Origin of the sequence: Polyangium sp. 6x1, from assembly GCF_029946515.1 — a bacterium.
Classification (GTDB): Bacteria; Myxococcota_A; Polyangia; order Polyangiales; family Polyangiaceae; genus Polyangium.
The window spans coordinates 1-55364 of the sequence record NZ_JARZHH010000028.1; the positions used below are offsets into that span (position 1 = coordinate 1).

At 69.7% G+C, this 55364-nt stretch carries 55 protein-coding genes (1 of these 55 running past the window's edge); 25 read left to right on the forward strand and 30 right to left on the reverse strand.

What is annotated here, in order from left to right; translation table 11 throughout:
- A partial coding sequence (locus QHF85_RS24845) for an FHA domain-containing protein (RefSeq protein WP_281329785.1) occupies positions 1-390 on the reverse strand: 390 nt, incomplete at its 3' end.
- Between the two features lie 175 nt (positions 391-565).
- Between QHF85_RS24845 and glpK the strand changes: the two genes are divergently transcribed.
- Positions 566-2077 (forward strand): glycerol kinase GlpK, encoded by a 1512-nt coding sequence (gene glpK, locus QHF85_RS24850; protein WP_281329786.1) that lies wholly within the window; start codon positions 566-568, stop codon positions 2075-2077.
- A 368-nt stretch (positions 2078-2445) separates the two neighbouring features.
- On the forward strand, positions 2446-3255 hold the full coding sequence (locus tag QHF85_RS24855) for a UPF0158 family protein (protein ID WP_281329787.1): 810 nt from the start codon (positions 2446-2448) through the stop codon (positions 3253-3255).
- Between the two features lie 6 nt (positions 3256-3261).
- Here the strand turns inward: QHF85_RS24855 and QHF85_RS24860 are convergent, their stop codons facing one another.
- Positions 3262-3945, reverse strand: a complete 684-nt coding sequence (locus QHF85_RS24860; RefSeq protein WP_281329788.1) for a hypothetical protein — start codon at positions 3943-3945, stop codon at positions 3262-3264.
- Between the two features lie 66 nt (positions 3946-4011).
- On the opposite strand from QHF85_RS24860, the gene QHF85_RS24865 reads away from it, so the two are divergent.
- Positions 4012-5061 (forward strand): BMP family ABC transporter substrate-binding protein, encoded by a 1050-nt coding sequence (locus tag QHF85_RS24865; RefSeq protein ID WP_281329789.1) that lies wholly within the window; start codon positions 4012-4014, stop codon positions 5059-5061.
- A gap of 89 nt (positions 5062-5150) precedes the next feature.
- On the opposite strand, the gene QHF85_RS24870 is transcribed toward QHF85_RS24865, so the two are convergent.
- Genes QHF85_RS24870 through folP form a run of 3 tightly spaced genes read right to left on the reverse strand, consistent with a single transcriptional unit; the run spans position 5151 to position 8260 of the window.
- Positions 5151-6095 (reverse strand): CdaR family protein, encoded by a 945-nt coding sequence (locus tag QHF85_RS24870; protein ID WP_281329790.1) that lies wholly within the window; start codon positions 6093-6095, stop codon positions 5151-5153.
- On the reverse strand, positions 6092-7384 hold the full coding sequence (gene cdaA / locus QHF85_RS24875; RefSeq protein ID WP_281329791.1) for a diadenylate cyclase CdaA: 1293 nt from the start codon (positions 7382-7384) through the stop codon (positions 6092-6094). The genes QHF85_RS24870 and cdaA overlap by 4 nt, the downstream gene beginning before the upstream one ends.
- 3 nt (positions 7385-7387) lie before the next feature.
- The gene (folP, locus tag QHF85_RS24880) at positions 7388-8260 is read right to left on the reverse strand and encodes a dihydropteroate synthase (RefSeq protein WP_348652760.1); all 873 of its coding nucleotides are present in this window, start codon (positions 8258-8260) and stop codon (positions 7388-7390) included.
- Between the two features lie 310 nt (positions 8261-8570).
- Between folP and QHF85_RS24885 the strand changes: the two genes are divergently transcribed.
- Genes QHF85_RS24885 through QHF85_RS24895 form a run of 3 tightly spaced genes read left to right on the forward strand, consistent with a single transcriptional unit; the run spans position 8571 to position 13090 of the window.
- Positions 8571-10307, forward strand: coding sequence for an HDIG domain-containing metalloprotein (locus QHF85_RS24885; RefSeq protein WP_281329792.1), 1737 nt, complete (start codon positions 8571-8573; stop codon positions 10305-10307).
- A 40-nt stretch (positions 10308-10347) separates the two neighbouring features.
- Positions 10348-12075: an acyl-CoA dehydrogenase family protein gene (locus tag QHF85_RS24890; protein WP_281329793.1), complete on the forward strand. Its 1728-nt coding sequence runs from the start codon at positions 10348-10350 to the stop codon at positions 12073-12075.
- A 46-nt stretch (positions 12076-12121) separates the two neighbouring features.
- Positions 12122-13090, forward strand: coding sequence for a GNAT family N-acetyltransferase (locus QHF85_RS24895; protein WP_281329794.1), 969 nt, complete (start codon positions 12122-12124; stop codon positions 13088-13090).
- Between the two features lie 43 nt (positions 13091-13133).
- On the opposite strand, the gene QHF85_RS24900 is transcribed toward QHF85_RS24895, so the two are convergent.
- Together QHF85_RS24900 and QHF85_RS24905 are read right to left on the reverse strand one after the other, a co-directional pair.
- A complete protein-coding gene (locus tag QHF85_RS24900; protein ID WP_281329795.1) occupies positions 13134-13772 on the reverse strand; it encodes a hypothetical protein in 639 nt (212 codons plus the stop codon).
- 84 nt (positions 13773-13856) lie between these two features.
- Positions 13857-15008, reverse strand: a complete 1152-nt coding sequence (locus QHF85_RS24905) for a DUF1343 domain-containing protein (protein WP_281329796.1) — start codon at positions 15006-15008, stop codon at positions 13857-13859.
- Between the two features lie 218 nt (positions 15009-15226).
- Here QHF85_RS24905 and QHF85_RS24910 point away from each other — a divergent pair, with 218 nt between their 5' ends.
- Positions 15227-16702 (forward strand): serine/threonine-protein kinase, encoded by a 1476-nt coding sequence (locus QHF85_RS24910; protein WP_281329797.1) that lies wholly within the window; start codon positions 15227-15229, stop codon positions 16700-16702.
- 138 nt (positions 16703-16840) lie between these two features.
- The gene (locus QHF85_RS24915; RefSeq protein ID WP_281329798.1) at positions 16841-18415 is read left to right on the forward strand and encodes a serine/threonine-protein kinase; all 1575 of its coding nucleotides are present in this window, start codon (positions 16841-16843) and stop codon (positions 18413-18415) included.
- 19 nt (positions 18416-18434) lie between these two features.
- On the opposite strand, the gene QHF85_RS24920 is transcribed toward QHF85_RS24915, so the two are convergent.
- The 7 genes from QHF85_RS24920 to purN form a co-directional block, all read right to left on the reverse strand.
- Entirely contained in the window at positions 18435-19817 is a 1383-nt protein-coding gene (locus tag QHF85_RS24920; RefSeq protein ID WP_281329799.1) for a trypsin-like peptidase domain-containing protein, read from the reverse strand.
- Positions 19818-20001: 184 nt separating this feature from the next.
- Positions 20002-20823 carry a tRNA pseudouridine(38-40) synthase TruA gene (truA, locus tag QHF85_RS24925; RefSeq protein WP_281329800.1) on the reverse strand — a complete coding sequence of 274 codons (822 nt, stop codon included), beginning with the start codon at positions 20821-20823 and terminating at the stop codon, positions 20002-20004.
- Positions 20824-20840: 17 nt separating this feature from the next.
- Entirely contained in the window at positions 20841-21185 is a 345-nt protein-coding gene (locus tag QHF85_RS24930; RefSeq protein ID WP_281329801.1) for a hypothetical protein, read from the reverse strand.
- 67 nt (positions 21186-21252) lie between these two features.
- Positions 21253-21834, reverse strand: coding sequence for a 16S rRNA (guanine(966)-N(2))-methyltransferase RsmD (gene rsmD / locus QHF85_RS24935; RefSeq protein ID WP_281329802.1), 582 nt, complete (start codon positions 21832-21834; stop codon positions 21253-21255).
- 34 nt (positions 21835-21868) lie between these two features.
- A complete protein-coding gene (locus QHF85_RS24940; RefSeq protein ID WP_281329803.1) occupies positions 21869-23011 on the reverse strand; it encodes a PEGA domain-containing protein in 1143 nt (380 codons plus the stop codon).
- Between the two features lie 100 nt (positions 23012-23111).
- Entirely contained in the window at positions 23112-24707 is a 1596-nt protein-coding gene (locus QHF85_RS24945; RefSeq protein ID WP_281329804.1) for a phytoene dehydrogenase, read from the reverse strand.
- A gap of 13 nt (positions 24708-24720) precedes the next feature.
- The gene (gene purN, locus QHF85_RS24950; protein WP_281329805.1) at positions 24721-25386 is read right to left on the reverse strand and encodes a phosphoribosylglycinamide formyltransferase; all 666 of its coding nucleotides are present in this window, start codon (positions 25384-25386) and stop codon (positions 24721-24723) included.
- A 71-nt stretch (positions 25387-25457) separates the two neighbouring features.
- On the opposite strand from purN, the gene QHF85_RS24955 reads away from it, so the two are divergent.
- Entirely contained in the window at positions 25458-26378 is a 921-nt protein-coding gene (locus QHF85_RS24955; RefSeq protein WP_281329806.1) for an esterase-like activity of phytase family protein, read from the forward strand.
- Between the two features lie 18 nt (positions 26379-26396).
- Here QHF85_RS24955 and QHF85_RS24960 read toward each other — a convergent pair whose 3' ends face one another.
- Positions 26397-27269 carry a serine/threonine-protein kinase gene (locus QHF85_RS24960; protein ID WP_281329807.1) on the reverse strand — a complete coding sequence of 291 codons (873 nt, stop codon included), beginning with the start codon at positions 27267-27269 and terminating at the stop codon, positions 26397-26399.
- 152 nt (positions 27270-27421) lie between these two features.
- Between QHF85_RS24960 and QHF85_RS24965 the strand changes: the two genes are divergently transcribed.
- The 3 genes from QHF85_RS24965 (at position 27422) to QHF85_RS24975 (ending at position 28854) form a co-directional block, all read left to right on the forward strand.
- Positions 27422-27847 carry a hypothetical protein gene (locus tag QHF85_RS24965; RefSeq protein WP_281329808.1) on the forward strand — a complete coding sequence of 142 codons (426 nt, stop codon included), beginning with the start codon at positions 27422-27424 and terminating at the stop codon, positions 27845-27847.
- Positions 27844-28380, forward strand: a complete 537-nt coding sequence (locus tag QHF85_RS24970; protein WP_281329809.1) for a hypothetical protein — start codon at positions 27844-27846, stop codon at positions 28378-28380. The genes QHF85_RS24965 and QHF85_RS24970 overlap by 4 nt, the downstream gene beginning before the upstream one ends.
- 222 nt (positions 28381-28602) lie before the next feature.
- A complete protein-coding gene (locus tag QHF85_RS24975; RefSeq protein WP_281329810.1) occupies positions 28603-28854 on the forward strand; it encodes a hypothetical protein in 252 nt (83 codons plus the stop codon).
- Positions 28855-28873: 19 nt separating this feature from the next.
- Here QHF85_RS24975 and QHF85_RS24980 read toward each other — a convergent pair whose 3' ends face one another.
- Together QHF85_RS24980 and QHF85_RS24985 are read right to left on the reverse strand one after the other, a co-directional pair.
- Positions 28874-29710, reverse strand: a complete 837-nt coding sequence (locus tag QHF85_RS24980; RefSeq protein ID WP_281329811.1) for a PAS domain-containing protein — start codon at positions 29708-29710, stop codon at positions 28874-28876.
- Positions 29711-29857: 147 nt separating this feature from the next.
- Positions 29858-30319, reverse strand: coding sequence for an STAS/SEC14 domain-containing protein (locus QHF85_RS24985; protein WP_281329812.1), 462 nt, complete (start codon positions 30317-30319; stop codon positions 29858-29860).
- Positions 30320-30525: 206 nt separating this feature from the next.
- On the opposite strand from QHF85_RS24985, the gene QHF85_RS24990 reads away from it, so the two are divergent.
- Both QHF85_RS24990 and QHF85_RS24995 read left to right on the forward strand, forming a co-directional pair.
- Positions 30526-31209, forward strand: a complete 684-nt coding sequence (locus tag QHF85_RS24990) for a hypothetical protein (RefSeq protein ID WP_281329813.1) — start codon at positions 30526-30528, stop codon at positions 31207-31209.
- A 95-nt stretch (positions 31210-31304) separates the two neighbouring features.
- Positions 31305-32750: a cytochrome P450 gene (locus QHF85_RS24995; RefSeq protein WP_281329814.1), complete on the forward strand. Its 1446-nt coding sequence runs from the start codon at positions 31305-31307 to the stop codon at positions 32748-32750.
- Here QHF85_RS24995 and QHF85_RS25000 read toward each other — a convergent pair whose 3' ends face one another.
- Positions 32751-33608 (reverse strand): phosphatase PAP2 family protein, encoded by an 858-nt coding sequence (locus tag QHF85_RS25000; protein ID WP_281329815.1) that lies wholly within the window; start codon positions 33606-33608, stop codon positions 32751-32753.
- Positions 33609-33665: 57 nt separating this feature from the next.
- Between QHF85_RS25000 and miaA the strand changes: the two genes are divergently transcribed.
- Positions 33666-34634 carry a tRNA (adenosine(37)-N6)-dimethylallyltransferase MiaA gene (gene miaA, locus QHF85_RS25005; RefSeq protein ID WP_281329816.1) on the forward strand — a complete coding sequence of 323 codons (969 nt, stop codon included), beginning with the start codon at positions 33666-33668 and terminating at the stop codon, positions 34632-34634.
- A gap of 4 nt (positions 34635-34638) precedes the next feature.
- Here miaA and QHF85_RS25010 read toward each other — a convergent pair whose 3' ends face one another.
- A complete protein-coding gene (locus QHF85_RS25010) occupies positions 34639-35619 on the reverse strand; it encodes a hypothetical protein (protein WP_281329817.1) in 981 nt (326 codons plus the stop codon).
- Positions 35620-35654: 35 nt separating this feature from the next.
- Between QHF85_RS25010 and QHF85_RS25015 the strand changes: the two genes are divergently transcribed.
- Together QHF85_RS25015 and QHF85_RS25020 are read left to right on the forward strand one after the other, a co-directional pair.
- Positions 35655-36860, forward strand: coding sequence for a M14-type cytosolic carboxypeptidase (locus QHF85_RS25015; RefSeq protein WP_281329818.1), 1206 nt, complete (start codon positions 35655-35657; stop codon positions 36858-36860).
- A 14-nt stretch (positions 36861-36874) separates the two neighbouring features.
- Positions 36875-38401 (forward strand): glycosyltransferase family 39 protein, encoded by a 1527-nt coding sequence (locus QHF85_RS25020; RefSeq protein WP_281329819.1) that lies wholly within the window; start codon positions 36875-36877, stop codon positions 38399-38401.
- A gap of 16 nt (positions 38402-38417) precedes the next feature.
- Here the strand turns inward: QHF85_RS25020 and QHF85_RS25025 are convergent, their stop codons facing one another.
- Genes QHF85_RS25025 through QHF85_RS25040 form a run of 4 tightly spaced genes read right to left on the reverse strand, consistent with a single transcriptional unit; the run spans position 38418 to position 41807 of the window.
- Positions 38418-39002 (reverse strand): Uma2 family endonuclease, encoded by a 585-nt coding sequence (locus QHF85_RS25025; RefSeq protein ID WP_281329820.1) that lies wholly within the window; start codon positions 39000-39002, stop codon positions 38418-38420.
- Between the two features lie 18 nt (positions 39003-39020).
- Positions 39021-39647: a hypothetical protein gene (locus QHF85_RS25030; RefSeq protein WP_281329821.1), complete on the reverse strand. Its 627-nt coding sequence runs from the start codon at positions 39645-39647 to the stop codon at positions 39021-39023.
- Positions 39644-40852 carry a methanobactin export MATE transporter MbnM gene (locus tag QHF85_RS25035; protein WP_281329822.1) on the reverse strand — a complete coding sequence of 403 codons (1209 nt, stop codon included), beginning with the start codon at positions 40850-40852 and terminating at the stop codon, positions 39644-39646. Before QHF85_RS25035 ends, QHF85_RS25030 begins: the two co-directional genes overlap by 4 nt.
- Positions 40853-40856: 4 nt before the next feature.
- Positions 40857-41807 carry an MbnP family copper-binding protein gene (locus QHF85_RS25040; RefSeq protein WP_281329823.1) on the reverse strand — a complete coding sequence of 317 codons (951 nt, stop codon included), beginning with the start codon at positions 41805-41807 and terminating at the stop codon, positions 40857-40859.
- A 202-nt stretch (positions 41808-42009) separates the two neighbouring features.
- On the opposite strand from QHF85_RS25040, the gene QHF85_RS25045 reads away from it, so the two are divergent.
- Together QHF85_RS25045 and QHF85_RS25050 are read left to right on the forward strand one after the other, a co-directional pair.
- Complete coding sequence (locus QHF85_RS25045) at positions 42010-44172, forward strand: thioredoxin domain-containing protein (RefSeq protein WP_281329824.1); 2163 nt, start codon at positions 42010-42012, stop codon at positions 44170-44172.
- Between the two features lie 81 nt (positions 44173-44253).
- Positions 44254-45090 (forward strand): hypothetical protein, encoded by an 837-nt coding sequence (locus tag QHF85_RS25050; RefSeq protein ID WP_281329825.1) that lies wholly within the window; start codon positions 44254-44256, stop codon positions 45088-45090.
- Between the two features lie 6 nt (positions 45091-45096).
- On the opposite strand, the gene QHF85_RS25055 is transcribed toward QHF85_RS25050, so the two are convergent.
- Positions 45097-46587 (reverse strand): glutamate-cysteine ligase family protein, encoded by a 1491-nt coding sequence (locus QHF85_RS25055; RefSeq protein WP_281329826.1) that lies wholly within the window; start codon positions 46585-46587, stop codon positions 45097-45099.
- 64 nt (positions 46588-46651) lie between these two features.
- Positions 46652-47185 carry a DUF4920 domain-containing protein gene (locus tag QHF85_RS25060; RefSeq protein WP_281329827.1) on the reverse strand — a complete coding sequence of 178 codons (534 nt, stop codon included), beginning with the start codon at positions 47183-47185 and terminating at the stop codon, positions 46652-46654.
- A gap of 110 nt (positions 47186-47295) precedes the next feature.
- Here QHF85_RS25060 and QHF85_RS25065 point away from each other — a divergent pair, with 110 nt between their 5' ends.
- From QHF85_RS25065 to QHF85_RS25075, 3 genes are all read left to right on the forward strand, one after another.
- Positions 47296-48114, forward strand: a complete 819-nt coding sequence (locus QHF85_RS25065) for a hypothetical protein (protein ID WP_281329828.1) — start codon at positions 47296-47298, stop codon at positions 48112-48114.
- 17 nt (positions 48115-48131) lie between these two features.
- On the forward strand, positions 48132-48782 hold the full coding sequence (locus tag QHF85_RS25070; protein ID WP_281329829.1) for a deoxynucleoside kinase: 651 nt from the start codon (positions 48132-48134) through the stop codon (positions 48780-48782).
- 173 nt (positions 48783-48955) lie between these two features.
- Entirely contained in the window at positions 48956-49381 is a 426-nt protein-coding gene (locus QHF85_RS25075; protein ID WP_281329830.1) for a response regulator, read from the forward strand.
- A 28-nt stretch (positions 49382-49409) separates the two neighbouring features.
- On the opposite strand, the gene nadA is transcribed toward QHF85_RS25075, so the two are convergent.
- Both nadA and QHF85_RS25085 read right to left on the reverse strand, forming a co-directional pair.
- Positions 49410-50363 (reverse strand): quinolinate synthase NadA, encoded by a 954-nt coding sequence (gene nadA / locus QHF85_RS25080; RefSeq protein WP_281329831.1) that lies wholly within the window; start codon positions 50361-50363, stop codon positions 49410-49412.
- Positions 50360-51349 (reverse strand): 1-acyl-sn-glycerol-3-phosphate acyltransferase, encoded by a 990-nt coding sequence (locus QHF85_RS25085; RefSeq protein WP_281329832.1) that lies wholly within the window; start codon positions 51347-51349, stop codon positions 50360-50362. The genes nadA and QHF85_RS25085 overlap by 4 nt, the downstream gene beginning before the upstream one ends.
- Before the next feature lie 57 nt (positions 51350-51406).
- On the opposite strand from QHF85_RS25085, the gene QHF85_RS25090 reads away from it, so the two are divergent.
- Positions 51407-51796: a hypothetical protein gene (locus QHF85_RS25090; RefSeq protein WP_281329833.1), complete on the forward strand. Its 390-nt coding sequence runs from the start codon at positions 51407-51409 to the stop codon at positions 51794-51796.
- Positions 51797-52171: 375 nt separating this feature from the next.
- Positions 52172-52945 carry a hypothetical protein gene (locus QHF85_RS25095; protein WP_281329834.1) on the forward strand — a complete coding sequence of 258 codons (774 nt, stop codon included), beginning with the start codon at positions 52172-52174 and terminating at the stop codon, positions 52943-52945.
- A gap of 29 nt (positions 52946-52974) precedes the next feature.
- Here the strand turns inward: QHF85_RS25095 and QHF85_RS25100 are convergent, their stop codons facing one another.
- Together QHF85_RS25100 and QHF85_RS25105 are read right to left on the reverse strand one after the other, a co-directional pair.
- Entirely contained in the window at positions 52975-53415 is a 441-nt protein-coding gene (locus QHF85_RS25100; RefSeq protein WP_281329835.1) for an N-acetyltransferase, read from the reverse strand.
- Between the two features lie 316 nt (positions 53416-53731).
- Positions 53732-53974, reverse strand: a complete 243-nt coding sequence (locus tag QHF85_RS25105; RefSeq protein ID WP_281329836.1) for a hypothetical protein — start codon at positions 53972-53974, stop codon at positions 53732-53734.
- 132 nt (positions 53975-54106) lie between these two features.
- Between QHF85_RS25105 and QHF85_RS25110 the strand changes: the two genes are divergently transcribed.
- Positions 54107-54865 (forward strand): hypothetical protein, encoded by a 759-nt coding sequence (locus QHF85_RS25110; protein ID WP_281329837.1) that lies wholly within the window; start codon positions 54107-54109, stop codon positions 54863-54865.
- A gap of 107 nt (positions 54866-54972) precedes the next feature.
- Here the strand turns inward: QHF85_RS25110 and QHF85_RS25115 are convergent, their stop codons facing one another.
- Positions 54973-55364, reverse strand: the 3' portion of a protein-coding gene (locus tag QHF85_RS25115; protein WP_281329838.1) for an isochorismatase family cysteine hydrolase. 106 nt of this gene lie beyond the right edge of the window; the window shows 392 of its 498 coding nt (coding positions 107-498); its start codon lies off the right edge, out of view; it ends in the stop codon at positions 54973-54975.

Below are 55364 nucleotides of genomic sequence, written 5' to 3' on the forward strand. Positions count from 1 at the left end.
AAGCGGCGACTGCGCGACGGGCGCGGGCCCAGGCGTCGCGCCCCACGCGGGCGGCTGCGGCGCCGCGACGGGCGGCGGCCCCCCGGCCGTGCCCGCCACCGGCGACGGCGTGTCGTCGAAGCGACCGCGCGTCGACCCGAGGGCGATCTCGTCGCCGTGCTTCAGGGGAGCCTCGCCGCGGACCCGCTCGTTGTTGATGAACGTCCCGTTCAGGCTGCCCAGATCACGCAGGTAAAACTGCGTCCCGCGGAGCTCGATGATGCAGTGCTCCTTGGAGACGATCTTGTCGAGCAGCTGGATCGAGTTGTTGGGGTGTCGCCCCAACGAGTTCACGGGCCGCAGCTCGATGGCCTGCTGCCCTTCGGCGGTCTGCAGGATCAGTCGAGCCATCAGGTGAGCCGTTGCGCTTGCATGCCGAGAACCATGGGAGGCCCGGACCGCACGAATGCAGACGGCCGCCGAACCGGTACGGGCAGAAGTGTATTCCTTCTCGTGGCATTAAGCGAGGGGTTCGACGCGCCGATCGTCCTTCCCCCGGCGCGGCCGCCAGGCTAGGGCCGAAACCATGGCCGCCGACCTTCTGCTCGCGATCGATCAAGGGACGACCGGGACGACCTCGCTCGTGCTCGACACGGCCGGGACGACCCGCGGTCGCGCGACGCGCGAGTTCCCCCAGCACTTCCCGCGCCCCGGCCTCGTCGAGCACGAGCCCGAGGACATCTGGCAAAGCGTGCTCGAATCGGTGGAAGCCGCGCTCGCCTCGGCCGGCGTCAAAGGCGATCGCATCGCCGCCGTCGGCATCACGAACCAGCGCGAGACCACGCTCGTCTGGCAACGCGCGACCGACAAGCCCATCCACCGCGCGATCGTCTGGCAAGACCGGCGCACCGCGGACGCCTGCGCGCGTCTCCGCGAAGGCGGCCACGAGCCCGCCGTGAAACGCACGACCGGCCTCGTGCTCGATCCGTACTTCAGCGGCACGAAGCTCACGTGGCTGCTCGACAACGTCGACGGCGCCCGCGACCGCGCCGAGCGCGGCGAGCTCGCGTTCGGCACCATCGACAGCTACCTCGTCTGGCGCCTGTCCGGCGGCGCGATGGGCGGCTCGGCCGTGCACGCGACCGACGTGACGAACGCCTCGCGCACGCTGCTCATGAGCCTCGCGACGCTCGACTGGGACCCGGCGATGCTCGATCTCTTCCGCGCGCCGCGCGCCGTGCTGCCGAAGATCGTCGACTCGGCCGGGCTCATCGCGAAGACGCTGGGCTTCCCGCACCTGCCCGACGGCGTGCCGATCACGGGCATCGCGGGCGATCAACAAGCCGCGCTCTTCGGCCAGGCCTGCTTCGACACGGGCGACGCGAAATGCACGTACGGCACGGGCGCCTTCGTCCTCGTCAACATCGGCGCGCAGCCGATCGCGAGCCGCTTCGGCCTGCTCACGACCGTGGGCTGGAAGGTCGGCGGCGAGGTCGTCTTCGCCCTCGAAGGCAGCGCGTTCATCGCGGGCGCGGCCGTGCAATGGCTCCGCGACGGGCTCGGCATCATCCGCAGCGCGGCCGAGATCGAGCCGCTCGCCGCGAGCGTCGCGTCGAGCGAAGGCGTGACGTTCGTGCCCGCGCTCTCCGGCCTCGGCGCGCCGTACTGGGATCCGGACGCGCGCGGCCTCATCCACGGCATCACGCGCGGCACCACGAAGGCGCACCTCGCGCGCGCCACGCTCGAAGGCATCGCGCTCGAAGTGACGGACCTGCTCCGCGCCATGTGCGACGATCTAGGCCGGCCCCTCGGCCGCATGCGCGTGGACGGCGGCGCCGCGAACAACGACCTGCTCATGCAATACCAGGCCGACACGGCCGCCATCACGATCGAGCGTCCGATCGAGCTCGAATCGACCGCCCGGGGCGCCGCCATGCTCGCCGGCGTCGGCGCCGGGCTCTTCCGCGACATGCGTGACGCCGCCCGCATGTCCCGGGTGGAGCGGACGTTCGACGTCGCAATGCCCCCGGAGGAACGAAACGTCCACCTCGCCCGCTGGGCCGACGCCGTCGCCCGCGCCCGGTCGTCGCGCCCTTGACCCCCGAGCCCCCCGCGATCCGCCGCCCGGGACAGACATGCCCCGGCCAGATGCGTTCGCTCGTTCGCAGGACGAGCTTTTCCGGCGCGAACCTGCTACCTCGCTGTATTTGGGAGCGAGACGTGGGACGCTTGGCAAGCCGGCTCACCCGCCGCCCGGGACGAACCTGTCGCGGCGGCGCCCATCACACGGAGATGGCCGAGCTTCCGGCCTGGGGAACAGGCACTATGTTGCGAGAGTTCACCCCAAAGCGACCTCACAGAGCGTAAAATTCTATGTCAACGGAGAGCTCCCGTTCTCACTTGGTTCCCCTGCAGAGGCCCGGCCGGCCCGCCACTCGTCGGGTCGTGTCGCTCGATGAGGAGGAAATGCAGAAGCCTGAAAATCCTTCCACCTCGGGGGTGGTCTACCGGGACATCCCGATCGATTGGGAGGCGCTGGAGGACGCGTTCGAGAACAACGCGCCCGAGGTCCACTCTTACCTTCACCTCGTGACGGGTGACGTCCTCCGCGTCGTCGACGGAGTCGCGGATCCGCAGATGCACGCGCGCATCGCGGCCGATCCGAACTACCTCCGCATCGATCCGGTGAGCTCCCGCGAGCAGTACCGCTGGATGGAGCGCTTCATCCCGATGGTGGAGGACCCGGAGCTGCAGGGAAAGCTGACGCAGGCGATCGACGGCAAGGGCGCCTTCCGCCGCTTCAAGGACGTGCTGATGAGCTACGGCCCGGAGCGCGAGCGCTGGTTCTCGTTCCGCAGCGAGCGGCTCCGCATCTTCATGGAAGCGTGGCTGAACGCGCACGCGCTGAACCCGATCGCGCGCCCCGTGTGGGTGCCCGAGCAGCCCCCTTCCCGCGCGGAAGGACAACCCGCGGACGCCACCGTCGCCGCCGCCGCGCCCGCTCCGAGCACGCGCGAGCCGCGCGAAGAACCGCCGCGCGAGCTGCGCCGCGGCAAGAGCGTGGAGACGCTGCGCAAGAACCTGCGCGACATCGCCGACGCCCTCGGCCCGCGCGACCTCGACACGCTCACGGCCTTCGCGGAGTTCCTGAAGGCACGTCGCGCCGCGCGCTCGTTCGCCCATCATTACGAGGGCAGCCACGCGCACGCCGAGGAAGAGCCCGCCCCGGCCTCGCAAGAGATCGTCGGCGGCGAGGTGCGCTCCGCTTCGTCCTGAAGCGCGCTAGCGCGAGCGAACGATCGTGACCGTCACGCGAGAGCGCGCGGTCTGGAAGTAATTCGCGATCGCCTCGCCGAGCCTCTGCGCCACGACCCACCGACCGAGCGCGACCGAGACCTGTTCGTACGGACGACCCGTGAACGGCGTCGTGCCCGTGCGCAGGAGCGCGCGGAGCTCCGGGTCGCTCGGCGCGAGCATCGGCGCGACCATGCGGTCGAGGTAGAGGCTCGCGCGAGCCTGGCGGCGCAAGAGCGCGTCGATCTCGTCCGAGCCGATGCCCTCGGCCTTGGCCGCGGCGATGAGCTTGTCCCGCCCCTTCACGCGTTGCTCGAGCACCGCACGCGCGGACTCGGCGCGGCTCGCGATCTCGGTCGCGTCGGGCGCCGGCAGGACGGGCAAGCTCGCGAGGAGCGTCTCGGCGATGTGGCGATCGAGCGCCGCGCGTACGTGGCGATCCGTGAACGGCGCAGGATCCGCATCCGGATCGGCCATGGCCTCGATGCGCGCCTCGAACGCGAGCTCGCGCTCGTAGACGAACTGCGGACGCGTGACGCCGCCCGTCTCGGGCGCATGCCAGCGGACGACCACGCGATCGAGCAGCGCGGGCTTCGCCTCGGTCTGCGTCTGCGCGAAAGCGGGCGCGGCGAACGCGAGCGCAGCGAGGACGAGGAGGACAGCCGGGCGCATCGAGGATGCGAACTATACCGCGGGCGCGCCGCTCCATCGAGCGAGCGACTGCGCTAGCCTCGTTCCATGGCCGAAAGGGGCACCCACGCCGCGTCGCGGCTGACCGTGGTCACGCTCGTCGTCTCGCTCGCGGCGGCCGCGTCGACGCTCCTTCCCGCGCGCGGCGAAGAACCGCGTCCGGAAGGCCCGCACGCGAAGGTGCGCGTGGGCCTCGTGTTCGACGTCGGCGGACGCGGTGACAAGAGCTTCAACGACGCGGCGTACGAGGGGCTGTCGCGCGCGGCGAGCGAGCTCGGCGTGACGACGGAGGTGCTCGAGCCGAGCGGCGCGGAGGATCGCGAGGCGGCAATGCGCCTCTTCGCGGCGCGCGGCTTCGACCTCGTGATCGGCGTGGGGTTCATCTTCTCGACCGACGTGAACGTGGTGGCGCGCGATTTCCCGAGCACGCGCTTCGCCTGCATCGACTACGCGCCGCCGATGGGCGGCGCGACGCCCGCGAACGTCGCGGGCCTTCGTTTCCGCGAGGAGGAGGCATCGTTCCTCGTCGGCGCCGTCGCGGGCCTCATGTCGAAGACGGGCCACGTGGGCTTCGTCGGCGGCATGGACATCCCGCTCATCCGCAAGTTCGAGGCTGGCTACCGCGCCGGCGTGCGCGAGGTTTGTCCGCACTGCGAGGTGCACGCGGCGTTCGCGGGCACGACGCCCGAAGCGTTCCGCGATCCGGTGAAGGGCAAGGCGCTCGCGAACAGCGAGATCGCCGCGGGCGCGGACATCGTCTACCACGCGGCGGGGACCACGGGTCACGGCGTCTTCGAAGCGGCGCGCGACATGGGCGTGAAGGCGATCGGCGTCGACGCCGATCAGCACGACGAGATGCCCGGCACCGTGCTGACGAGCATGATCAAGCGCGGCGACGTCGCCGTCTTCGACACGATCCGCGACGTGGCCGAGGGCCGCTTCGAGGCCGGGCTGCACACGTTCGGCCTCGCCGAGGGCGCCGTCGGGTACGTCGACGAGGGGCCGCACGCCGCGGGCATCCCCGAGGCCACGAAGCAGAAGGTCGAAGCGCTCGCGCAGCGCGTGATCCGCGGGGAGATCAAGATCCCCGAGCGCTAGAGCAGCGAGCCCTTCGCTGCTCTGCGGGGTCGCGCAGCGAGCCCGCCTCACGAGAGGGGGACGCGAGGCGTCCCCCTCGGGACGAACCTTCACCACTTCACGAGCACCTTCGGCGGATCGACCACGACCTTCACGTGCGGCACCTCGAGCAGCACGTCGAGGTAGGCGCTGCCCGGCTTGCTCAGGTCCGCGCCCGAGCTCTTCGGCTCCACGCGCGGCACGAGCGACTCGGGCGAGACCGCGTTCACGTCCTCGTTCGATCCGACGAGGCGCACCTTCACCGTCGGCGGCGTCGTCACGGCGCGCGGCAGGCCCACGACCTCCACGCGCAGGTTCGCGAACTCCTTCTTCGCGAGCTCACGCGCGATCTCGACCGTCGCGATCACGCTCTCGACGTCGTAGTTCACGAGCTTCGGCGGCTTGTCGAGCGGGAGCGGCCGACGGTAGACGCCCTCGGTCAAGCCCGTCACGTCGAACGGCGCCGCGCGCGCGTACTGCATGACGTCCACGATCGAGCGAGCGCCCCGCGCCCGCACGACCTTCGGCTCGGAGCCGATCACGCCCTTCACGGCGAACGTCGGCGCGGGCTCGCCCGTGCGCGCGATCTGCACCGGGATCTCTCGCTCGACGACGTCGTCCCAGCGCAGCTCGATCGCCGGCGGCTGGACCTCCTCGATCTGCACGCCCGTGGGCACGCGGAACATGCTCGGCTTGAGGTCGATGTTCGTCTCGCGCCCGCTGCGCAGGTTGAGCTGCAGCGTGCCGAGATCGTCGCTGCGCAGATCGTCGAGCTGCGTGCGCGAGCCGCGCAGCGTGACCTTCACCTCGTTCGGGATCTGCGTCATGAGCTGCCGGTTCGCGCTCTCCGGCGGCATGATCGACACGACGCTGACCGAGAACGTGCGCTGCGCGTTCTCGGCGCCGTGGATGAACGCATAAATCCCGAGCGCGCAGAGGAGCGACAGGATCTTCAGCCCGATGTTGTCGAGCAGCGCCGCGCGGATGTTCTCGCGAAGCCCGTCCTTGGCCGTCATGAGTCGTCACCGTGGCTGGGGCTGCCGGCGCCTTCACCCGTGCGCGCGGCGGGCTGCGTGCCCGGCGCGCTCGAAGGCGGGCCGGGGGGCGTACTGGGAGGCGTGCTCGGGGGCGTCGTGGCCTGCGGCGCCGCGGGGACCACGCCGGGCGGCGGCATCGTGGCCGCGGCCGTCGGCGCGGCGTCCGAGGACGGCGGCGGAGGCGGCACGGTCGACGAGGGCACGAACGTGTTCGGCCGCAAGGTCGGCGCCGCGAGCGAGGCCGGCGGCATCTCCGTGGTCGTGGCCGGCCGCATCGGCATCGCCGTGCTCGGCGGCATGCGCGACGCGGGCGTGCCCTGCACGCCGGGCATCGGCGTCGCGCCGACCGACGGGGGCGTCGGGATCGACGGACGCACGGGCGGAGCTTGCACGGGCATCGGAGGCGTACGCACGGGCTGCGGCGCGGCCGGCGGCGGCGCGGACGGCGGCTTGCGCGCGGCGGCGGCCTTCTGCTTCTTGCGCGACGAGCGCCCGAAGAGGCCGAGCAGCGCGTGCCGGAGCGACTGACCGTCGAGATTCGAGACGATGTTGCCGCTGAAGCAGAAGCTGATCGTCCCGCGCTCCTCGCTCACCACGACGACGACCGCGTCGGTCTCCTCCGTGATGCCGAGCGCGGCGCGGTGTCGAGAGCCGAGGCTCGCGTCGAGCACCTTCGTCTCGGGCATCGGGAAGAACACGCCGGCGCGCGCGATCTTGAGGTCGCGGATCAGGACGGCGCCGTCGTGCAGCTTGTTCACCGACTCCGGGACGAACAGGCTGACGAGCAGCTCGCGCGTCACCACCGAGTCGAGGACGATGCCCTCGCTCTTGCAGAACTCGAGCACGTTCGCGTCCTGCTCGAAGGCGATGATCGCGCCCATGCGATGGCGCGCGAGCTCGGTCGCCGCCGCCACGACCTCGTCGATGACGCGCGACTGCTGCTCACGCCCGCCCGCGAGCCACGCCTTCGATCCCATGCGGATCAGCGCGCGGCGGATGTCGTTCTGGAAGACGACGACGACGATCAGGATGATCGACGAGAGCAGCCACGAGAGCAGGTGCAGGAGCGTGGCGAGCTCGAACGTCTTCGCCGCGAGGTAGAGCAGAAAGACGATGCAGAGCCCGATGCCCATCTGCATCGCGCGCGTCCCGCGCATCACGAGGAGCGCGCGGTAGATGACGTACGCGACGATGAAGATGTCGACGAAGTCCCGCAGGACCTGCAGGAACGGGCGCGCGGCGAAGAGGCGAAGCAGGCCGTCGAGCATGGCTCAGGCGTCCCCTCCCCGGCGTGCGTCGATCGCGGCCGCAACCGCGAGCGCTTGCACCACCTCTTTCACGTCGTGCACCCGCACGATCGCTGCGCCGCGCGCCACGCACGCGAGCACCGCGGCGATTGTGCCGCCGAGCCGCTCGCCCGGCGGCGCGACCACGCTCGCGTCCGGGCTCGCCGCGCGCGCGACGAACGATTTTCGGCTCGGCCCCACGAGTACGGGAAAGCCGAGCTTCGCAAGCTCGTCCAGCCGCGCGCAGAGCTCGATCGAGTGACGCGCGTTCTTCGCGAACCCGAGCCCCGGATCGAGCACGAGGTCCTCGCGCGGCAGGCCCTTCGCGAGCGCACGCTCGGCCGCTTCGGTCCACTCGCGCGCGACATCCGTGACGACGTCTCCGTAGGCGGCGTCGTCGTACATCGAGAAGCCGCGCATGTCGGTCATCGCTCCGCGGCAATGCATGAGCACGAGGGACGCACCGACGTGTGCGCAGAGCGCGCCGAGCTCGGCGGCTGGCTCGAGCGAGACCGTGTTCACGATGCGCGCGCCCTCGCCGAGGGCCCACGCGGCGACGTCGGGCAACGTCGTGTCGATCGAGACCACCGCGCCGAGCTCCACGCTCGCGCGGATGAGCCCGCCGATGCGCCGGATCTGCTCGGCCGCGTCGATCGGAGAAGCACCCGGCCGCGTCGACTCGGCGCCGATGTCGAGGATGTGCGCTCCTTCGATCACGAGCCCCCGCACATGCGCAACGGCTGCCGCATCATCCAGGAATCGTCCCCCATCCGAGAAAGAGTCCGGGGTGCGATTACAAACCCCCATGACGAGCGCGCCCCGTCGGCTCGAAAGAAGCGCGCGGAGCGGGGACGACATTGTGTGTGCGTAGCAAGTTCCGAGCCGGCCGGCAATCTTCGACCGTGTGCGGCAAAAACGCCACGATCCGTCAGCGAAATCCTTGGACTTTCCCGAGGCGGTTCCTGCGGGCGTCCGGGCTCGGCCTTCACGTGCGCGTTCTTCGGGTGGCGCGACACGTGCGATCTCCCTGACGCGCGGCGAAATGCCTGCTACGGTCGGCCGATCCGCGTGTCCGAGTCGTCTCGGGCCGCATTCGGCCGAGGCCCCGCCGCGGCCCGAGCGAATGATGCTAGCCACGCGTGTTCGAGCAGGGGCGACGGCCGGCCTCGTGCTGAGCCTGATTTTCGCCGCACTGTTCACGGCCATCGGCACCTTCGAGCTGTACCTGCCCTCCATGGCGCCGCGCCTCGGAGAAACGGCGCCGGTCACGCTCCGCATTCCCTACGGCCCGCGGATCGTCCGCGACGCTCGCACGGGCCGCCTGGCGTACGAGCACGCCCGTGTGATCGTGCCGCGCGGCACCCTCCTCCAGGAGGAGAACGACGAGCACCGCGCCGCCTTCGCCTACGAATCGACGCGCAGGCCCCCGGCGACGGCGCGCCTCGTCTCGGTGTTCGTCATTCACTTCATCGTCTGCCTCATGCTCACCGCGTACCTGCGGCGCTTCGGGCAGAACCGCGTGCGCCTCCTGCGCGCGCAGATCGGGCTCCTGAGCCTGATGGCGGGCAGCGTCGCGCTCGCGAAGCTCATGCTCCTCTTCACGGCGCTGCCAGAGTTCTGGGTGCCGATGGCGGCGCTGCCGCTCTGGGTCGCGCACGCCTTCGATCGGCGCACGGCCTTCCTCGTCGACCTCGCCGTCGCGTTCGTCGCGGCCTCGCTCCTGCGCTTCGACAACCTCCTCTTGTCGGTGCTGCTCGTGCGCGGCGTCGCGGCCACGCTCTTCTTCTTCGATCGCAAGCACGCGCGGCAGATGCTCGTCGCCGGCACGCTCGCGGGCCTCTCGGGCGCGGTCGTGTTCATCGCGCTCACCGTCGTCTACGAGGGCCGGTTCAACCTGCTCGCCGACATCTTCCGCGGCACGAGCTCGAACGTGCTCGCCTGCATCGGCGGCGGCATCCTCGCGGGCATCCTGGCGCGCTCGCTGCGCGACCCGGCCGAGCGCGCGATGGGGCACGTCTCGCGCGAAAAGCTGATCGATCTCACCGACCTCGAACAGCCGCTCCTGCGGAAGATGGCGGCCGAGGCGCCGGGGAGCTGGGAGCACGCGCGCGCGATGGCGAACCTCGCGGAGGCCGCGGCGAGCGCGATCGGATCCGACGCGCTGCTCACGCGCGTCGGCGCCTACTACCACGACCTCGGCAAGACCGTGCAGCCCAAGTACTTCGTGGAGAACCTCGCGCACGGCGAGAAGTCGCCACACGAGGAGCTCGATCCGGAGGTCTCGGCCGACGCGATCATGGCGCACGTCGTGATGGGCACGAAGATCCTGCGCGACGGCCGCATCCCCGAGCCCGTCGTCGAGTTCGCCTACACGCACCACGGCACGCAGGTCGTCGAGTTCTTCTGGCACAAGTGCAAGGAGCAGGGAAACCCGCGCGGTTTGACGCAGGAGTACTTCCGTTATCCCGGCATGAAGCCGCAGACGAAGGAGACGGCGATCCTGATGCTCGTCGACTCCATCGAGGCCGCGAGCCGCACGATCTGGCCGCCCGAGCAGAAGAAGTTCGAGGAGATGATCCAGCGCGTCATCTTCACGAAGCTGTCGAGCGGCCAGCTCGACGAATCGGGCCTCACGCTGGAAGACCTGCGCATCATCACGACGCGCATGGCGACGACGCTCGTGAACCTCTACCACGGCCGCATCAAGTACCCGTGGCAGCGCGACAGCGCGAAGCAGGAAGCCGAGAAGACGCCCATCGTGCACGGCGCGTCACCCGCGACGACGACCCCGATCGTGCACTCGCCCGCCGAGCTACCCGAACCGAAGAGCTCGAAGGACGGCCCGAAATCCGGCGAACCGAAGGGCGAGGGCAAGGGCGCGACGACCGAGGAGTCCGCGAGCTGACGACGGCGATCCGCGCGGGAAAACTTGCTACAACGAGCGAGTGCCCCCGCTGATCGAGCAAAGCTTCACGAAGGCGCTCTTCCACGGCGTGATCGCCGAGGACATGATCTTCCCGTACCCGGAGATGACCTCCGAGGAGCGGCAAAGCACGTCGATCATCCTCGACAGCGTGCGCCGGTTCTTCGCGGCGAACGTGGACAGCGCGAAGATCGACCGCGACCACGAGATCCCGAAGGAGGTCATGGACGGCCTCCGCTCGCTCGGCCTCTTCGGCCTGCAAATCCCCACCGACCTCGGCGGCATCGGCCTCTCCACCGCGGCGTACGCGCGCGTGATGCAGGAGATCGGCGGCATCGATGCCTCGATCGCGGTCACGCTCGGGGCGCACCAGTCGATCGGCTACAAGTCGCTCCTCCTCTTCGGCACGCCCGAGCAGAAGCGGCGGTATCTGCCGCGGCTCGCCACGGGTGAGTCGGTCGCGGCCTTCGCGCTCACCGAGCCCTCCGCGGGCTCCGACGCCGCGGCGATCAAGACCCGCGCGGAGGCGGTCGACGGCGGCGCGGCGTACGTGCTGAACGGCTCGAAGATCTGGATCACGAACGGCGGCTTCGCGGACGTCTTCACCGTCTTCGCCCGCACGAGCGCGCTCGAAGAGGGCTCGAAGCCGAAGATCACCGCCTTCATCGTCGAGCGCGGCATGGGCGTCACGAACGGGCCGAACGAGGAGAAGCTCGGCATCCGCGGCTCCTCGACGACCGAGATCTTCCTGGAGAACGTGCGCGTGCCCCGCGAGAACGTCGTCGGCGACGTGGGCAAAGGCTTCAAGGTCGCGATGGAGGTGCTGAACTCGGGGCGCCTCGGCCTCGCCTCGGGCTGCGTCGGCGTGTGCAAGACGCTGCTCCGTTTGGCGATCGCGCGCGTCGAGGAGAGGCGCGCCTTCGGCCGCAACATCGGCGAGTTCGGCCTCATCAAGGACAAGATCGCGCGCATGCTCGCCGAGACGTACGCGCTCGAATCGATGACGTACCTCACGGCCGGACTCGTCGACTCGAAGATCGCCGACTACTCGATGGAGAGCGCGATCTGCAAGGTGAAGGGCTCCGAGACGCTCTGGAGCGTGGTCAACGAGACGCTGCAGATCGCGGCGGGCATCGGCTACATGCAGGACTACCCGTACGAGCGGATCCTGCGCGACTCGCGGGTGAACCTCATCTTCGAGGGCACGAACGAGATCCTCCGTTGCTTCATCGCGCTCTCGGGCATGGCCGCGCCGGGCAAGGCGCTCGCCGAGGTCGCGAAGGCCATGCGCGAGCCCATCAAGGGCTTCGGCCTGCTCAGCGATTTCGCGCTCCGCAAGGCGCGCGCCGCGCTCGGCCGCGAGCGCATGACCCGCGCGCATCCGCTGCTCGGGCGCGAGACCGTGATCTTCGAGGACTACGTCACCGAGCTCGCCGCGCAGGCGGAGAACGTGCTGCGGAGGCACGGCCGCGACATCGCCGAGATGCAGTTCACGCAGCTTCGCATCGCCGACATGGTGATGGATCTCTTCGCCGTGGCCGCGTGTCTCACGCGCACGACGCGCGCGATCGAGCGGCGCGGCGAGGACGGGGCGCGGCGCGAGATCGACCTCTGCTCGCTCTACGTGAACATGGCGCACAAGCGCCTGCGGCAGAACGTCTCGGACTTCGCGCGCAACGACGACGAGCTGCGCAAGGCGATCGCCGGGCGCGCCTACATCGACGGCGCCTATCCGTTCGACGTGCTCTAGCGCGCGGACGGGCGATCGCGGCGCGTGCCTTGCACGACGACTGCGCGTGACGACTTCTCCTGGATTCCTCATCGAACGCGCCGACGCACGGCACCGCGACTTCGTGCTGCATTTGCTCGCCGAGCACCTGCCCGGGTCGGACGTCGCGCGCAGGTACGCCTGGCTCTACGAGCAGAACCCGCACGGCCGCTCCGTGACGGTGATCGCCCGCGACGAACGCAGCGGCGAGCCCCTCGGGCTCACCTCGGTCTTCCCGCGCCGCATGCTCATCGCCGGCCGCGTGCGCCTCGGCTCGGTCGGAGGCGACGGCTACGTGCGCCCCTCGGCCCGACGCCGAGGCATCGCCACCGCGATGCACTGCGCCACGCTCGAACGGATGCGCGACGACGGCATCGAGATCATGTACGGCCCGCCCGAGCCCCACAACCTCCGCGCCCTCGAGCGCGCCGGCGCGCGCGTGGTCTGTCACGTCCGCCGCTTCTCGCGCCCGCGCGTCTTGCAGAGCCTCCTCGGCCCCCTCGGCCGCCTCGTCGCCCGGGGCGCGCGCCTCGCGCCGATCGAGGGGCGCGACGCCCGCGTCGATCAGGTCTTCGAGCGCGCCGTCGACGACACCGTCGTCACGCCCGTGCGCGACGCCGTCCACTACGCGTGGCGCTTCGTCGACAGCCCTGCCCGCGCGCAGCGCGCCTTCGTCGTCCTGCGCCACGACAAACCGCTCGGCCTCTGCGTGCTCGAACGCGCGGGCCGCCGCGCGGCGCTCGTGGACCTCTTCGCGCACCCGAACGATTTTGGCGACGCGCTCTCGATCATCGCGTCGAGCTCGGGCGCGGACTCCCTCGTGACGCAGCTCAACGATCGCGGCCCGCACGCAAAGCACCTCGGCCGCGCCGGGTTTTTCGCGCGCGAGGGCAAACCCTTCCAGGTCCACGCTCGCGAGGGCACGGATCCGGCCGTGTTCGATGGACGCCGCTGGTATCACACCTGGGGCGACGGCGATCTCGACCGCGTGCTCTAGCCTCCGCCGCGCCCCTCTCCCTCGCGGGGAGGAGCGCCTCGCGTCAACGCACTGCCATCGGACCGATCACTTCGAGGATCGGATCGCTCTCCAGCACGCGGGCAAACGCCGCGAGCGACACACGCTTGTGCGCCCCCGAGCCCGACTCGTTCACCCCGACCCGCGCCGAGCGGATCGCCTCCCGCAGCGTCGCGAGCGCGTTCTCGTGCTGCACGAGCGGGCCGTCGCTCGGATCGAGCGTCGTCTCCGGCTGCACCTTTCGGCCGGGCAGCTCCACCTCGAACATGCGACCGCTGCGATTTTCGATGACCCCGTAGACGTACACGCTCAGCTCGGGCGCGGGCAGCGCGCCGAACGTCCGCTCGAGCTCGTTCGAAAGCGCCGCGAAACGCGCGTCGTCGAGGCCCGTCGGCAACCGCAGGCCGTCGCGCGAGAGCTCGACCATCCGCTCGTGCAGATACCCGAGCAGCATGCCGCGCAGCCGCTCCGTGAACACCGGCGACGACGCGCGCCCCGACGACGCGCTCACCGCCTCCTCGACGGCCGTGATCAGATCCTCCGTCGGGAAGATCGACACGTCGATACGTAGATCTTTACAGAATGCGTGAACGAACGCGGCGGCGTCTCTCCGGATCCCCTCGTCGAACCCTGCGAGCGCCTTCGTGACCGGCTCGGTGATCATGCAGGTGAGCCTCCCCTCGGTCGACACCCCAGCGTAGCGCTGGAAATGCCTCACAGGTAGGCGCGCTCCCGGCGCCGTCCCTGCTCAGATCGCCGCTTCTTGCAGGGCCGCGCTCGCCTCGGCCATGACGTCCGGCCAGGTCGGATCCGGCGCCGACACGTACTCGGCGACCGAGCGCGCATCTTCGCCCGCCTCGATCGCGCGCCGCGCCTGGTCCGAGCCCGTGAGCAGATCGAAGGCGGGGATCGTGTCGATGTACTCGTAGCGCTCCGTGCGGAACGCGAAGCTCTGCGGGTTCTGCCGGCGCGCCAGGGCGACGAGCGCGGTGTACGTCGCGACGGGGCGGAACGTCATGCGATCGGCGACGTGGATCTGCACGCCGCCGCAGATCTGACCCGCGTGCTTCTGGAACGTCGGACGGAACGTGAGAGGACGCGCGACGAACCCTTGCAGGCCCGTCGCGCGCAGGCCCTGCGCGAGCTGATGGCCGTCGAGCCACGGCGCGCCGACGACCTCGAACGGCCGCGTCGTCCCGCGCCCCTCCGACAGGTTCGTCCCTTCGATCAAGCAGCCGCCCGGGTACACCGTCGCCGTGCAGCACGTCGGCATGTTCGGCGAGGGCATCACGAACGGCCGATCCCACGTGTCCGCGTACTTCTCGCGATCCCAGCTCTCCACGGTCACGATCGAAATCGCGTCGCCGAGCGGGATGCCCTCGCGCCGCGCGAAGAGCGCCACGATCTCGCCGATCGTGAGCGAGTGCCGGACCGGAATCGGCTCGAGGCCGACGAACGACAGGAAGCCCGGCGCTTGCGTCCGCCCTTCGACCGTGCGGCGCGAGCCCGTGATGGGGTTCGGCCGATCGAGCAGGATGACCGGCACGCCGGCCTTCGCCGCCGCGCGCGCCGCGAGCAGCGCCGTCCAGACGAACGTGTAGTAACGCGCGCCGATGTCCGCGAGATCGATGAGCAAGAGGTCGATCGACGCGAGGTGCTCGGGCCTCGGCGAGAGGTCCTCGAAGCGGTCGCCGTAGAGGCTGATGATCGGCGCGCCGGTTCGCTTGTCCCGGGCGTGCGGCACGTCGACCATGTCCTGCGCTTCACCCCCGTAGCCGTGCTCTGGCCCGAAGAAGAGCGCGGGCTTGGCGCCGATGCGCGCGAGCACGTCGCCGATGTGCTCGATGCCCCGGTCCACGCTGGCCGGATGCGCGAGCACGCCGAAGCGCGTGCGGTTCAAGCGGGAGGTGACCGAAGGGAGACGAGGGAGCCGATCGAGTCCTACGAGCACAATCCGGCCGTACCCCGGCCCTAGCCGCTCGTCTAGGGGTGAGCACGACGCTTACCAGGACGCCCACAAAATCGAAGGAAATCAAAGGGGTTGGCGTTGTGCGGGCGCACAATTTCGGCGCCCGTGATACGTTGTTCGAGCGCGTTTCGGGGGGGTGTGGCCGATCGATGGCTCTCCAGGTTGGCCAGATCTACGGCGGCAAGTACCGCGTCCTTCGCGTGCTCGGCGAAGGCAAACACGGCCCCGTGTACGAAGGGGAAAACGTGGAGATCCATCGACGCGTCGCGGTCGAGGAGCTTTCGCCGTCGCTGCGCGCGCGCCCCGCGGCCCTCGCCGCGTTCGCGCACGACGCGCAGGCCGCGAATGGCGCGTCGTCCATGCACATCGGAAAGATCCTCGACGACATCGAAATCGCCGGCGGCGCGCGAATCCTCGTGAAGGAGCCTCGCGAAGGGGTGACGTTGCGTCAGCGCATGCGCGAGCGCGGTCGGCTCGACGCCGACGAGACGAGCCACATCGGCATCGACATCACGCGCGGCCTCGCCGCCGCGCACGCGGCCTACGTCGTGCATCGCGCCCTCGAGCCGGAGAGCGTCTTCCTCTCGCGCGCGCACGAGCCACGCGGCGAGCTCGTCAAGGTCCTCGATTTCGGCGTCGCGCACGTCGCCGACAAGCAACCACCCGACCACGCCACGGCCTACACCGCCCCCGAACAGATCCGCGCCACGAACGAGATCGACGCGCGCGCCGACATCTACGCGCTCGGCGCGATTCTCTACGAGTGCCTCGCCGGGCAGGCCCCCTTCGCCACGAGCGCCGAAGATGAACTTCTTTTCAGCATTGTGATGCAGGACCCGGAGCCTCTGGAAAGGCTTGCGCCGGACGTCGACCCCGAGCTCGCGACGATCGTGCACAAGGCCATGGCGCGCGACCCGAGGGTCCGGTATCAACGCGACCAAGACCTCGCGCAGGCGCTCGTCACGTTCCGGGCTCGACGTGGCCTCGGCGCCGTCCCTGAAGTGGCTTTTGCACCGCACTCTCCGCGCCCGCCCTCGCCCTCCATGAGCGCCCCCGGGGACGACGACGACGACCTGATGATCGCGGACCACGGCACGGTCATCATGGACCGCAAGCCGCAGCCATTTCCCGCGCGCCCGGTCCCTCCGAACCCGCCGCCGCCGCCGAGCCACAGGCAGCCCGTTCCCGCATCCATGCCGCAGCCGCCGATGTCCGGCCCTGCGCCCGCGGGGCTGCCCGTCCTGCCGCCGTCGATCACCGGGATGCCCGCGCGACCGCAGCCGCAGGCCACTCGTCCGCCGAAAGGGCTCGCCCCGATCGTCGGCGGCGCGGCGTTCGTGATCGTGTTCGTCCTGGGCGCGCTCATCATGCTCGCCGTGCGCTTCACGCAGGGCGCGCCCGAGGAGGCCGCCGCGCCCACGCCCTCTGCGTCCGCGGCGCCCGCGCCTTCGGCCGTGCTCCCCGCCGTCACGGTCGCGCCGATCGAGACATCCGAAGCGGTGGAGGGGACCACGCGGGTGATCACGCCATCTCCGGCGTCCACGCCGAGCACGCGCGGCACGGGGCCGACGCGCACGTCCCCCACGAAAGGCACGGGCAAGCGCCGCATTTCGGACGATCTGTGAGCGAGCCTCGGGGATCGGCGACCCGCGTCCTCACCGTCGAGAACTCGACTCCATGCGCCTTCCCCGCGGTATGATGAAACGCCCACGCGCGCTCCGGAGACGTCTCCGGATCTTCCTCCCGACCCGATAGGGCAGCCGATGACGCTTCAGCCCGGCAACATCATCGAAGGCAAGTACCGCATCGTCGGCCTCCTCGGGCAGGGCGGCATGGGCGCGGTCTACGAGGGCGAGAACGAGCGCATCCATCGCCGCGTGGCGATCAAGGTCCTGCACGCGTCCGTCTCGGGCAAGGAGGACGTCGTCCAGCGCTTCGAGCGCGAGGCGCAGGCCGCGGGACGCATCGGCTCCGAGCACATCGTCGAGGTGCTCGACCTCGGCAACTTGCCGACCGGCGAGCGCTTCATGGTCATGGAGTTCCTCGACGGCCAGAGCCTCGGCGATCGCATCAAGAAGCGAAAGCGCCTCACGCCGCAGGAGCTCGCGCCGCTCATCCACGGGCTGCTCGAAGGGCTCGCGGCCGCGCACGACGCGGGGATCGTCCACCGCGATCTCAAGCCCGACAACGTCTACCTGATCAACAACAAGAACCAGCGCGACTTCGTCAAGATCCTCGACTTCGGCGTGTCGAAGTTCTCCGCGCTCGACACCGACATGAGCATGACCAAGACCGGCGCGGTCATGGGCACGCCCTACTACATGTCGCCGGAGCAGGCGCGGGGCGGCAAGATCGACGCGCGCAGCGACCTCTACTCGGTCGGCGTGGTCATGTACCAGGCGATCACGGGGCGCCTGCCGTTCCAGGCGCAGACGTTCAACGAGCTCGTCTTCAAGATCGCGCTCGAGTCGCCCGATCCGGCCGAGCTCGTCGTGCCGAACCTCGAGCCGAACTTCGCCGCGATCATCGCGAAGGCCATGATCCGCGACGCGAACATCCGCTTCCAGACGGCGCGCGAGTTCCAGGCGGCCGTCGCGCAGTGGATGATGGCGAATCCAGCGGGCCCCGAGCTCAGCGCGGGCCGCATCCCCACGATCCAGCCGGGCATGTTCGACCCGCGCATGAGCCAGCAAAACCCGCTCGTCGGCACGGGGCCGCTCGGTTTGCCCGCGGGGTTCGACCCGCGCATGAGCCAGCAAAACCCGATGGTCGGCGCGGGCATCCCCGGGACGTTCGATCCGCGCATGAGCCAGCAAAACCCGATGGTCATGGGCCAGCAGCCCATCCCCGGGACGAGCCTCGGCATGTCGCACCCGAACCTCGGCATGTCGCACGCCGGGCTCACGGTCGCGGGCGTGCCGCAAAAGAGCAACAACGGCGCGATGATGGCGATCGGCCTGCTCGGCACGCTGCTCGTCGCGGCGAGCGGGCTCATCGTCTGGAAGTTCGTACTCGACAAACCGGCCGCACCGACGCCGCCGGCCGTGACCACACAAGCCGCGGCGACGCAGCCCCCGCCGATGCCGACGCCCACGCCGACGCTCGCGCCGACGCCCACGGCCGCAGCGACGGAGGAGGCGCCGACGCCGGCCGATACGAACACGGCGGCGGTCGGCACAGCGACGCCGCCGAGCGGACCGCTGCCGACGGGCGCGCGCACGAGCGGCACGGCGCCTCTCGGCACGGCCACGGGGACCGGGACAAACAAGAAAGCGACGCCCACGCCGACGACAACGGCGACGTCGACGGGCGGCCGCAAGATGGGCAGCGACCTCTGAGAACGCTGCCCGCGCGGACCTAACGCACGGCTGTGTAAAACGTCGCCTTGTCGCGACGAACCCGGAGCAAGAGCCGCCCGTCCTGCGCCGCTTTCTGCACGTCCGACGACGACGGCAGGCGCGCGAAGTCCGCCTCCAGCACCACGTCACCGCGCTTGAGCCCCGCCCGATCCGCCGGCGAATCCGGCGACACGGCCACGATCTGCGCGAGCGTGCTGTTGCCGTCGCCCTCCACGTCGCGCAGCGTGATCCCGAGCCCCTGCGGGCTCGATCCCTTCCGCTCGACCGGCAACGCCGGCGGTGACGTCTCGCTCTTCGCTTCGAGCGTCACCTTCGTCTGGTAGCGCTTGCCGGCGCGGATCACCTCCATCGACAGCACCTCGCCGTCGTCGTGCAGGAAGAGCTCGCGGATCACGTCCTGCGCGTCGGCGATCGTGCGCGCGCCGATCTTCGTGACGACGTCGCCCGGCTCGAGGTGCGCCTTCTGCGCGGGCCCGCCGGCCACCACGGTGTTGACGAGCGCCCCCGCGGTCGGCGCGCTCGGAATCTCGGCCGCGAGCTGCGGCGTGAGGTCCTGGATCCCGATGCCGATCCACGCGCGCATCACGCGCCCCGTCTTCAGGATCTGCGTGGCCACGCGCCGCGCGATGTTCGAAGGTACGGCGAGGCCGATGCCCTGGCCTTTGCTCACGATCATCGTGTTGATGCCGAGCACCTGCCCGTCGAGGTTCACGAGCGGCCCGCCGGAGTTGCCCGGGTTGATGCTCGCGTCCGTCTGCAGATAGTCCTCGATCGCGTTCATCCCGACGCCGCCGCGGCCCTTCGCGCTGAGCACGCCCGTGGTCACCGTGTGCCCGAGGCCGAAGGGCGATCCGATCGCCACGACCCACTCGCCGACGCGCGCGGCGTCGCTGTCGGCGAACGTCGCGACGGGCAGGTTCGTCGCGTCGACGCGGAGCACGGCGAGGTCGGTCGCGGGATCACGGCCGGCCACGCGCGCGGGCAAGGTGCGGCCGTCCTTGAGGCGCACGTTGATGGCGCGCGCGTCCTCGATGACGTGGTTGTTCGTGAGGATCGCGCCGTCGGCCGAGAAGATCACGCCCGAGCCCATGCCGCGCGTCGTCGCGTCGGCGCGGAACCAGCGGCCCGCGGAGCTGTCGCCGCTCGCGACCGTCACGTCGATCTGCACGACGGCCGGGCTCGTCTTCTCGGCGACCGCGACGAACGTATCGCCGAGCGCGCGCACCTCGGCCGCCGAGGGCAAACCTCGCACGGGCGCGGGCAGCGCGGGCGGCGGCGGCGGGGCCTTCGGGCGCGGGACCTGCGCAAAAGCGACCGAAGAAGCCGAGCCGAGCCCGGCCATGACGAGCATCGAGGCGAGCATGCAGCGAGGGCGCATCATTCCTCCGAGGAAGGCAGGTGCTCGATTATGGATCTCTCGGGGCCGCGATGGCACGCGGAAGAAACTTGTCGAGTCCCAAGGGGGACGCCTCGCGTCCCCCTCTCGTCCGGGCAAAGCCCGGACGATTCACTCCCCGAGGCGAGCTCGCTTCGCGATCTCGCAGAGCGCCGAACAGTTCGGCGCTCTACGCCGGCCACGCCTCCCGCCCCTCGTCGGCGAGCGTCACCGAGACCAGGTACAGCCCATCCGGCGGCGCGGTGATGCCCGCATCGTCCCGGCGCTTCGAGGCGAGCGCGCGCGACACGGCGCCGGGCGCGAGCCGCTCTCGCGCGACGTCCACGAACGTCCCGACGAGGATACGCACCATGTTGTGCATGAACGCGTCGCCCTCGACCTCGATGCGCACGAGCCGAGGATCGTCCGGGTCGACCTCCACCGACACGCGCCGCAGCGTCCGCACCGTGTTTTCCCGCGGATCCGCGGCGGACCGGAACGCGGCGAAATCATGCGTGCCGACGGCGAGGCTCGCCTCGGCCCGAGCGCGCGTGATCGCGGCGTCGTCGCGGAGCTGGTCCACGCGCCACACGCGCCCTTCGAGGAACGGATCCCGCACGAGGTCACGCAGCAGCAAATACCGGTACCGCTTGCCCTGACTCGCGAACCGCGGCGTGAACCCGCGCGGCACGAGCGACGCGCGGCGCACCGCGATCTCCTTCGGCAAGTGCCTCGCCGTGCCGAGCACCCATCCTCGCGGCGGGACCTCGCGCGACGGATCGAACGCGACGCGCTGGCCGAAGGCGTGCACGCCCGCGTCGGTGCGGCTCGACCCGCGGATCTCGCGGATCGTGGGGTCCATGGCGCGGAGCGCGGCGAGCAGCTCGCCGGCGATCGTGCGGCGATCGGGCTGGTGGGCGAAGCCCGAGAAGGTGCGGCCGTCGTAGGCGACGGTGAGAAGAATGCCGTCGGGAAGAGGGCTCGGGCTCCCCTCGTCAGCGGGCTCGTTCATGGCAAGAGCTTCGGTGGCTAGTTGCCGCCGCCGCCGCCGCCCGCGCCTCCGGTCGGCTCGGGCCCCGCGCCGTAGCCGTAGAGGCACGCTTGGAGCTCGTAGCCCGTGAGGTCCTTGCAGCACTCGGTCGCCGGGGCGACCTTGCCGTTGACGACGCAGGAGGCGAACGGATTGCAGCCGTTGTCGACGTTGTCGATGTGCCCGTTCCCGTCGAGGTCCTGGTTGCACGTGGGCGTCGTGCCCTCCTCGGACGCGCACGCCGCGGCGCCGCACAGGAGCGCCACGACGATCGCCGCAAGCAGCGGAGAGGCTTTACCGACGCCTTTCGGGGAAGTGAGGGGTTTCATCGAGGTCGTGCTCATGGCTGGAAAGGGGTGCGCTCGAGCGCGCCAGCGTGCGCTCTCTCGCGAAGCGATGCCTCCCCGTACCTTACCCATCTGCGGCCCTCGTGGGAACGTCCTCCGCGCGCGTGTACAAGGAGATCGCCGTATCTCCGTAGATCCGCGTCTCGTCGAGGACGAGCCGCGCAGGCTTCGGCGCGGCGTCACGGCTCGCGTGTTCCAGCACGACGCGGGCCCCGGGCGCCGCGAGGTTCGACGCCTCGGCGGCGATCCCTTCGAGCACGCGCGCCGCCTCCGCGAGCGCTGCGTACGGCGGATCGAGCAGGATGAGCTCGAAGGGGCCGAACGGCGCGAGCGACGCGAGGGCGCGCGTCACCGGCTGCGTGATCACGCGCGACGCACCCTCGATCCCGAGCGACGCGAGGTTTTGCCTTAGCGCGGCGAGCGCGGGCCGGCCGTTCTCGACGAAGACCACGCGCGACGCGCCCCGCGAAATCGCCTCGATCCCGAGCGCGCCCGTGCCTGCGTAGAGGTCGAGCACGGCCGCGCCCGAGACGTCGCCGAGCACGTTGAAGAGCGCCTCGCGCACGCGGTCGCTCGTCGGACGTGTGGCGTGCCCTGACGGGGCAACGAGCCTGCGTCCGCCGAGCGAACCACCGATCACGCGCATGGGAAGGGGAAGAGGGCGGCCGCGAGCGCCGCGATCAGAACCGGAAGCCGACGTCGAGCTTGCCGCCGGTCCGATCGACGCGGGGCAGGATCATGAGGCCCGTCGTGGGTTTTTCCTTCGCGGCCGTACCACTCGTCGCGATGAGGAACACGCCTGCGCCGGCCGCGATCGCCGCGAGCGGGTAGAACACGAGCTGCAGGAGCTGGCCCGTCTCGCCCTTCGAGCAGAGGCTCTTCACGGCCTCCCTGTCGAAGCCGGCGGCGACCGTGGCGGCCTGGTCCCGCGCGAGGTCGCAGATGTTCGTCTGCTGATCGTAGAACCCCTGGTTCCGGTCGTACTCCGGATCCTTGTTGACGCCGTTCACGGTCACGGTGCCGTAGATCCCGACCGCGCCGAACGCGACGCCCGCGCCGATCGCGGCGAATCCGCCGATGCGCTTCCAGTTCGTCGGCGAGCTGTCGCCGGCGGGCACGGGCGCGACGACCACGTCCGTCGGCGAGTTCGGCTTGACCGTGATCTCGGTCGACATGTCGGCGTATCCGGGCGCCTTCACCACGAGGTTGTGCGTGCCCGAGGGGACGAAGAACGTGCCCTCGCCGTTCGCGAGCGCGCCGAGGGGCTGGCCGTCCACGAAGACCTGCCCGGCCACGCTGCCGGCCTTGACCTTCACCTCGCCCTTGGGCGGGCCGTCCGTCAGCTTGGTGAGCGCCTCGGTGGCGACCTTGCGCAGCGCCTCGTCCTGCGCCTCGGTCAGGTTCGCGCTGTATTCGACCTTGTGGTTCGTCGTGCCCTTGCCGCGCACCCAGAAGTGCAGCTCGCCGGTGACGTTGCCGCCTTTGCCCTTGTCGAGCTTGCCCCACACGTACCGGTCGGCGCGGATCTGATCGGCGATGCGCGACTGACACCCGGCGTCCGGCGGATCCGGGCACTTCAGCGAGAGCGTCAGCACCTCGAGCGAGTAGTCCCCTTCGCCCTGCGACCAACCCGGCGTCGCCTTCACGGCGTTGCGCAGCGCCTTCGTGAGCGCCTCCGCCTGGTCGTCGGCGTCCATCGTTTGGATCGAAATGATGTGGATCGGCAGCGTGTCCGGCCCGGGCTCGGAGGCCTGGGCCGCGCCGACGGACATCCACGTCGCAAGCGCGAGCGTCGTCGCCAGACCGTATCGGGGTGCGCGCATGGTCATCTTGCCGCTCTCTCTCCTCCGCGCGACCACGTTATCCTCCCTTGGGCTCGTTCCGCAATTATGCGGTGACGGGGCGGGACGGATCGGGCGCGGCTCAGCCGATCTCGACCTTGCTCCACATGTCGCGGCGCATCTTCTCCTTGCGGCGGTCGGTCCGCGTGACGAGGCGTGCCGCGCCCCACGCTGCGAGGAGCTGCCCCTCCTGCCCGAGGCCCGGCAGCACGCTGCGACCCACGAGCAAGGTGCGCTCGATCGGCCCGCGGATCGGCTCGCCGCCGAGCCCGAGATACCCCGGCGGATCGACGTCGAGCTGCCGGACCATGGGCTCCGGCGCGGCCGCCGCGCCCGTGAGCGAGCCTCGATCCACGGGGCGAAATCGGCCGTCTTCGTACACCCACACCGGAAGCCCGTCGTGCACCGAGTCGACCACGCGCAGGTGACGTTCGAGGAACGGCAGCTCCGCCGCGAGCGTCGACAGCACCACCTCGCGCATGCTCACGGGCGGGATCGGGCTCCGATCCGGCAGGAGCACCTCCGCGACGAGCAGCGACTCTCCGCGCACGCCGGGCATCACGTGCCGCTCCAGATGAATCACGGGGCGAAGCGCGCCAGGCGGCGCGCTCGAACGAGGCCCCGCCGCCGGCGCCGTGCGCGCCGCGTTCCGGAGCGCCGGACGATCGCCGGGCAAAACGAAACTCTCCACGCCGAGCGGCGCGGGCAAACCCTCGTCGCGCACGACGAGCGACACGACGAACCTGCCCACCGACGACGTGATTCGCGGCCACTCGCGCTGGGCGCGCTTGTGGATGCCCTCGCCCCCGGAGAGCGCCGCGAGGCCCTCGCCGTCGAGGTCGCTGATCACGAAGCTCGCGCCCGTCGGCCCCTCGTCGCCGTCGACGATCACGCCCGCCGCCGAGCCGCGCCGCAGATGCAGCGCACGCGCGCGGGCCGAGAGCATGCAACGACCACCGTGCGCCGCGATGCGATCGACGAGGAACTGTTCGAGCTCGTCCTCGCCACCCGGCAACGTGTAGAGGCCGCGCGTCCACGCCCCGTGCAGGCGAGCGACCGCGAACGGAGGCGGCAGCGTGGCGAGGTCGGTCGCGAACGACACCGACGACGTCACCACCTGCCGGAAGAAGTGCCCGCGCGGCAGCTCGACCAGGAGATCCGCGTCCGGCTCGGCGCGCACGTACGGCAACATCGCCGCGTATCGCCCCGTCTCGCGCCGCTCCCAGAACGTGCCCGGCGGCCAGACCGCGTCCCTTTCAAACGCCTCGTCCGCGGCGCCGTTCACGCGGGCGAGCTCGGCGTAGAGATCGTCCACCACGCGGCGCACCTCGGGCATCTCGCGATCGATCTCGCGGCCGAAGAGCACGAGGTCGGGCGGGATGTCGAGCCGGCGCCGCGGCGCGAGCACCTGCATCATCGGGCTCGCCGCGACCACGCGCCGCTTCCACGTCTGCGACTGCGCGAGCTCCACGAGCACACGCGTCCACGCCGGCGAGCTCGCCGCGAGCATCGTGAACGCGCGCCTTCGCAGCGTGCGCTCGCCGAGCTTGTAACTCGCGGGCCTCCCTCCCTGGCCGAGCACGAGCACCGTGAAGTCGCGCCGCGCGAGCAGCGCGGCCGTCACCAGCGCGCCGAGCGAGCGGCCGAGGACGACGACGTCGAAATGTTTCGAGGTCACGACGCGCTCTCCCTCAATCGTTCGTCGTCTCGACCCCGAGCGCGCCGGGGACACCCAGAAGCTCGACGCGCGACCTCGTCGCGGGCGAGGCAGGCGGATGCACCCTCAGGTTTCCCGCGGCGATCGCGGCGAGCACGTGGAGGAGCAGCTCGTGCTCACGCGCGAGGATGCGCGCGGACAAACGCTCCTCCGTATCGTCCGGCAGCACCGGCACCGCGGCTTGCGCGAGGATCGGCCCCGTGTCCGTCCCGGGGTCGACGAGGTGCACCGTGCAGCCCGTGATCCGCACGCCGTGCGCGAGCGCCTGCGCCTGCGCGGAGACGCCCGGAAACGCGGGCAAGAGCGACGGGTGAACGTTGACCACGCGGCCGGGGAACGCGTCGAGCAGCACGTTCGTCACGATCCGCATGAAGCCCGCGAGCACCACCCACGACGCGCCTCCCTGCCGGAGCGCGTCGACGAGGGCGGCATCGAACGACGCACGGTCCGCGTGATCTTTGTGATTGATCACGGCCGTCGGCACGCCGGCTTCCTGCGCGCGTAAAAGGCCCGGCGCGCCGGGGCGGTTCGAGATCACCAGGCGGACGCGCGCGTCGAGCGTCCCCGCGGCGATCGCGTCGAGGATCGCCTGAAGGTTAGAGCCGCGGCCGGAGATGAGCACACCGAGGTCGAGGGTCATCGGGCCGTGCCATCGTAGCCGAGGACGGGGGACGCGCATCGCCTGCGCGCTCGTTCGGATATCATCAGGGCGTGCGACCTCGTTTTTCGTGTCCACTTCTGGCGGTTCTCTTGCTCCCGCTCGCGTGCCAGTCGTCACGCTCCTCGCCCGTCCCGGCTGGAGACGGCGGGACGCCGCGGCAGATCCTTTTGACCGGGACCGACGTGGTGGGCCTCTCGTCGCTCGCGGTCGGCCCGTCCGGCGCGCTCTTCACGATGACGGAGCGAGAGCCCCTCCTGATCGAGCTCTCGCCGGACGGGGCCGTCGTCCGCAAGACGGCGGTGCGCGGCGCGCCCGAGGGCGTCGATTTCGAGTCGCTCGCGTGGCTCTCGGGGGAATCGTTCGCGATCGGCACCGAGGGCGGCTGCTCGAAGACGGGCGCGGACCGCATCCTGCTCGCCACGCGCGAGGGCGACGCGGCGCACGTGACGCGTACGCTCGACGTCCCGCTCTCGGCCTGGGGCGCGGCGTGTGACGAGGGGCATGGCCTCGAGGGACTCTGCGCGGCGTCGGGAAAGCTCGTCGCGGCGATCGAGGAAGCGCTGAACGGCGAAGGCAAGGCGCGTTATGCGCCGATCGAGCGAATCGACCCGGCGACGGGGGAGCGGGCGGTGTTTCGCCTGTCGCTCACGAGCACGAAGGACGAAAAAGGAAAAATCTCCGGCCTCGATTGCCGTGCCCGGGGGGACGATCGAATCGAGGTCCTGGCGATGGAGCGCCATTTCGAGGTTTCGCGGATCCTCTCGTTCACGATCCCCGCGAAAGGCCCGGGGACCGAGGCCCCGATCGAGCCCCGCGTCCTCGTGGACCTCGCGCCGCACACGAACGGCGGCAAACGCAATTTCGAGGGAATCGTCTGGAAGGACGACACCCACGCGCTCCTGATCATCGACAATCAATATGGTGAAAAGATCTCCGGGCCGAACGAGCTGCTCGAGGTGACGCTGCCGTAGCGCGGCACCCTGCCGAAATCAGCTCGCGCCGCCGGGCCCGAGGATCCCGACGAGCGAGAGCCAGAGCGCCTTCACCGTCGGAAAGCGGTGCTCCGGCTCGATCGCGAGCGCGCGCTCCACCCACGCATCGATCGCTGCCGGCAAATCCCGCCGATGCGCGTGCAGGCTCGGCCGCTTGCCGCGCGTGCTCATTTTCACGACGTCGATGAGCGTATCCGCGGGAAACGGCACCTGGCCCCCGAGCGCGCGGAAGATCACGGCGCCGAGCGCATACACGTCGGCCGCGGGCGTGACCCGATCGGGCCTCCCCTGCCAGCCCTCGGGCGCGATGTACGACGGCGAGCCCACGACGAGCCCTTCCTGCGTGAGCGGCGTCGACACCGACAGCACCTTCACGAGACCGAAATCGAGCAGCCGCACCGGCCCTCGCGCCGTCGATTCCATCACGAAGATGTTCGCCGGCTTGATGTCGCGATGCACGATCCCCCGCTGGTGCGCGACGTCGAGCGTGTCCACGATCGGCGAGATCAGCTCGAAGAGCTTCGATCGCGACAGCCTCCCCACCTCGTACTCGTGGTCGGCGAGGAAGCGCTCGAAATCCTTGCCGCGCAAGAGCTCCATCACGATGTACATCTGCTGGCCCGACTTCGTGCGGTTCAGCGCGAAGATCTGCACCGCGCTCGTCCCCGACAGCGCGCCCATCGCGCGCGCCTCCCTGCGCATGCGCGTGGCGAACTCGGGCGCGTCCGCGACCTCGGGGCGCAGGCACTTGACGGCCACGGGCGCGCCGATGTCGAGATCCTCGGCCTCGTAGACGGTGCCATGGCCACCTTCGCCGATCCGCCGCAGGATCCGGTACTGCCCGTCGATCACCTCGTTCACCTGAAACATCCGCCGATCCTCCGCAGGCCGCGTGGCCAAGGCAGGGCCCCGAGAGCCATCCTACACGGAGCGCTGGACTTGTCAGGACCGTGGGTACAGTAACGCCCCATCCGCGACGCACAGCCGGGAGACCCACCATGCTTGAACGACGATCCCACTACATGGCCGCCCATCCCCTCGCCCGCGCCGCCGTGCTCGCGGCCCTCACCCTGCTCGGCGCGGCGTGCGGCGCAAAGGTCGTCGTCGACGCGGAAAACGCGACGGGCGGCGGTGGCGAGGGCGGCGCGGGCGGCAGCGGGGCCGCGGGCGGCACCGGGACCGCGGGCGGCCTCCAGTGCGGCGAAGAGCCCAATATCGGCAAGATCATCGCCGTGTGCGTCACCATGGACGGCGACTCCTGCCCGCCTGCGCAGTCGACCCCGGGCCTCCTCACGACCCTCGCGAAAGCAGCGGGCGTCTGCGCCGAGACGAACCCCACGGCCTGCTGCAACAAGCCCGCGCTTCGCCAGGTCGTCTGCGATCTGCCGCCCTCGGGCGACGAGTGTTGTTACCACGTCCATTACCTCGAAAACGTAGTGTGTAATTGAAGACCGGCGCGCTCCTGCTCGCCGCCGTCGCGCTCCTCGGCGCCTGCACGCCTGCGCCGCGGCCTTCGATCTCCCCGGTCGTGGATGCCGCGGCCGAGCCGCCCGTGTCTGCCGTCGGAGAGCCGCCGGACGGCCTGCTCGTGCTCGCGGATCTCCGCGTGCTCCAACGTGGAGAGCCGTACCTCACCCTCTACCGCAACGGATTGCTCACGCAGGCCGGCGACGTGCTCGGCACGCTGCATTCGAGCGGCGTCTTCGTCGCGCTCGACGGCGACCGCTCGCTCGTCTTGAAGGCCGACGGCACCGTCCCGATCCCCGAGGCGACCCTCGTCCTCTCCCCGGAGGGCACCGCGACGCTGCAGATGCCGGGCGTCCCGCCCCAGAAACTCTCTTTCGACGCCGAGGGCCGCCTCGTCGGCGACGGGCCCGAGACGCGCGTCGAAGGCATGGCGCCGGACACGCGCCGGACCGCGATGTTCGTGATCCTCCTGCCGGATCTCCTCCGCTTCCGGCGCCATCGCCGCATCGAGTAGCCCACATCCCCACACCCCCGCACTAGGACATTCTGTGTCCGATCGCAGGCCTATTTTCCGTGAAAATCGGGCGCAGCTGCGTTAACTTGTGCGCGGTCAAAGAACGATGAACGTGCTGCTCGTCACCGGACGAGCTTGATCCATCGGACGGTTCGTCGAGGGGCCGGGTGAGGCGCAAACGCGCGCGCCCACCGGCGCCTTTTCGAAGGATCCGTCCATTGCGTGAGGGAGGACATCGTGACGCTCGCGATGTATGATTTCGACGGCGTGCGTATTCGCATGCCCATGTTGTGTGCGGTGGTTGCTGCTTTCGTACTGCTCAGCGCCCTTTTGCTCGGCGTTGCTTCGTGGATCGTGGACACGAAGGGGGCTTCGGCCTCGAACAGCGCGCAGACATCGAGCGCGGACGCTTCGGACGCGCCCGATCCGGCGCGCCTCCTCGAGGACCGAGGACGCCCCGGACGCCGATTCTGATCCCCGGCAGGGGTCGTTTTTACCGCGAGGGGCGGGGCCGTTCGCCGGCCTTCGCCTCTGCGCCCGCCCAGGCTCGGCCGCGCATCGCGTAGGCCACCCCCGCCTGCAGCGTCGCGCGCGTGACCACATCCCCCATGTTTGCGCCGAGCTGCACCAGGGTCTGCGCGACCTCCGAGCGAATGCCGGTGATCACGACCTGGGCCCCGAGCAGCGACACCGCCTTCGCCGCGCGCAGCAGGGCATCGGCGACCTGCGTGTCCACCACCGCGACGCCCGTGATGTCCAGGATGGCGACGCGCGCCTGCGTCTTGCCGACGCCGTCGAGCAACGTCTCGATCACCTGCGCAGCCCGGCGTGTATCGAGCGACCCGACGAGCGGCATCACGAGCACGTCGTCGGTGATCGGGACGAGCGGCGTCGAGAACTGCGCGAGCGCCGCTGCCTGCTCCTGCACGAGCCGCTCGGCCTCCTTGCGTTCGGTCACGTCCTGCCAGGCCCCGACGAACTCGACGGGCCGCCCCTCGTCGTCCTTCACGAGAACGATCTCGTCGTACACCCACCGCCATTGACCATTCCCATGGCGGAAGCGGTATTCGTGCGTCTGGTGCCCGTCTTCGAAGCTCCCGCCGAGGTCGGCGAGCACCTTCGGCGCATCGTCCGGGTGGAGCCGATCGGTCCAGAAATTCGGATCACGCAAGAAGTCCTCGACGCGATAACCGAATTGCGCGACGACGTTGTCGCTGATGTACGTGCACAAGAACTCGGGCGTCGCCGCATAGAGGACCACGCGGCCCGCGTTCAGGAGGCGCACAATACGCGTGTACGTGAGCGTACCGTCGGGGGACTTCTCGGTCACGGTGGACAAATACCACCGCACACGTCCCGATCGCAAGGGTCGGGCACGTTTCCTCGGCGTGTCCCGAGCAACGCTTTTACTGGAAATGGCCCTGCATGACGTTTTTGTTGACAGTCAAAACGCCATCTGCACCGAACGCGCGGGCCGTCAATGCAACGGCGGCGGACGGGAGCCGCGCGGCATCACGCCCTGCGCGCCGCGTCGAATCGCCTCGATGTAGGCCCGCGCGTCCGCCTCGGTGGCGATGAATCGAAACGGGGTCGAGGCGCGCGCGGGCCTGAGCAGACGGGCGGCCTTGATCGCGAGGTTCGAGATCGCGCGCTGGTGGAAATTGCCGCCGTAAATCGCCGTGCCCTGCAGGTTCCTGGCGGTGTCGGATTCGATCGCGAGCTTGCGCGCGTCGGCGTGCACATGCCCCATTCGCGCGATGCCCGCGAGCCAGAAGACCGGCCCCCCCGCCTCCGCGACCCCCTCCCGGATCAGGTCGAACATACGCCGCATGTCCTCCAGGACGACGTCCCCGACGTTCCGGATGTGCACGATGTCCGGCGCCTCGAAGCGATACTCGTGCTCCCCGAACGATTCCCAATCGGTATTTGATAGCGTCATGCGACCCGAAGAAAAAAAGAAGATTGTGGGCGCATTGCCCACGGGCACAGGATGATCCGGTCGCCGCGACCGTGTCAAGCCCCGCGCGGCGCACGTTGACGTGCGGTCGCACCCATTGTAATCGGGCCGCCGACGTCGTCCGTTCCTGGTACATCGAGGCCCTTGCGGCCTGACCCGTCGCGCCGAACGGACACGGAGCAAGCCCCATGCGAACGCTCTTCCTGCTCCTCCTCGCCAGCCCGATGCTCCTCGCCTGCCGGGACGCCGCGCCCGACAGCACGAAAACCTCCGCCGGAAGCGCGGAGCCGCCCACGACCACCCCGCGCGCGACCCCGGAGGCCCCCGCGGAGCCGCCCACGAAAGCCGCGGAGCCGGCCCCCTCGGCGACGCCGGCTCTGCCCACGCCGGGGACGAAGGAGCCCGGGGACACGGCGCCCGAGGCGTTCGAGGGCACGGCCGCGGCCGTCGAGAAAAAAATCCCCGAGGTGCTCACCGTCGAGCTGCGCTCGGTGCGGGCCGGCCGGCACGCAGGATTCGATCGGACCGTATTCGAGTTTTCGGGACGCGCATTGCCCGGCTACCGCGTCGAGTACATCGACAAACCCGTGCGCCGCTGCGGCACGGGCGACCCGGTGACGGTCGCGGGCGACGGCTGGCTCCGGGTCCGGATGTCGCCGGCGCGGGCGCACAACGAGGCAGGCCTCTCGACGCTCTCCCCCGTCGAGCAACGCCCCAAGCTGCCCGTCCTGCTCGAGCTCACGCCAACGTGTGATTTCGAGGGAGAGCTCACGTGGGTGCTCGGCGTCGGATCACCGAATCGGTATCGCGTGCTGGAGCTCCGCGATCCTCCGCGAATCGTCATCGACGTCAAGCACGGCCGCGCCCCTTGACGCGCGCCGAGCGTGCTCCTATCGCCGCTCGCGGGCCGGCGGGCGCGTGGGGCCGCGGTTCCGCCCCACGCTCGGGCGCGCTCGGAGGAGGGACCATGAAAACCGTCGCAGACATCCCCATCCTGTCCGGACAAACGTTCACCGGACACGCCAAGGAATTCCGGACGACGCAAGCCGCGATTTTCCTTCGCCTCGCGCGCGAGCTCGGCGACCTCGGACAGCTTCGATTCTTCAAACTCCCGCTCGTCGTCCTCTGCGCGCCCGAGCTCGCGCACGAGGCGCTCGTGGAGAAGCAGAAGAGCTTCGAAAAGAGCCTCGCCACGAAGATCATTTTCTACCCCTTCGCCGGCCGTGGCCTCTTCACGAGCGAGGGCGAGGCATGGCGCAAGCAACGCAAGCTCATGGCGCCGCTCTTCCACCCGCGGGCCATCGACGGGTATGCGCCGATGATGAGCGACATCATCACGCGTTGCCTCGACGACTGGAAGGACGGCGAGATCATCGACGCCGGCCGCGAAATGTCGAAGATCACGATGGGCGTCGCGGCCAAGGCGTTCTTCGACGCCGACACGCTCGACGAGTCCGACGAGCTCAGCGCCGCCGTCCGCGCGATGTTCGACTACCTCGGCGAGCAGACGGGCAGCGTCTCGATCTTCGTCCGCGCCACGATCGCCCATTTGCTGCAAAATTTCCAGGACCTCCCCGCGCCGCTCGAGCGCGCGCGACAAGCGACCTTCGAGGCCCTGCACCAGCCCGTTCCCCTGCCCACGGCCCGGCGGCGCAGGCTCTTCGCCGCGATCCGGACGGTCGACGACCGCATTCAGCGCATGATCACCGATCGCCGGCAGAAAGGCGGCGACCGGACCGACCTGGTCTCGCGGCTGCTCGCGGCACGTGACGAGGACGACGGCTCGTTCATGCACGATCGCCAGGTGCGCGACGAGGCCATGACGCTGTTCATCGCCGGCCACGAGACGACGGCGACGTCCACGACCTGGTGCCTCTACTTCCTGGCGCGGCATCCCGAGGTGTACCGCCGCTGGAAGCAGGAGGTCGACAGCCTGTCCGGAAAAACCCCCACCGCCGAGGACGCCTCCCGGCTCGAATACACGCGCGGCGTCTTCCGCGAGGCGCTGCGGCTCTATCCGCCGGCCTTCGCGATCGATCGGGTCGCCGCCGAGGACGTCGAGGTCGGCGGATATCACCTGCCCAAGCACACGTCGATCATCGTGCCGATCCACGCGCTCCACCGGCGCGAGGCGATCTACCCCGACCCGGAGCGCTTCGATCCGGCGCGCTTCTCCGCGGAGAACGAGGCGAAGCGGCCGCGCGGCGCCTACATGCCGTTCGGCGCCGGCCCGCGGGTCTGCATCGGCGCGACGTTCGCCACGCTCGAAGCCCAGCTTCTGCTCGCGCAGATCGCCCAGCGCTTCGATTTCGAGCCCGTGAGCGACGCGCCGATCGGCCCCGATTACGCGACGGCCCTCCGCCCGGACAAACCGGTCCTCCTCCGCATTCGCAGAAGGCGCGCCGCGGGCTAGTCACCAGATCCCGCTGAAGCCCACGAGCGGCCCGCCGCCGGGCAGCGGGCTCGCCATCATCCCCGAGAGCCGCGCGGCCCCTGCGTCTTTGCTCGTGCTCGGCCGGTGCAGCCACGGCACCACGAACCCGACGGCCGATCCCACGATCGCGCCGACCATCACGTCCAAAAAATAATGTTTGTCCGCGGCGATGCGCAGATATCCGGTCGTCGTCGCGATCGTGAGCCCCGTGGCCCAGATCCAGGGCGCCGCGCGATATCCTTTCAGCGTGGCCACCGTCCCGGCCGCGACCGCCGCGGAAAACGTGAACGACGTGTGACCCGAAAAAAAGGAGAGGTTGTTGTCGCGGCTGTCGCGCTCGTCCGGCGCGACCGTGCCGTATTCGAGCAGCGGGCGCTCCCGCCCCACGGAAAACTTCACGATCTGCGTGACGTCCGCGGCCACGACCATCGACTCCAGAATGACGAGCGCGTCCGTCCCCCACTCCGCGAGCGTGCCGCCGCTCGCATACACGACCGCCGCGTCGAACCCGAACGCCGCGAGCGGTGCGAGCCCGTACAGCCCGACGTCGCTGATCCGAGCCGCCGTCTTGATGTCGCGCCAGTGGAGCGCCCGCGCGATCGAATCGTCGAACCCCGGCGGGCTGCACCACCGGCACGAAGCCGGCGCGATCTTCGATTTCAGCACCTCCGTCGTGATCCACGCCGCGCCGCCCACGGCTGTCACGGTGAGATCGATGGGCAGGTTCACCTGCATCATCGGCCGGACGGGCGGAGGCTCCTCGGCCGAGGCCACTCCCGGCGCGGCGAGGGTCGCGACGAACACGAACGAAAGCAGGAAGCGCGGCTTGGAGGACATCCGGAGATGCTACAGGAAGTCCCCTCGCCAAAGTCCCCCTCGCGCGAGCCCCGAACGATGCGCCCGAACGATCGCGAACCCGTGCATGCCCCGCCCCCGGGTGAAGCCGACGAACCCCGCGAGCCCGCCCCGTCGTGGCGCACGATCGAGCCGCCGCGCGAGGGCGAGCTCTTCGTCGTCGTCGGCCCCACCGCGAGCGGAAAGACCGAGCTCGCGATCCGCCTCGCCGAGCGCTTCGGCGGCGAAATCATCAGCGCCGACAGCGTGCAGATCTACCGCGGCTACGACGTCGGCTCCGGCAAGCCCACGGCCGAGGAGCGCGCGCGCGCCCCGCACCACCTCGTCGACATCGCCGACCCGCTCGTGCCCCTCGACGCGCAGACGTTCGCCGAGCTCGGCGAGCGCGCGATCGAAGACGTGCGGCGCCGCGGCCGCGTGCCCATCCTCTGCGGCGGCACGTTCCTCTGGATCAAATCGCTCGTCCACGGCCTCGCCCCCGCGCCGCCCGCCGACCCCGCGATCCGCGCGCGACACACGGCCATCGCCGAAGTTGAAGGGCGCGCGGCCCTGCACGCGAAGCTCGCCGCGGTCGACCCCGAGAGCGCCGCGCGCCTCGCGCCGAACGACCTCGTCCGCGTGAGCCGTGCGCTCGAAATCCACGAGCTCTCGGGCAAACCGCAGAGCCAGTGGTTCGCCGAGCACGGCTTCCGCGAGAAGCGCCACGACGCGCGCCTCCTCGGCGTCGCCTGGTCGCGCGAGACGCTCGACGAGCGCATTCGCGCGCGCGTGCGGCGATGGCTCGACGCGGGCTGGATCGACGAGGTGCGCGCGCTGCTCGACGCGGGCCACGCCTCGGCGCGTCCCATGGGCTCGGTCGGATACAAGCAGGTGCGCGCGCACCTCGAAGGCGAGCTCGTCCGCGAGGAGCTCGAAGACACGATCGTCCGCGCGACGCGCGTCTTCGTGCGCCGCCAGCGCACGTGGCTGCGCGACGAGCCCGTCCTCTACGTCGCGCTCGACGCCTGATCGATCACGCGCCCTTGTCGCTGATGTCGAGCGTGACCAAGACCGACAAGAGCGCCGGCCCCTTCGAGGCGTCGAGCTTCTGCTCCGCCTCGCGCACCGCCTCGGCGAGGAGCGCGCGCGCGCTCTTCCGATCGGGCGTCGATCCCCGCCGCTCCACGCTCACGCGCGTGAAGGGCAGCGTGCCCTCCGAGGCGAGCGTCTGCGTGAGGGACCTGCGCTTCAGGGTGTCCGCGCGCGCCCGCGTCGCGCTCGGCGGCGGCGTGCCGCGCGACGCCTCGATGCGCACGTCCGCGGGCGCCACGACGCTCGCGAGCACCGCGCTCTTCGGCAGCCCGCCGTCGTCGGGATGCACGTGCACCGGGGCTCCGTCGGCGCTCGGCGTCCCGCTGAGCAGGTACGCCTGCGCCGCGCCCGCCACCATGCGCAGCTCCACCGACAAGGACCTCCGCATCTCGTCTTGCCGCAAGATCGAGCGCGCCTCGCGCAGATACTTGGACGCCGAAAGATCGCTCCTCTCGCGCCCCGCGAGCTGCTTCAGCACGCCGAGCACGAGCGGATCGTCGAGCGTCTCGAGCGAATCCTGCGCGGCGCCGAGGCTCGCCTGCACGGCCGACGAGCTCGTCTCGAGGCGCGCGGCGGCGAGCGCGTCGACGAGCTCGCGGGCATCGCGCAGCGTCTTGCTGGCGATCACCTCGCAAAGCGCGCGCGCGCTGCGGGCCGTGCGCAGCCTGTCGCAGTCGCCGTCGATGTTGAGCTCGGTCGCGCGCGCTTCGAGCACCTCGACGAGTTTGCGCGTCGCGGGCATGATCGCGCGGACGACCTCCAGCACCTTGCGCCCGAACTCTTCCACGGCCTTCGCGGAGAGCGCGCGCTCCGTCAGGCTCACGCCGAGGATCCCCGTCCCGAGGACGACGGCCCGCGCCCATGTCGTCGGCTCCGGCAGGGAGCCCGCGCTGCTGTCGATCCCGGTCCTGCTCTTCCCCATTCGACCTCTCCGCGGCCGAGTATAGGCGAAAGGCCGTGCGCGCGCCGAGGCGCTTCGCCGCGCGGGACGAACCGGCGCTCTGGCCCACGATCCCTCCCCGCTCCGACGCCGTTCGTGGCATGATGCATTTCATGCACGTCGACGCGGACCTCTGCGGCGGGAGCATTGTCGTGACCGGCCACCGTCACGGGACCGACGCCGAGCTTTCCTTGCGCGCCGACAGCGCCGCCGGCATCCGGCAATGGTTCCATTTCCGCGTACGAGGCGCGCGCGGCCGCGACGTCGAGCTCGCGATCACCAACGCGGGCGAGGCGATGCACCCGGACGCCTTCCACGGCTACCGCGCGCTCGCATCGTATGACCTCGAACGATGGTTCCGCGTCCCCACCCATTTCGACGGCCGGCGCCTCGTCCTCCAGCACCGGCCCGAGCACGACAGGGTCCATTATTCGTATTTTGCCGCCTATCCCCTGGAACGCCTCGGCGCGCTCCTCTCGGTCGTCGATCGCTCGCCGCGGGCGCGCGTCCTTTCGATCGGCGCGAGCCCCGAGGGGCGCCCGATCCACCTCGTCGTCCTCGGCGAGGAACACCCGGGCAAGCGCCGCCTCTGGATCGCGGGCCGGCAGCACCCGGGCGAGACGATGGGCTCGTGGTTCGTCGAGGGCGCGCTCGCGCGGCTGCTCGCCGAGGACGATCCGGTCACGGACGCGCTCCTCGACGAGGCCGTCGTGTACGTCGTACCGATCGTGAACCCGGACGGCAGCACGCGCGGCAATTTCCGCACGAACGCGGCGGGGCGTGATCTCAATCGTGAATGGCAGGCGCCGAGCCGCGAGGCGAGCCCCGAGGTCCTCGCCGTGCGGAGCGTCATGGAGCAGGCAGGCGTCGACCTCTTCCTCGACGTGCACGGCGACGAGCACGCCGAGGTCGCCTTCGCCATCGGCTGCGCGGGAAACCCGGGCTACTCCGAGCGCCTCTACGAGCTCGAGCGACGTTTCGCGCGGAGCCTCGCGCGGCGCGACGGCGGTTTTTCCTCGGAGCTCGATTATGGCGCGGATGACCCGGGCAAGGGCGATCTGCGCATCGGCAACAACTGGGTCGGCGAGCGCTTCGATTGCTTGTCCATGACGATCGAGATGCCGTTCAAGGAAGGCCCGAGCGGCTTCGGGCCCGATCGCGCCGAAGGGCTCGGGCGCTCCTCGCTCGAGGCCGTGCTCGAATCTTTGGGCGTGCTGCGCTAGGGTAGCGCCCCTCGATGCTCGCTCGGCTCCTTCCCCTTTGGCGGCGCGTCCCCGCCTTCCTCGGCCGCGCCCTGCCCTGGCTCGTCGGCCTCGGCGCCGTCGCGTACGTCGGCATCTATCTCGTGCTCGCGGTCCTGCACCTCCGCTATCCCTTCGAGCTCGAATGGATGGAGGGCGGCGCGGTCGACCACGTCCGCCACATCCTCGCGGGCAAACGCCTCTACGACCGCCCCACGATCGATTTCGTCCCCTTCATCTACACGCCACTTTATTTCTACGTCTCCGCGGCCGCGAGCAAGGTCTTTGGCCTCGGCTTCTTCTCGCTGCGCCTCGTTTCGTTCCTCGCCTCGCTCGGCTGCTTCGCGCTCATCGCGCTCTTCGTGCACCGCGAGACGAAGAGCCGCCTTGCGGCCGTGCTCGCGGTGGGCCTCTTCGCGGGCACGTACCGCGAGAGCGTCGCCTTCATGGATATCGCGCGGGTCGACTCGCTCTCGCTCCTGTTCTTGCTCCTCGGCCTCTACGTCCTCCGCTTCCGCGAGGGGCTCGGCTTCCGGCTCCTCTCCGTCGTTTTCTTTTTGCTCTCGTTCCTCACGAAACAATCGATGCTCGTGGCCGCGGCGCCGCTCGCGGCGTATGCGCTCTTCGCGGACGGCTGGAAGCGCGGGCTCGGGTTCGGCGTGGCGCTCTTCGGGACGATCGGCCTCTCGATCTTCGCGCTCGATCGCCTGCACGGCGGCTGGTTTCGTTATTACGTCTTCTTCCTGCCCTCGCAGCACCCGAACGTGCCGGCGATGTGGGTCGATTACTGGGTCGAAGACCTCTTCGCGCCGCTCGCCGTCTCGTTCGCGGCGGCCCTCTACTGGTTCGCGGCCTCGGGCGAGAGCGCGCGCAAGGCGCGGCTCTTCTGGTTCTTCGCCGCGGCCGGCTCGCTCGGGACCTCGTGGGGCGGGCGCCTGCACGCGGGCGGCTGGCCGAACGTGCTCATGCCCGCGTTCGCCGTGCTCGCCATTCTCTTCGGCCTCGGCGTCGCCGCGGCCCTCGAAAGCATCGGCCAGGCGCCGGAGGCCCTTCGCGCCCGCCTGCGCGCCGCGGCGTTCGGCGTCGCGGCCCTCCAGCTCGCGTGCGTCGTCTATGACCCACGCCGCCTCGTGCCCTCGCGCAGCGACGAGCAAGCGGGCCACGCCTTCGTGAAGAAGCTCGCCGGATTGCCCGGCGACGTATGGCTCCCGGCGCACGGCCACCTCGCGACGCTCGCGGGCAAGCGCCCGTTCGCGCATGAAATGGCCATCCAGGACATCCTGGGCATCGGCGGCGGCCCGGCCGGCAACGCGCTCCGGGACGAGATACGCGATGCGCTGAAGACGCAGCGCTTCGGCGCGGTCATTCCGGACACCGATTTCTTCAAGCGAGAAATCAACCTGTTTTACATGCGAAACGAGAAGGACCCGCCGCTCTTCGGGGGAAGCGATTTCTTCCCGGTGACGGGGATGAGGACGCGGCCGCGGGGGGTATTTTATCCGCGGCCGGAGAAGCGGCGGTGAGAGCTGCGGGGCGCGATCACCGCGCCCACAACGCGGACATGTCGATCTCGACCGATTCGAATGGCTCCACGCGGAGGCGCATGTCGCCCTCGTAGGTCTCGACGTGCAGCCACTGTCCGTTCGTCAGGCGGTAGAGCTCGAGCGTCTGCTGGACGGGGTTGATGAGCCAGCAATGCTTCACGCCCTCGCGGCGGTAGATCCGCATCTTCTTGCTGCGATCGATCGCCTCCGTCCGGTCGGAGAGGATCTCGCAAACCCAGTCCGGCGGAAGCGTGAACGCCGCGACGTCCGGCATCTCGGGCATACGCTCGCGACGCCATCCGGCGAGATCCGGGACCATCTTGTCCGGGCGGGGGCCGAGGTGCAGCTCCGGCTCGTCGAGGAGGATCCACCCGCTCGGTCCGGTATCGTCGTCATACGGACCGAGGACACGCCCGAGGCGAGAGGCGGCCCGTGCGTGGGTGGCGCGCGGGCGTGGAAAGAGGTGCAGCTCTCCGTCCAGGATCTCCGCGACCTCCAGCTCCGACGCCGCCTCGTACGCCGCCTCGACCTCCGGAGCGTTCGGCGGGGGAGATCGCGGCGCGGCAGGATCGACGCTCATGCCATCATCCTACCATACTCACGACCCGATCGAGAACGTCACCGCCTCCCCCGTGAACGGCCCTCCGTCCTGGGCCACGCGGTTGTCCTCGAAGATCGCGTTCGTCACGACGAGCGTCACCGGCTCCCCCGTGAGCGCGAGCTTCGTCCACGAGGCCGCGTCGAACGTGTACGAAAGCTCCGTCGTGAAGACACGCACGAGCTCCGGGCTCTTCGGCGTCGAGAACACGAGCAGATACGCGCGGCCGTTCACCGGCGCCCCGTGCGCCCAGGCGTCGCGCGGGCCGAAAAACGAGGCGACAGCCTTCGCGGCCCCGACAAACCTTTCTCCGGTCGACGGCTCGCGCGCCGCGGAGGAGCCGCTCACGTGCCATTCGATCGTCGGCGGCACGTCCTTCGGCAGCGTTGCGCCCGCGGCCGGCGTGTCGACCGCCACGGCCTGCGCTGCATCGGTCTTCGGCGTGGCCAGGAGCAACGCCGCGAGCGCCTCGTCCGTCGCCTCGCCCGCGTAGATCACGCCCGACAGGTCCGGCTCGTTCGTCGCGGGCGGGTTCTCCGTCCCGCCTCCGCACGCGCCCACGCTCGTCCCGACGAACACCGCGCCGGCGAGCGATATGATTCCCACGATTCGTCCGATGGTCTTCACGGCATTCCTCCCGCGCTGTCCTGCTTCCAGGGGTCCGCGAAGCGCGGATCGACGAGCAGCGCCTCGTCCGTCAGCGACGCGAGGAAAGCAAGCACATCGGCCTTCTCGTCCTCGGTCAACGAAAACCCATTGATGAGCTCACTCTTGTAGGGGTTCTTGCTCCCCACGCCCGCGTACGGGCCGTCCACGATCGTGCGCCCGCCGGCCGCGTAATGGTCGAGCACCTCGCCGAGCGTCGCGATGCTCCCGTCGTGCATGTACGGCGCCGTGATCGTGATGTTGCGGAGCGTCGGCGCGCGGAACCGGCCCATGTCCGTCGAGACGCCCGTCACCTCGTAGACGCCTCGATTGCCGTCCGGATACGCGCCCGTGCCGCCGAGGTTGTAGAGGCCGGTGTTGTGGAACATCGTCTCCGTGAACGTGCTGCCGTCGTGCACCACCGAGTCGGAGAAATTGAAGCCGCCGTGGCAATGGAAGCACTCGAGCTTCTCCGAGAAGAACAGGTCCTTGCCCCGCTTCTGGGCCTCCGACAGCGCCTTCGAATCGCCGCCGTAGTTGTACCGGTCGTAGGCCGATCGATAGGAGATCACGCTGCGCTCGAACGCGCCGATCGCCCGCACGACGTTCTCGAGCCGCACGGGGTCGGCCTCGTCGGGGAACGCCTTCGGGAAGAGCGCCTCGTACACCGGCTCTTTGCGCAGTCGTTCGAGGAGCACGTCTTCCTTGCCGGCGAGCCCGAGCTCGACGGGCGTCTCGCCGAAAAGCGGCAGGAGCGCCTGCTCTTCGAGCTCCGTGATCAAGGGGTTTGCCCAGGTGAGCGTGGACAGATAGGCCACGTTCACGATCGACATCGAGCTCCGCGGGTGGACCTCGCCCGTCGATCCGAGCCCGCCGGCGCGCCCGTCCGTGAACGCGAGCTTCTGGTCGTGGCACGACGCGCAGCTCTGCGTCTCGTTCCCGGACAAACGTTTGTCGTAGAACAGGCGCCGGCCGAGCTCGACCTTGTCGACCGTCATGGGGTTGTCCGCGGAGATCTTGGGCTTCGGATACCCCGCGGGCAGGCCGAAATCCCAGGTCGCGGGGGCCGGGGGCGCGGGCGTGGGCGGCTCCCCGCCCTCCCCGCCGCAGCCGGCGAAGGAGCCGAGGAGCAAGAGGGCCGCGAGAGCCCCGTGCGCGGCCAGGGGGAGGAGGGCAGGGTTTTTCATGGATTCACTCCGCCGCGAAGAGCTTCTGTTCGTCCGGATGAACCGACCCGTCATCCACGTGAATGCCGAGCCGGCCCATGACGGCTTTGCATTCGGTGTCGTCCGAGCCCGCCATGCAGCCCGGCGCGCCGTCCACGTTCTGCGAGAGGTCGCTCTCCGCGACGAGCGCTCCGTAATCGACGACGAACTTGCCCATCAGCGGATCAAAGTCCGTCAGGCGCACCTCCGGACGGTTCGGCCTGTCGCAGGCCGTGACCGCGCCCGCCGCGTCCTCCGTGCATCCCGTGCTGCCGATGTGCACGTTGAACGCCCCGCTGCCCGCCGCCGTCGGCACCGCGTCCACGCGGAGGAACTTGTACCCGCCGTTCCAGTTCCAGAACAGCGCGCTCAGGTTGAGCGGCGAAGGCGCCGTCGCCGCGTCGGCGTGGTTCAGCTCGAAAGGCACCCCGACCTTGAACGCGATGCCGGTGTAGCTCCCGGCCTGCACCCGGCCCTTGATCGTGGTGTTCGTCTCGCTCGTGCCGTTCGCGCAGGCGCCGGCCTTGTTCTCGAAATCGAGGAGCGCCAGGTCCTCGTGCTGCCAGAGCCCGTCCTGCGTGAGCTCGACCGGGAACTCCGCGCCGTCCTTGCGCAAGAGGCGTACGTCGTGCACGTAAAGCCGAAAATCGGTGATCCGCACCTCGGTGGAGGCGCTTCCCGCGGTGAACGTCTTTCCACAGTCGAATGCCTCGTTTCCGACGCGCGCCTCGAAAGCGATCTCCACGTCGACGAGGTTCGGTCCGCCGCCGGCCGATCCACCGGCTCCACCAGCGCCGCCGGCTCCACCCGCGCCGCCCGATCCGCCGTTGCCGCCCGATCCGCTGTCCCCGCTGCCTCCGCCGCACCCTGCGACGAGCGCCGCGCCGAGCGCCACGATGAGCCACCTTCCCCGCGAAGTACCAAGTTCAAAAGTCACGTCTCACCTCCGTCCGAAAGCCATGCACCCGTTCCGGTGTACAGGCAATGCGACAAATTGATGCATCCCCCATGCCACACGGCTCCGGGCTTTCCTTCGGCTGCGCGGCGCCATTGACGGAACCTCGGGGGGATGTTGAAGCCGCGTGGATCGTCGCGCAAGCCGCGTGCGTCGTGGCCGGGTTTCCTGTAGGGTGCCGGCCATGCTCGCAAAGCTCTTCCGAATCGGGCTCGTGACGGCCCTCTCGACCGCAGTTGCCTGCGGCCCGGCGCCTACGCCACCGGCCGCCTCGCCCGGAGACGGATCCCCGGGGCCCTCCGATCAGGGTGCGAACGCCGGTCCCGCTGGAAAAGACGCCGAGAAGGCCTCCGGGGCCCCCGCCAAAGGCGCCGGCAAAGGCGAAGCCGCGGCCCGGGGCGCGGAAGGGGACGGCGGCGAGATCGGCATCGGAGGCGCGCCCCGCGGGCCCCGCGACGACAACGCCGGAAACGGTCTGCCCGTGCGCGTCGTGGCCCCCGCCGAGCTTGGTACGTGGACCGGCGGAAACGAGGTCGACACGGGCGAAGGCGCGAAGAGCCCGGTGCCCGTCACGGCCGCGGATCCGAGCTGGGGCAGCCCCAAGGCGCTCGTCACCATCGTCGCGTTCTCCGACCTCGAGTGCCCGTTCTGCGCGCGCTCGTCGCAGACGCTCGCGGAGCTCGGGAAAATCTACGGCAAAGACCAGCTCCGAATCGTCTGGAAAAACTTTCCGCTCGAGTTCCACAAGAACGCGCGCCCGGCGGCCGAGGCGGCGATGGCCGTGTTCAAGCTGAAGGGATCGCCGTGGTTCTGGGCCTATCACGACGCGCTCTTCGCCAACCGGATCGACCCGCAGGTCATCGACGGCTCGCTCCCGCGGGACACCTCGCGCAAGCGCGTCGACGCGACGCTCGCGGGCGGCGAGATCGGCAAGAAGATCGACGAGGACATCGCGCTCGGCAAGAAGATCGGCGTGTCGGGCACGCCCGCATTCTTCATCAACGGCGTGTACCTCTCCGGCGCGCAGCCGATCGACAAGTTCCGCGCGATCATCGACGAGCAAATCGCGGCCGGCCGCAAGGCGACGGCGAGCGGCACGGCGCCCGAGAAGGTGTATGCGGTGCTCTCGACGCAGAACTACCAGAAGCCCGAGGATCGGCCCGGCTTCGCCGGCTCCACGGCCCCGGCCGAGGACAAGACGGTCTGGCGCGTGCCCGTCGACGGCTCGCCCGTGCGGGGGAAAAACACGGCGCTCGTGACGCTCGTGATGTTCACGGATTTCCAGTGCCCGTTCTGCGTCAAGGTGACGCCGACGATCGAGCAGCTCACCCGCGATTACGGCGACAAACTCCGGATCGTGTACAAGAATAACCCCCTGCCCTTCCACAAGGAGGCCGAGCCCGCGGCCGAGCTCGCGCTCGAGGCGCGCGCGCAAAAGGGCGAAGCGGCGTTCTGGCAGGCGCACGACCTGCTCTTCGCCGCGAACGGCAAGCTCGCGCCCGAGGACCTCGAGGGCATCGCGAAAAACCTCGGGATCGACGTGAAGAAGGCGAGCGACGCGATCGCGAAACAGAAGCACAAGGCCCGCATCGAGCAGGACCTCGACCTCGCCGACGACGTGCAGGCGAACGGCACGCCGCATTTCTTCATCAATGGCCGCCGCCTCGTCGGCAACCAGCCGATCGACAAGTTCAAGGCGCTCATCGACGAGGAGATGACGAAGGCCGAGGCGCTCGTGAAGAAGGGCACGCCCGCGGCGAAGCTCTACGACACGATCATCAAGGACGGCAAGACGACGACGTTCGAGAAGGTGAAGGCGGTCCCCGCGTTCACGAAGGATAACCCCACCAAGGGCCCGGCGAACGCGAAGGTCACGATCCAGATCTTCTCCGATTTCGAGTGCCCGTTCTGCAAGCGGGTCGAGCCCACGCTCGCCGAGCTCGACGCGGCGTTCCCGGGCAAGATCCGGTTCGTCTGGCGAAACAAGCCGCTGCCGTTCCACAAGAACGCGATGCCCGCGGCGCTCGCGGCCGTGGAGGCGTACAAGCAGAAGGGCAACGAAGCATTCTGGAAGATGCACGACGCGTTCTTCCAGGACCCGACGCAGCTCGACCGCGCCGGCATCGAACGGACGGCCGCCGCGCTCGGGCTCGACGTGCAGAAGGTCCTCGCCGCGGTCGACGGACAGACCCACAAGGCGCTCATCGACGCGGACATCAAGGCCGGCGAAGACGCGGGGATCACGGGCACGCCCGGGTTCCTCGTCAATGGGTATTTCGTCTCTGGCGCGCAGCCGCTTTCGAAGTTCAAGAAGGCCGTCAACCTCGCGCTCAAGGACGCGAAGTAACCGCGCGGCGGCGGGCCACGTCGGGTTTTCGACGTGGCCCATCTTTCGCTCGGGGCACGTTTCTTGATATCGTCGTCGCCGATGCGCACACGCCTGCTGCTCGGCCCCGCCCTCGCCCTCGCCACGATCACCCTCGCGACGCGCACGAACGCGCAGCAACCCGGCGTGGCGCCCCCGCCGCCTCCGCTCCCGCCGCCCACGGCGACGAACCCGGCTCCGCCGCCGGCAGGCGCCCTTCCGCCGCCTCCCCCGCCGGGGACGCCGGCGTCGCCGCCGCCGGAATCCACTGCGAATGGTGCTTCGCTTCCGCCGCCGCCGGCCCCACCGCCGGCGGCCGGGCCTTACGCGCCTTATCCTCAGGGACCCTACGCGCCTTATCCGCCCGGGCCTTATGCGCCGCCGCCGAATGGAGCCTGGGGACCTCCTCCCACGGGGCCGCTGCCCGGCTGGAGCGGCGAAGTCCCCACGCAGAAGGTGACACGCTGGTATGGGTGGCAGACCTTGATTGGCGTGGTCGCGGGGGATCTCTTGACGGTCGTCGGTCAGGGGAGCGCGCTCTCGTACATCGGCGTCGCGGGGCACGTGCTCACGGGGCCGATCGTTCACTGGGCGCACGGGCACGTCGGCAAGGGGTTCACGGCCCTCGGCCTGAACGTCGGCCTGCCCCTCGGAGGGGGCCTCATTGGCCTCATGGCCGGCGCGGGGGAGGGTCTGAAGGCCCTCGGCTATACCGCGATCGGGGCGCTCGTCGGGCACATAGCCGCGCCCGCGCTCGATATGGCCATCTTTTCGACGGAGACCGTGGACGCGCCGATCGAGCGGCCGAAAGGCGCGCGCGCGCTCCTGCCGAGCTCCGCCGCGATCGTGCCGATGATGGGCCCGGATCGGATGGGGCTGTCGGTCGTGGGTACGTTCTGACCGGGATCAGCGAAAGACCGGCGCCCAGGTATGCACCGGCGCGCCGGTCGCGGCGCGCTCCTCGTAATGGGCGAGCAGCCGCCTGAGCGCTTCCTCATGCGAATGACGGGCCCGCAGGGCCGACAGCGCCGCGCGTTGCCAGCGCGCGCCGGTTTGTCCGGATCGCACCCGGGCCGCGAAGACATCGAGCCAGCGGTCGGCCTCGCTTTCGAGGACGCCCGCGGAGACGAGGCCGCTCCGGGCGAGGGGCAAGAGGCGCTCGCACAAGGCGACGATCGGGATCGCGCGCGGGGACGGGGCCTCGTCGCACGGAAACGGGACGACGGCGTCGAGGCCGTGCTGCGCGGCGCGATGAAAGGCGTGGCGCGCGAGCTCGAATGGATACGCGGGCAAGAGGCGATCGACGTCGGGGGCGAGGCCGAGCGTCGCGCCGAGGAGGAATGCGGCGCTCGCGAGCATGTCGACGACGGTGGGCCCGGCGGGCAGGGCGCGATATTCGATGCGGAAATGGCCGCCCGAGCCCGGGTCGTAGACGGCGCGGTTCCAGCGCCAGACGGTGCCGTGGTGCAAACGGAGCTCGGCGAGGCAGGGAATGCCGCCCGCGGCGAGGGTTTGTCGGGAATCCTCGCCGCCGAGCACGGGCAGGAGCGGGGCGTGGAGCCGGACGCTCTCGGCGAAGAGCTCGGCGGCCCCGTCGCGGACCCAGCCATACCCGAAGGAGACGCGCGACGGCGGGTGAAAGGCGGCCGGAGCGTCGAGGCGATCGTCGATGGCCTGGCGAAAGAGCGCGATGCGCGTCTCGTCCCAGAGGCGGTGGTCGATCAGGAGGGGCGAGTTGCACGACGCGGCGAGGGCCGGGATCGTGGCGATCTGCGCTGCATTGTAATATTTTGAAAAACTTCGGGGCGGCACGCGGAGGTGGACCTGGAACGAGGTGCAGGCGCCCTCCATGGCGACGTCGTCCGTGTCGAGGCTGAGCGCGTCTTCGCCGTGGATGCGGACGTGAAACGGTCCGCCGCGCAGGCGCCGGATGCGCTTGCCGAGGGCGCGATAGCGGGGGACGTCGGTCAGCTCTGCGGCGGTGAGGTCCTCGCGGCGCAGCGTGGGCAGGATGCCGATGGGCACGATGCGCCCGCCCTGCTCGCGCGCGGCGCGTGAGATCTCCACGAGCGCGCAGACGAGCTCGTCTGCGAGCGCCGTGAACGGCCGGCCGGCGAGTGGACACGGGCTCGCGTTGAATTCGAGGTTGAACCGGTCGAGCTCGACGGTGAATCGACGATCGACCGTGCGTGCGAGGACCTCGCGGTTCGCTGGCAGCGGCAGGCCCGCGGGGTCGACGAGGAAGAGCTCGAGCTCGGCGCCGACCGTGGCCGGCCCCTCGCCGAAGCCGGGGAGGTTTGCGAGTGCGCCGAGGACGTCGAGCTGCTCGGAGAGGCGCTCGGAGAAACGGACGAACTCGTCCTCGGTGAAATCGTCGCGCGTGATCAGGAGGCCCATGCCCACCGAGCTTTGCGTTCACGCGCGGCGGGCGGGAGCGGGGGCAGGCGAGATTCAGTCAGATTCAGTCGATGAACTCGATCCCGGTCGCCTCGATGTTCACCTGGGCCAACTTGGCGCTGCCGCCCTGGCCGCAGCCGTCGTCGGCGCCGCACACGCCCTTGTCGGCCTCGGGCGTGAGGACCTTGCCCTGAATGACGGCGCGGTGACCCGAGCTGTCGCGCGGGACGAAGAAGCTGTGGCCCGCCATCTTGATGTGCGCCTTGCCCGTCGTGTCGGCGATCTCCATCCAGCAGCCCATCGACTTGCAGACCGCCGAGACCACGCCCTCGGTGCGCACCGTCTGCTCGGCGAACTTCGCGGGCTCCTTCGTGAGGTCCGTGAGCGCCGTCGTCTTCGTCTCCGTCACCGGCTGGCCGAACTTCTTCTGCGCGAGCGGCTTGATGCTCTCCGCCACCGCGCCCTGCGGCTGCGCGGGCGCCTGCGTCGGCACGAGGGCCGGCTGTTCAGGCTGCGCGTTGGGCGCTTCGGACTTGTTGCAAGCCGCGACAAGGAGGGTGAGACCGGCGAGCGAAACGAAAAGCCGAGACGTGTGCATGGCGGGCGGAGTGTGCCGCAGATTTCGGGACCGTGCCAGAAGGGATCGAAACGGACCAAAGCCGCGGTCGGTCGACCGAGGAGCCCGAACTTTGCTACAAGGGGCACGCGATGCGAGCACGGGTGAAGCGCCTCGAAGACCGACGGCGAAAAGGCCGACGTACGCTCGCGTCCGCAGCCGCCTTCACGCTCGCGCTCGGCGGGGTGATGGGGACGGCGCGCGGCGCGGATGCGAACGAGGAGCACGCGGATGCGGACGAGGCGCCCGAGGCGCCGCCGCGGCCGAAGGAGCTGCCTCCGCTCGACATCACGGAGCCGCCGTTCACGCGGCACGTGGACATCGGCGGAGGCGTGGCGCTCGTGCATCGCATCCCGAGCGGCGACACGCGCGTGCGGTATCCGGCGTCGGTCGGCATGGGCCTCTGGGCGCGCGTCGACATCACGCGCTACCTGCGCGCGAGCCTGTACGCGGTGCGCGCCGAGCGCGACTTCGACCTGCCTTCGGGCGCGCTCGGGCTCGCGGGGGATCCGGGCGAGGTCGAGTTCTACACGTACTCGTTCGGCCTGCGGCTCGCGCCCACCTGGAACATCACGCCGCGGGCGCGGGCGTGGGTCTCGGCGGGCGCGGGCTGGGGGCGGCTCGAGCTCGGGCGGTTCTCGGTCGCGTCGCCTTCCGGCGTGTTTCCCGTGCGTGAGCGGGTCGCGTCGTTCGTGGAGATCCCGCTCGGCCTCGGCGCGTCGTTCGACGTGGTGCCGCGGTGGCTCGCGGTGGAGCTCGAGACGACGGGGGCGTTTTACGTGGGGCAACGAGGACGCGCGTTCGAGGACGAACAAGCGATCGACGCCTCGGGTCGCCGCGTGACGGTGGGACCTTACCCCACGTTCGCTGGGGGTTTCGTGACGACGCTCGGGCTTTCGCTCGTGCTTTGAGGGGGGCGGAGGACGAGATGAAGGAGAGCCGGCGGGAAGGCGCGCGCCCCCGGATCATCGCGGTGGCTGGGAACATGGGAGCTGGGAAATCGAGCCTCGTGAAATGGCTCGAGCAGCAGTTCCAAATGGTGCCGTTCTTCGAGCCCAACGAGGAGAACCCGTACCTGTCCGACTTCTACGGCGACATGCCGCGCTGGGCGATGAGCTCGCAGCTCTTCTTCCTCGTCCGGCGCTTCCACATCCACCGCGACGTCGTTCGCCGCGCGGCCGTGGATCCTCGGCCGATCGTGCAGGATCGGACCCTCTACGAGGACGCGGAGATCTTCGCCGCGCACCTCTACCGGGCCGGCTACATCGACGAGCGCGACTGGCAGATGTACGACGACCTCTATCGCACGCTGCGCGAGGAGATCCGGCCGCCGGATCTGATGATCTACCTGCGGTGCCCTCTACCCACGCTCGTGCGGCGGATCCGCCAGCGTGGACGAAACTTTGAGCGCAAAGTACCCAAGAGCTACCTCGCCGCGCTGGACAAGCTGTACGAGGAATGGCACGCACGTTACGATCTCTCGCCGACGATGGTCATCGAGACCGATCGGCTCGACTACGTGGAGCGGCTCTTCGACAGGCTCGAGGTCATCCGCGCGATCGAGAAGCACCTCGGCTGAAGATTTCGCCCGACGGCTGCACCATTGGCTCATTGCGACACAGAACGTTGGGCGTCAACCCATTGGCAGTCCGTGGCAAATCGCCGCATGCGTAGGTTGGCGCTTGCGCAATGCTCAGCGATGGGCGACCTAATGGAATTCCTGGAGTGTGCGTGGGGTTCATTGGCACGACGATGGGAACGACGGCGGAAAAAGGGGGATCCGCGCGGCGGGCGCGCGTGCTGCTCGTCGACGACGAGCCGTTCATCGTGACGTCGATCCGACGCCTCCTCGCGGACGAGCACGAGGTGTTCGCGGTGTCGAACGGGCACGAGGCGCTCGCGGCGGTCGAGGCAGGCGCGCGCTTCGACGTGGTGCTCTGCGACGTGCGGATGCCGGGGATGAACGGGTTCGAGCTCTACGACCGGCTGCTCGTGACGGCGCCGGAGGTGGCGCGGCAGATCGTGTTCCTCACGGGCGCGGCGTTCACGAGCGAGGTGCGCGCCTTCTTCGCGCGCGCGGAGAACCTGCTCCTGGAAAAACCCTTCGACCCGTCCGAGCTGCGCGCGCTCGTGCGCAGCCTGGCGACGGGGAAGCGGGACGCCGCGTCGAACTTTTGAGCTGCAAACGAGCGGCCGGTCCGGTTGCTCAGGAGAGCGCGAGCATGCGGTCGATCGGCACGCGGGCTCGCTCGCGCAGCGAGGCGGGCATCTCGATGCGGGGCTCGAGGTCGCGCAGCGCGAGGTAGACCTTCTCCATCGTGTTGAGGCGCATGAAGGGGCACTCGTTGCAGGCGCAGTTGCCCTCGGGCGGCCCCTCGATGAACGTCTTCTGCGGCGAGGCCTTGCGCATCTGGTGCACGATGCCGCTCTCGGTCGCGACGATGTAGCTCTGGGCGTCGTCGGTCTGCGTGTACTTGAGCAGCGCCGTCGTCGAGCCGATGAACGCGGCCATGTGCAGGAGCGCCTCCTCGCACTCGGGGTGCGCGATGAGCTTGGCCGTGGGGTGCTGCTCGCGGAGGGCGATGATCTTGCGCAGGCTGAAGGTCTCGTGCACGACGCAGCTGCCTTGCCAGAGCCGCATCTTCCGGCCGGTCTTCTGCTCGAGCCAGCGACCGAGGTTCTTGTCGGGCGCGAAGAGGATCTCCTTGTCCTCGGGGATCGCGCGGACGATCTTCTCGGCGTTCGACGAGGTGCAGATGTAGTCGCTCTCGGCCTTCACCTCGGCCGTGCAGTTGATGTACGTGATCGAGACGGCGTCGGGGTATTTCGCGCGCCAGGCGCGGAACCTGTCGACCGGGCAGCCGTCGGCGAGCGAGCATCCGGCCTCGAGGTCGGGCACGACGACGATGCGATCGGGGTTCAGGATCTTCGCGGTCTCCGCCATGAAGTGGACGCCCGCGAAGAGGATGACGTCGGCCGTGGTCTTCTTCGCCTGCTGGGCGAGCTGGAGCGAGTCGCCGAGGAAGTCCGCGAGATCCTGGATATCGCCCTCCTGGTAGTAGTGGGCGAGCAGGACGGCGTTGCGCTCCTTCTTGAGCCGCACGATCTCGGCCTCGAGATCGAGGCCCGGGTCGATCTTGCCTCGGACGGTTTCGCTCATCGTGGGGCCCAACGTAGAGGCTCCGCGGGCGCCGCGCCAGGGGGGTGCGACGCGGCGCGCGCGAGGCGTTCGAGGGCGAGGCGCAGGCGCGCGGAGGGAGCTTCGCCGAGCGATGCGACGTCGAGCTCGGGTCCCATCGTGACGCGCACGTCGACGTCGTCGAAGCCCGGGAGCGTGAGCTGGAGGAGCGGCACGAACGCGTCGGTCAAGCCCGCGCGGCCCGCGAGCGCGGAGGCGAAGGCGCGCGCGCGGAGCGAGACGACGCCCGAGACGATCACGGGCACGACGACGAGGTCGGGCCGCGCGCGGGAAGCCATCGCGACGAGCGCGTCGAGGCCTGGAAGGAAGGCATGGAGCGCGCTCTCACCAGGAGGGACGAGGCGCGGATCGGGCTCGATGCGGCCCGCGGGGAAGTGCAGGAGCGCGCCGCCGCGGCCGAGGTGACGCGCGGCGACGCGCAGCGCGAGGCCTGCGCGCGCGTCGGGCGGCGCGGAGAGGAGGTGCTTGCGGACGTGCGGCAAGGCGAAGAGGAGGTCACGCGCGGCGGCGATGACGGCGAGGTCGTCGCGACCGACCGCCGTGAAGAGCGCGAGCGCGTCGTAGAGGCCGGGATGGTTCGACACGACGAGCAGCGGTCCGCGCTCGGGCAGAGCCGCGCGGCGCGCCGCGAGGTCGTGCGGGCCGCCCGAGGCGTCGACGAGGCGCGCGCGCACGCCGTACCGATCGAGCATCGCGAGCGAGGCGCGACGAAGCGATCCGAAACGCGCGAGGTCGTGGTCGAAGGCGACGAGGTGTTTCGCGAGCGAGAGCGCCGCGGGGTGAAGGACGATCTCGGCGGCGCGATGGAGGAGCCGTCCACGATCTCGCGCGAGGTGCCCGGCCATCTCGGCGCGCGCGATGTGGAGGATCTCGGCGAGGTCGGCGGAGCGCGCTGCGTCCGCGACGCGTCCTTCCTGGCGAGGCCTGATCCGCTCGAACACGTTCATCCGTCAATGCTCAGGATACGCTTGCAGCGACCGAGCGCGCTCGACATGATCGGTTTCATGCGCGTCGTTTCACGCCGTTTCGCCCTTGCTGTCGCCCTCTCCGGCGCGACGCTCACGCCGGGCTGCCACGAGGCGACGAATCCGCCCCCGGTGGCCGAGGAGCCGAAGGCCGCGTCCGCGCCGCAGCGGGCCCATGACGTCGAAGGGGGCGTCGAGACACGCGAAGGCGAGCTCCGGACGAGCAAGGGATTCGGGGCGGTCGCCGACGTGCTGCTCCCGCACGACGTGCTGGAAGAGAAGCTCGGCAGCGATTGGCGGACGACGATGGTGGGCAAACGCGTGCGGGTGCGGGGCAAGCTCCGGATTCACAAGTGCGGGCCGCAAGAGCAATGCCTCCTTCAGGGCGAGTTGCCCATTCTCACGCCGGATTCGATCGAGGTGCTCTAGATCATCGACCGGCTCGATTGCACGCCACCGCCTCCGCGCGGCAAACCCCTCCCCCGCGGATGCGTCCTCAAACCCCGCCACGGCAGCCCATCCACGCGTGAGGGCACACCCTCCCCGCGCGAAGGCACGCTCGCTCCACCCCAAGGCAGGCCCTCAACGTGTGGCGGCACACGTCGAGCCCATGAAGGCACGCGTCGACCGCAGGAATGCAGCGCGCCGACGTGTGAATGCATACACTCGTTCCGCCGCGGCAGACGTTTCCGTCACGAAGGCACAATTTCGACCCGCGAATGCACACGCGGCTTCGTCGAACGCTCCCGCTGACGGCGCCTTTACAACCTCGGAACCGCGCACATGCGCAGGTAGGACACGAACATGCCCCTCGATCTCACGACGATCTCCCCCAAAGGCCGCGACCGTTATCTCCGCATCGGCCGCGCGTACGGGTCCAGCGACACGCTCAAGCAGGCGAACAAGACCCTCCACGCCCTCGATTCGCACGCGTCGGCTCTCGTCGATGGCGGGTTCGCCTCCGAGGACGCGGTGCTGCTCGAAGCCGCGCGGAATGCGCTGATCGACGCAGGCGTGGGGCGCGACGAGGCCGCCGGGAAAAAGAGGTCGACGAGCCAGGCTTATCTCGCCGCGACCACGGAAGCGAAGGCTGCGCGCGCACGCGCGCGATCGGTCCTCGTGGCCACGCACCGCGTGCTGGAGGACGCCGGGTGCGAGGACGCGGCGCGCACGGTGGAGACGGCGCTCGATCGCGCGAGCGTGCTACCCGACGACGCGGAGAAGCTCGCGACGCAGCTCGACGCGCTCCGGGCGACCCTGAACCGCGAGGACGTGGTCGAGGTCGCGAAGAAGCGCGGGGGGATGACGGCGTCATTGTCGCTCGCCTCGGCCTCTGCCTCGCTACGCGCTGCCGCGGAGGCGCGCGAGGGGACCGGCACGCAGCTCTCCACCGAGCAGATGGATCTCATCGACGGGATCATCGTGACCCTGTGCCGCGCGGCGAGAAACACCGCGCGGCTGGCGGCGGCTTCCCAATCGCAACCCGCGCTCCTCAAGGCATTCGCGCTCACCCACATCAAGCCGCCAAGCCGTGCCGTCGAGGACGACGGCGCGGACGAGGCCCCCGCGACGGGCTGACCCTCTCCCGACTCGCCCCGCGAGCTACTTCATCTCAATCGTAGCTCCATGACCAGCCTGGGATCCTTCTCGCCGAAATAATGCGGCTCCTCTCCGACGACCTCGAAGCCGAGGTTTCGGTAGAGCGTCACGGCCCGGTTGTCGGGGTGCACCGTGAGCTTGACCGAGGCAATGCCACGGGCCTGGATGGCCGCGAGGAGCGTTTGCATCAGCGCTTTGCCGATCCCGCGCCCGCGGGATGAGCCTCGAACGGCGAGCGAAAGGACCCACATCACGCCGGGCTCGTGCCCCGAGGCGCCGATGACGTAGCCGTCGAGCGCGCCGTCCACGCCGTCCGCCACGAAAAAGGTGTCGCCCCAGAGGTCGAGCGCCTGTCGAAAGAAAAAGTCCGGATAGACGTGCGCGCCGAAGACGTCGCGCTCGACGGCGAAGACGGCTGCGATGTCGGAGACACGGGCAATGCGCATCATCGGTAGTACCGCATCGAGGGCTACTGCGTCCCATCGCAGGACAGGAGCATGTCGGGCTGCTGCGTCCTGCATAGAAAGTCGTGGTCCCGACAGCATCCGATGCAGGCTGGGCTCGCCTTTCGCTTGTAGCACCTGTCGAAGCAGTCGTCCGTCTGCACGGCGCACTCTTCCCGTTTAGGAGGAACCCCACCGTCCCAGCCATTGAAATGACCTTTGGGCTTCTCCTCGGAACGGCAACCCGCGCCCGCCGCCACCGAGAGCCACATGACAGCGACCGCGAAAACGTGCGTGGTCTTCATCGCAATGGGCCCTGCTGTCACTCCAGGTTGAGGCACGACGAGAAACTATAATCGCCGCCCACGTCGCACGAGTCGCCATTGTTGTTACAACAACGCCTGCACGCCCAGCCCATATCGGCTTCGTAACAACTGTTGATGCAGGCGCTGACCTTGAGGGTGCAATGATCGCGTTGTACGCCGCCATCGGCGCCCGCCGGGGAGTCGGGGGTCGTGCAGCCCCCGAGGGCGCCCATCAGGGCCAAGGTCACGAGAAGCATCATGGCCGACATCGTTCTCACACCGTTCCCCTCCCTCGCCCACCGTACACGAGCTTACAAAGCCTCGCCCGATGGGCGGCACCATCTCAAGAAGTGTGTCGCCCTCCGAGGGGGCCTCCCCTACATTCCCACCCCATGCGCAACCTCCTCCTCGGCGACCTCAAACTCGCGCTCCGCGATCTCATGAACGAGCGCAAAACCAATCTGCACCTCTCCGGCAGCGGCAAGCTTTATGCACCGCAGCTCGCGCAGAAGCTCGCCGAAATTGAAAAACTCCCCGACGCCCTCACGGGCGGCAGGCCGCTCGCGCAAGACCTCGCCGAGACCGACGAAAAACACGATGGCCTCGGTGAGGCAGTTTATTATCAGGCTGAGGCCATTCTCCGCCTCCCTTTCGCCTCCCCCGATCTCGAGGCGAAGGCCCACCGCATTCGTGAAGCATTCGTACCTCGCCTCAACGTCCTTCGTGCATCCTACGCGACCGAGGCTGCCGCGGCCGACAAGAATCGCACAGCGCTCGACACCCTGAAAGACGACCTCGCCGCCATTGCCGTCCCCGCCCCCCAGAACGCGACCCTCCTCGATTGGGCCACCGCGTTCGTCGACGCGGGCGACAGGCTCGGCAAGCTCCTCAGCGACCGCTCCCTCCTCGGAAGCGGCGCCGTCCCCACCCAGGCCCTCGCGCTGCGCACCACGACCATCGGCCTCCTGAACCGCTTCCGCGCCGCCCTCGCCGACGAGATGGCACACGATACGAGCCTGCCCCGCGATCTCGACGCACAGGTGTTCTCCTTCTTCGACGAGCTCCAGGACACGCGCGAAGAGGCCGCGCGGACAGGGAAGAGCACCAAGAACGAGTTGACGGACAAGAGCGGGGCACAAGACGAGGGCTGACGCCCTAGGCTTGGCCAGGGACGAGACACGCCCCGAGAGCCAGCCGTGAGCCTCCGGCAAGGAGGCGATGCGTCCCCGAGGCTCAGCCGTGAGCCCTCCCGATCCGATCAGCCGAGGACCTGCTTCAACGCGCCATACGAGATGACGTCCCCGATGCGCTCCACGAACGGAATGTTCTCCGCGACGCCGCTCGCGAGCGAGCCACGCAGGACGATCGGCGCGAAGTCGTGATCCAGCGCGCCGCGATACGTGGAAAGCACGCAATACTCGGCGCAGTATCCCGTGAGAATGACGGTGTCGACGCCGAGGTCGCGCAAGGCCCCCGCGAGCTTCGTCTTGTTGAACGAATTTCCGTACGTCTTGTGAATGTGCAGATCCGAGGGCAGGACCTTCAAGCTCTCGGGGACGTCGAAGCTCGGGGCGCCCGGGACCCGTTTGTCCTCTTCGTCGATGTCCTGCACGCAGACGACCGGGAGGTTTTTCGCGCGAAACAGCGCGA

Bases quoted from the DNA above. Each gene is read 5' to 3' on its own strand.
- glpK (WP_281329786.1), top strand. From the start codon at position 566: ATGGCCGCCGACCTTCTGCTCGCGATCGATCAAGGGACGACCGGGACG.
- QHF85_RS24855 (WP_281329787.1), top strand. From the start codon at position 2,446: ATGCAGAAGCCTGAAAATCCTTCCACCTCGGGGGTGGTCTACCGGGAC.
- QHF85_RS24860 (WP_281329788.1), bottom strand. From the start codon at position 3,945: ATGCGCCCGGCTGTCCTCCTCGTCCTCGCTGCGCTCGCGTTCGCCGCG.
- QHF85_RS24865 (WP_281329789.1), top strand. From the start codon at position 4,012: ATGGCCGAAAGGGGCACCCACGCCGCGTCGCGGCTGACCGTGGTCACG.
- QHF85_RS24870 (WP_281329790.1), bottom strand. From the start codon at position 6,095: ATGACGGCCAAGGACGGGCTTCGCGAGAACATCCGCGCGGCGCTGCTC.
- cdaA (WP_281329791.1), bottom strand. From the start codon at position 7,384: ATGCTCGACGGCCTGCTTCGCCTCTTCGCCGCGCGCCCGTTCCTGCAG.
- folP (WP_348652760.1), bottom strand. From the start codon at position 8,260: ATGTCGTCCCCGCTCCGCGCGCTTCTTTCGAGCCGACGGGGCGCGCTC.
- QHF85_RS24900 (WP_281329795.1), bottom strand. From the start codon at position 13,772: ATGATCACCGAGCCGGTCACGAAGGCGCTCGCAGGGTTCGACGAGGGG.
- QHF85_RS24910 (WP_281329797.1), top strand. From the start codon at position 15,227: ATGGCTCTCCAGGTTGGCCAGATCTACGGCGGCAAGTACCGCGTCCTT.
- QHF85_RS24915 (WP_281329798.1), top strand. From the start codon at position 16,841: ATGACGCTTCAGCCCGGCAACATCATCGAAGGCAAGTACCGCATCGTC.
- QHF85_RS24920 (WP_281329799.1), bottom strand. From the start codon at position 19,817: ATGATGCGCCCTCGCTGCATGCTCGCCTCGATGCTCGTCATGGCCGGG.
- truA (WP_281329800.1), bottom strand. From the start codon at position 20,823: ATGAACGAGCCCGCTGACGAGGGGAGCCCGAGCCCTCTTCCCGACGGC.
- QHF85_RS24930 (WP_281329801.1), bottom strand. From the start codon at position 21,185: ATGAGCACGACCTCGATGAAACCCCTCACTTCCCCGAAAGGCGTCGGT.
- rsmD (WP_281329802.1), bottom strand. From the start codon at position 21,834: ATGCGCGTGATCGGTGGTTCGCTCGGCGGACGCAGGCTCGTTGCCCCG.
- QHF85_RS24940 (WP_281329803.1), bottom strand. From the start codon at position 23,011: ATGCGCGCACCCCGATACGGTCTGGCGACGACGCTCGCGCTTGCGACG.
- purN (WP_281329805.1), bottom strand. From the start codon at position 25,386: ATGACCCTCGACCTCGGTGTGCTCATCTCCGGCCGCGGCTCTAACCTT.
- QHF85_RS24960 (WP_281329807.1), bottom strand. From the start codon at position 27,269: ATGTTTCAGGTGAACGAGGTGATCGACGGGCAGTACCGGATCCTGCGG.
- QHF85_RS24965 (WP_281329808.1), top strand. From the start codon at position 27,422: ATGGCCGCCCATCCCCTCGCCCGCGCCGCCGTGCTCGCGGCCCTCACC.
- QHF85_RS24985 (WP_281329812.1), bottom strand. From the start codon at position 30,319: ATGACGCTATCAAATACCGATTGGGAATCGTTCGGGGAGCACGAGTAT.
- QHF85_RS24990 (WP_281329813.1), top strand. From the start codon at position 30,526: ATGCGAACGCTCTTCCTGCTCCTCCTCGCCAGCCCGATGCTCCTCGCC.
- QHF85_RS24995 (WP_281329814.1), top strand. From the start codon at position 31,305: ATGAAAACCGTCGCAGACATCCCCATCCTGTCCGGACAAACGTTCACC.
- QHF85_RS25000 (WP_281329815.1), bottom strand. From the start codon at position 33,608: ATGTCCTCCAAGCCGCGCTTCCTGCTTTCGTTCGTGTTCGTCGCGACC.
- miaA (WP_281329816.1), top strand. From the start codon at position 33,666: ATGCGCCCGAACGATCGCGAACCCGTGCATGCCCCGCCCCCGGGTGAA.
- QHF85_RS25010 (WP_281329817.1), bottom strand. From the start codon at position 35,619: ATGGGGAAGAGCAGGACCGGGATCGACAGCAGCGCGGGCTCCCTGCCG.
- QHF85_RS25020 (WP_281329819.1), top strand. From the start codon at position 36,875: ATGCTCGCTCGGCTCCTTCCCCTTTGGCGGCGCGTCCCCGCCTTCCTC.
- QHF85_RS25025 (WP_281329820.1), bottom strand. From the start codon at position 39,002: ATGAGCGTCGATCCTGCCGCGCCGCGATCTCCCCCGCCGAACGCTCCG.
- QHF85_RS25035 (WP_281329822.1), bottom strand. From the start codon at position 40,852: ATGAAAAACCCTGCCCTCCTCCCCCTGGCCGCGCACGGGGCTCTCGCG.
- QHF85_RS25045 (WP_281329824.1), top strand. From the start codon at position 42,010: ATGCTCGCAAAGCTCTTCCGAATCGGGCTCGTGACGGCCCTCTCGACC.
- QHF85_RS25050 (WP_281329825.1), top strand. From the start codon at position 44,254: ATGCGCACACGCCTGCTGCTCGGCCCCGCCCTCGCCCTCGCCACGATC.
- QHF85_RS25055 (WP_281329826.1), bottom strand. From the start codon at position 46,587: ATGGGCCTCCTGATCACGCGCGACGATTTCACCGAGGACGAGTTCGTC.
- QHF85_RS25060 (WP_281329827.1), bottom strand. From the start codon at position 47,185: ATGCACACGTCTCGGCTTTTCGTTTCGCTCGCCGGTCTCACCCTCCTT.
- QHF85_RS25065 (WP_281329828.1), top strand. From the start codon at position 47,296: ATGCGAGCACGGGTGAAGCGCCTCGAAGACCGACGGCGAAAAGGCCGA.
- QHF85_RS25070 (WP_281329829.1), top strand. From the start codon at position 48,132: ATGAAGGAGAGCCGGCGGGAAGGCGCGCGCCCCCGGATCATCGCGGTG.
- QHF85_RS25075 (WP_281329830.1), top strand. From the start codon at position 48,956: ATGGGAACGACGGCGGAAAAAGGGGGATCCGCGCGGCGGGCGCGCGTG.
- nadA (WP_281329831.1), bottom strand. From the start codon at position 50,363: ATGAGCGAAACCGTCCGAGGCAAGATCGACCCGGGCCTCGATCTCGAG.
- QHF85_RS25085 (WP_281329832.1), bottom strand. From the start codon at position 51,349: ATGAACGTGTTCGAGCGGATCAGGCCTCGCCAGGAAGGACGCGTCGCG.
- QHF85_RS25090 (WP_281329833.1), top strand. From the start codon at position 51,407: ATGCGCGTCGTTTCACGCCGTTTCGCCCTTGCTGTCGCCCTCTCCGGC.
- QHF85_RS25095 (WP_281329834.1), top strand. From the start codon at position 52,172: ATGCCCCTCGATCTCACGACGATCTCCCCCAAAGGCCGCGACCGTTAT.
- QHF85_RS25100 (WP_281329835.1), bottom strand. From the start codon at position 53,415: ATGATGCGCATTGCCCGTGTCTCCGACATCGCAGCCGTCTTCGCCGTC.
- QHF85_RS25105 (WP_281329836.1), bottom strand. From the start codon at position 53,974: ATGATGCTTCTCGTGACCTTGGCCCTGATGGGCGCCCTCGGGGGCTGC.
- QHF85_RS25110 (WP_281329837.1), top strand. From the start codon at position 54,107: ATGCGCAACCTCCTCCTCGGCGACCTCAAACTCGCGCTCCGCGATCTC.